The organism is Streptomyces sp. Ag109_G2-15 (assembly GCF_900215565.1).
Classification (GTDB): Bacteria; Actinomycetota; Actinomycetes; order Streptomycetales; family Streptomycetaceae; genus Streptomyces; species Streptomyces diastatochromogenes.
In genome coordinates this window covers 230,113-286,616 of record NZ_OCNI01000001.1, presented here as the reverse complement: position 1 = coordinate 286,616, position 56,504 = coordinate 230,113, and the positions used below count along the sequence as shown (strand labels likewise).

Genomic DNA, 56,504 nt, shown 5'->3' with positions numbered 1-56,504 from the left:
ACACCGTCAGCGCCGACGCCTGCGCCGAGTCCCAGTCCCGCTGCGTCATCTCGGCGCCCTCGGGGGTGAACCAGGCGATGTCGGACAGCTCGTCGTGGGTGCCCTCCACCGGCCGCCCGTGGAAGAAGCGCCGTCGGCGGAACACCGGGTGGTCCCGGCGCAGCCACACCATCGCGCGGACGAACTCCAGCAGGTCGCCCTCCACGGACTCCGGCCACTCCACCCAGGACAGCTCGTTGTCCTGGCAGTAGGCGTTGTTGTTGCCGCGCTGGGTGCGGGCGAACTCGTCGCCGTGGCTGATCATCGGCACGCCCTGCGACAGCATCAGCGTGGCGACGAAGTTCCGCATCTGGCGGGCGCGCAGCCCGAGCACGTCCGGGTCGTCGGTCTCGCCCTCCACGCCGCAGTTCCAGGACCGGTTGTGGCTCTCGCCGTCCCGGTCGTCCTCGCCGTTGGCCTTGTTGTGCTTCCGGTCGTACGAGACGAGGTCATGCAGCGTGAAACCGTCGTGGCAGGTCACGAAGTTGATGGAGGCGAGCGGGCGGCGGCCGTCGTCCTGGTAGAGGTCCGAGGAGCCGGTCAGCCGGGAGGCGAACTCGGCGAGCGCCCGTGGCTCGCCGCGCCACAGGTCCCGGACGGTGTCGCGGTACTTGCCGTTCCACTCGGTCCACAGCGGCGGGAAGTTGCCCACCTGGTAGCCGCCCTCGCCCACGTCCCACGGTTCGGCGATCAGCTTCACCTGGGAGACCACCGGGTCCTGCTGCACCAGGTCGAAGAACGACGACAGCCGGTCCACCTCGTGGAACTGCCGGGCGAGGGTCGCCGCGAGGTCGAAGCGGAAGCCGTCGACGTGCATCTCGGTGACCCAGTAGCGCAGCGAGTCCATGATCAGCTGGAGGACGTGCGGGGACCGCATGAGCAGCGAGTTCCCGGTGCCCGTGGTGTCCATGTAGTAGCGGGGATCGTTGGCGAGACGGTAGTACGACGGGTTGTCGAGGCCCTTGAAGGACAGGGTCGGGCCCAGGTGGTTGCCCTCGGCGGTGTGGTTGTAGACGACGTCCAGGATGACCTCGATGCCGGCCTCGTGCAGCGCGCGGACCGCCGACTTGAACTCCAGGACCTGCTGGCCGCGGTCGCCCCAGGAGGCGTAGGCGTTGTGCGGGGCGAAGAAGCCGATGGTGTTGTAGCCCCAGTAGTTGCTCAGGCCCAGGTCGGCCAGCCGGTGGTCGTTCACGAACTGGTGCACGGGCATCAGCTCCAGCGCCGTGACGCCCAGCTTGGTCAGGTGTTCGATGATCGCCGGGTGCGCGAGCGCCGCGTACGTGCCGCGCAGTTCCTCCGGCAGGCCGGGGTGGCGCATGGTCAGGCCCTTCACATGGGCCTCGTAGATCACCGTGTGGTGGTACTCGGTGCGCGGGAGCCGGTCGTCGCCCCAGTCGAAGTACGGGTTGATCACCACCGAGGTCATGGTGTGCGGCGCCGAGTCCAGGTCGTTGCGCCGCTCCGGGGCGCCGAAGTGGTAGCCGTACACCTCCTCGCCCCACCGGACGGCCCCGCTGATCGCCTTCGCGTACGGGTCGAGCAGCAGCTTCGCCGAGTTGCAGCGCAGTCCGCGCCCGGGGTCGTACGGGCCGTGCACCCGGAACCCGTACCGCTGTCCCGGCATGACGCCCGGCACGTACGCGTGCCGCACGAACGCGTCGCTCTCGCGCAGTTCCACCGCCGTCTCCGAGCCGTCGTCGTGCAGCAGACACAGCTCTACTCGGTCCGCGGCCTCCGTGAAGACCGCGAAGTTGGTTCCGGCGCCGTCATAGGTGGCGCCGAGCGGATACGCCTCTCCAGGCCAGACCTGCATGGACACGACTCTTCCAGGTGTGCCGCCCCGCCGGGGCCGCGTTGGCTCCGAGTCTGCCCGAAAGTGAGGGAACCTCCTGTGACTTACGCCCCTCTTACCGTCCGACCAGTGCATACGGCGAAGGGACTACCCGCCGTGTGCCGAACCAGTGGGGCAGACACGTACTCCCGGGGATGTTGGGGGAGTAGGGGGAAGATGTGCGCGAGATAGTGCACCGCCATCTGGGCAAGGTGGTGGCGGGCGCGGCCCTGGCGGTGGCCGGGACCGCGGTGATGGTGGGGATCACCCTGCCGGGCACGGCAGGAGCCGACGAATCGGGAGGATCGGGCAGCGGCACACAGGCCGCGCAGCAGGCGGGACAGGGCCCGGACGCGGTCCAGCCCGGTGTCGTGGAGCAGGCGCCCGCCGAGGGGAAGAAGGGCACGGGCCGTGACCCGCTGACCGACGACGAGATCCAGCGCGTCGCGAAGCTCGCCCTGAACCAGCAGCTGCTGAACACGGGCGAGAACGTCGACGGCGGCCGCGGCCCGCAGCGCCTGAGCGTCGACCTCGCCGACCCGGAGGCGAACGAACTGGACGACCCGAACGCGCCGCGCCGGGCCGACGTGACCTTCTACGACTACAAGACCGACACGCTCGTCACCAAGACGGTCGACCTGGAGACCGGCAAGGTCGAGCAGACCGGCACCCAGCACGGCGTCCAGCCGCCGCTGAGCCGTGCCGAGAACGCCGAGGCGGCGAAGCTGCTGATCGCCGACCCGCTGGGCGCGGGCCTCAAGGCGGACTACAAGGACGCCACCGGCCACGAGCTGACCTCTCCGGACCAGCTGCTGCTCAACGGCGCCGTCTACCGCGCCACCCCGGGCGGCCAGCCCGCCGTGCTCGACAAGTGCGGCGAACACCGCTGTGTGCGGCTGTTCCCGAAGGTCAAGAACGGCCCCTGGATCGACGCCCGGTGGCTGGTCGTCGACCTGAGCGCCCGCAAGGTCGCCATGCTCGACCGCCGCTGAGCGGCAACCGCCACCGAGCAGCAGCCCTTCGTTCACTTTTCCAACTTGCTCGTCCTGCAAGGGAGCCACTTCGTCATGCCCGTACAGCGTTCGATCAGCGGCCTCCGGCCGCGGAGAATCAGCCGTGCCCGCGCGCGGGCGGCCGTCGGCGTCAGCGTGGCCGCACTGGCCGCCGGTGCGACGGCCGGTGCCGGACCGGCCGTCGCCCAGCCCAAGGCCGCGCCCGCGGCGGCCGCCGACTGCAGCGCCCAGTACAAGATCGAGCAGAAGCTCTCCAGCGGCACCACCTGGCGGATGTGCTGGCGCTACGACAGCAAGGCCGGCCTGGTCCTGGAGAACGTCTCGTACCAGCCCAAGGGCGAGACCAAGCCGATCAAGGTCCTCAACAGCGCCCGCCTCGCCCAGATCGACGTCCCCTACGACGACGGCAGCGTCGAGTACGACGACCTGACCGGCTTCGGCTTCGCCCAGGGCCTGGTGAACCTGGCGCCGGGCGAGTGTCCCGGCGGCACCATCAAGACCGTCCGCGTCCCGGACGCCTGGGACCCGCAGCACCCGGACGTCAACGGCCTGTGCACGACCACGCGTTCGCGCGGCCACGCCTACCGCATGCAGGGCGACAGCGCCAACAAGGTCTTCCAGGCGCAGGGCAAGGACCTGCTCGTCTACACGGTCAACCAGGTCGGCTGGTACGAGTACATGACCGAGTGGCGCTTCCAGGACGACGGCACCGTCAACATGAACGTCGGCGCCACCGGCAGCCTCTCCTACGACGACTACGACGCCGGCGACGGGCGCGGCTGGCCCATCGGCAAGGGCGCCAAGGCCTACGCCACCAGCCACAGCCACAACGTCTTCTGGCGGCTGGACTTCGGCCTCGACGGCTCCTCCAAGACGAAGGTCGAGCAGTACGACTCGGCCGTCACCGCCCCCGCCCACGGCCAGCAGGCGCCCACCAACAAGACCACCCGTACCAAGGTCGCCAAGGAACTCGCGGGCGACTACAAGACCTACCGCTGGTGGCGGATGGTCAGCGCGACGGGCAAGAACAAGGACGGGCACGCGCGTTCGTACGAGATCGTCCCCGGCCCCACCACCAAGTACCCGGGCCGCAGCTTCACCAAGCACGACGTGTACTTCACCGAGTACAACAAGTGCGAGCAGTTCGCCAGCAACAACCCGGGCGCCTGCCCGGCCGGTGCGGGCAAGTCCGTCGACAAGTGGGTCAACGGCCAGGCCCTCACCCACCCGGTGGTCTGGATGAACGTCGGCTTCCACCACATAGCCCGGGACGAGGACCAGCAGCCCATGCCCATCCACTGGCAGGGCTTCGCCATCTCCCCGCGGGACGTCACGGCTATGAATCCGCTCACTCCCGACGCACTGGCATGGCAGAACGGCCATTGGCGCCCGCGCAGTTGAGAAACCGACCTGTCCATCCGGCTGCATCGCCGACCGCTCCCGGAGTACCCTTCCTTGATCGTTGAGACGGGGAAGGCCCAGGGTGGCGGAAGGCGGTGCACGGGTGGGCTCGGGAGGCCTGGAGCTGCCCCCTGGTGACGAGAGTCACGAGGGGAACTCCACAGACGTCCCGCCCGGCGCGGTGTCCCTGGCCCGCCCGATGGACGCGACAGGGTCCATCGGGCCGGAACTGGAGTGGGACGCCGACGCCTGGCTCGAGGTGCGCACCCGCGCCCAGCGGGCGGGCCGGGCCTACATCTGGCTGAACCTCGTCGAACAGCGGCTGCGCGCGGTCGTGGCCGCCGTGCTGCGCCCCATCTACGAACCCGTCCACGGCGACGAGTGGGTGGTGGCCGCGGCCGGGCCCGCCGGACAGGAGTGGGTGCAGCGGGCGGTCGCCGTCCGCGAGGTCAGCCGCCGCAAGGGCTATCTGCTCGACCCGGCCGACGACAACGTGCTCAGCTTCCTCACGCTGCCGCAGCTGCGCGAGCTGATGGTGCAGCACTGGCCGTGCTTCGAGCCGTACTTCGACGAGCGCCGCGACCTCGAACTCGCCCTGGACGAGCTGGAGGTGACCCGCAACGTCGTCTCCCGCAACCGGGCCCTGTCCGGGGCGGTCCTGGACCAGGCCGAGCGGGCCTCGGCCCGGCTGCTGGAGGTGCTCGGCGCGGGCGGCGACGTGCCCTCCGCGCGCAGGCTGCCGGTCGACGCGGTCGAGGACCTGGTCGGCGACCGGTACGCGGACGTCGTCGCCGTCCACCCCGACCGGGTGCGGCTGATGCGACAGTTCCCGGCCGAGGACATCTTCGGGGGCGCCCGCCGCCTCGACGCCATCGGTATCGGCCTCAACCTGCTGGTGCAGAACTTCTCCGGACGCCGCCTGGTCCGGCTCGCCGAGTCCGGCTGCCGGGTACGGCTGCTCTTCCTCAACCCGGCCTCCAGCGCGGTCAAGCGCCGTGAGCGGGAACTCGGGATGAAACGGGGCGAACTGAGCCGGTCCGTCGAGATGAACATCCTGCACATGCGCCGGGTGCGGTCCCGGCTGCGCGACCCCGGCGCCTTCGAGATCCAGGTCTACGACGAGACGCCCCGCTTCACCGCCTACCTCGTGGACGGCGACGGCGCCGACGGCATCGCCGTCGTGCAGTCCTATCTGCGCGGGGCGCGCGGCATGGAGTCGCCGGTGCTGGTGCTGCGCAACGGCAGCAAGCTGGTCAAGTCGGACGATGTGCTGGAAGCCGGGCTCTTCCCGACATACCGCGAGGAATTCGAGCTGGCCTGGGCGGATTCGCGCCCGGTGTCCTGAGCCGTCCACCCCGGCAAGCGGAACGCGGTCCTCGGATTGTCAGTGCCGCGTGCGATGGTGGAAGCCACTGGGGGAAAGCACCACCAAGAAGGGGGGCCGCCCATGGGCTGGCACCGGGAGCTGCTGATCGGCTTCGACCTGGAGACGACCGGGACCGATCCGCGTGAGGCGCGCATCGTCACCGGCGCGGTGATCGAGGTCAGGGCCGGTGAGCCCATGGGGCGCCGGGAATGGCTGGCGGATCCGGGCGTGGAGATCCCGGCCGACGCGGTCGCGGTCCACGGCATCAGCAACGAACGCGCGGCGGCCGAGGGCAGCCCGGCCGACCAGGTGGCCGACGCCATCGCGGACGTCCTGGTCTCCTACTGGCAGGCGGGTGTCCCGGTCGTCGCCTACAACGCGGCCTTCGACCTCAGCCTGCTCTCCGCTGAGCTGCGCAGGTACGGCCTGCCGTCCCTCTCCGACCGGCTCGGCGGCCGCGCCCCGGCGCCGGTCGTCGACCCCTACACCATCGACCGCTGGGTCGACCGCTACCGCCGCGGCAAGCGGAACCTGGAAGCGGTCTGCGCCGAGTACGGCATAGTCCTCGACGCGGCCCACAACGCCTCGGCCGACGCCCTCGCCGCGGCCCGTCTCGCCTCCGCGATAGCCGACCGCCACCCGAAGATCGCGTCCCTGGGTCCGGCCGAACTGCACCGCAGACAGATCGACTGGTACGCCGAGTGGGCGGCGGACTTCCAGGCCTTCCTGCGCCGCAAGGGGGACGCGGACGCGGTGGTCGACGGGGTCTGGCCGCTGCGGGAGCCGGCGGACCTGGCGGACGAAAAGGTCTGAGCCGGGCGGTCGAGCCGGGGGATCACGCCGGTGCGGGGCTCGCGATGCGGGCCACCCGCGGCTCGGCGAGCCTCGCGTAGTCGGTGCCGGTGAGACAGAGCGAGCGGTCGAGCCGGGCGGCGTTGAAGTACAGCCACGGCTGGGCGACGACATCCGGGTCGGCGACGAGTTCGAGCTCGGGATCGAAGCTGAACGGCAGCACGGTGCCGGGCACCGAGCGGGCGAGCCGCTCGGCGGTGTCGGCATCGCTGAAGCCGACGTATCGGGCCTCGAACAGCGCCCGCACGGCGTCCAGATCGACCCGCCGGTCCCCGGGGACGACCGCGAGGACGTGGCGCGTGGTGCGGCGGTCGACCTTGACCCGCAGCACGATGCACTTCGCGGCCTGGCTCACCGGATGGCCGCGCAGCGCGCTGACGTCTTCGGTGGCGCCCTCGGGCGCGTGGTCGATGAGGCGGTAGTCGACGTGGGAGGCGTCGAGGAGGGAGATCAGATGCTGGTAGGTGTCGGGGTCGGGCATGGGGCGTCTTCTCCGGTCCTCTCGGGGGACATGGCGGGCGCGAATGCCCTGGCCGTGTCGGTGGTCCTGCTGCTGATGGCACTCTCGGTGGCCTCGGTGGCCTCGGTGGCCTCGGTGGCCGCGGCGGTCCGGTGGGCGCGTTCCACGGCCTGGCCCCAGTACGTACCGGAGACCATCAGGGCCGCACCCAGGGCGGTGAGCGGGGTGAGATGTTCGCCGCCGAGGGCGATGCCCACCGCCGCGGCCCAGACGGGCTCGGTGCCCAGCAGCAGACTGGCCCGGCTGGCGGAGGTGCGCTGCACCGCCCAGGTCTGGGCGAGGAAGGCGAACACGCTGCAGAAGAGAGCGAGATAGACCAGCTGGGTCCAGGTCGCCGCGTCGGCCCGGGCGAGTACCGGAAGGTCGCGGGCGGCGGGGGCGAGGAACAGGGCCGTGCCGACCAGGGTCTGCAGCGTCGTCAGGTGCAGCGGGCGGATCGCCCTGCCCGCGGTGAGCCGGCCGACGAGGGCCACGTGCACTGCCCGGACGCAGGCCGCGGCGAGCATCAACAGGTCCCCGAGGCGGGGCGCGTGGAAGCCGTTTCCGGACATGAGCAGAGCGACGGCCAGGACACATACGCCGGCCGCGGCGAAGAAGGCGGGAGGCGGACCGCCCCGGCGCCCGGTGCGGTCGAGGAGCGGGGTGAGGACGATGGTGAGGCTGATGATCAGACCCGCGTTGGCGGCCGTGGTGTGGGCGACGCCGTACGTCTCCACGACCAGGACCGCGGCCTGGGTGACCCCGAGCGGCAGCCCCGCGCGGACCTCGTCGCGGGTCCACCCGCGCAGTCCGCCCTGGGCGGCGACAAGACCGAGGCAGGGGAGCGCGGCAAGGGCGTAGCGGGCGAACAGGACGAGGAGGACGGGCAGGGCGCCCACGGCCGTCTGGGCGGACAGATAGCTGGAACCCCAGACGAGCGCGACGAGCAGGAGTACCACGTCGGTACGGCGGGCGTCGGTCACCCGCCCACGGTGCACCAGCCACCTATCTGAAGCCCAGAACCACTTTCTTAAACGATCTTTTAGTAGGCCTACATCGCCGCTCTACACTGACGGGATGGACGAGCGGCAGCTGAGGATCCTGCGGGAGCTGGGCGAGCTGGGCAGTGTCACCGCGGTCGCCGAGGCACTGCTGGTGACGCCGTCGGCGATCTCGCAGCAGCTGCGGCTGCTGCAGCGCTCGATCCCGGTGCCGCTCACCGAGCGGCAGGGGCGGCGCCTGGTGCTCACCGACGCCGGGCAGGCGCTGGCGGACGCGGCCGTCGAGGTGGAGTCTGCGCTGGCACGGGCCCGGCACGCGGTCGAGGAGTTCGTCGGCAGGCCGGACGGCGAGGTGTCGGTGGCGGCGTTCCACAGCGCGGGTGCCGCGTTCTTCCCGCTGTTGCTGCGCGCCCTCGCCGGGCCGGACGCGCCGACGGTGGCGCTCGCCGACGAGGACGTACCGCAGGAGGACTTCCCCCGGCTGACCCGCGCGTACGACCTCGTCCTCGCCCACCGCCTGGACCACGCCCCGCCCTGGCCGCGCACGGTGACCGTGACCACGCTGCTGCACGAGCCGCTGGACGTGGCGATGCCGGCCGGCCATCCGCTCGCCGCCAAGCGGCGGGTGACGCCGCGTGACGTCGCCGACCTGCCGTGGATCACCGTGCACGACGGGTTCCCGGTCCTGGCCACCATCGAGGCCATCGCCGCGGCGGCCGGCCGGCGGCTCCATCTGGCCCATCGCATCAACGAGTTCGCGGTGGTCGCCGAGGCTGTCGCCGCCGGGGGCGGAATCGCGCTGATGCCGCGCTGGACCATGCGCCCGCATCCGGCGCTGGTCCTCCGGCCGCTCAGCGGCGTCCAAGCCACCCGGCACATCGACGTCCTGTGCCGCCCCGAGCGCACGGCGAGAAAGGCGGTCCGCACGGTCCTGGCGGAACTCAGGCGAGCGGCACGAACCATCCAGGGCGAGGTGGCTTGCTGAGGGGCGCGGTGGCCGTGCAGCCGCTCAGAACGGATACCAGCGCACCGTCTCGTCCCCGTCCCGCAGGGACGCCACCCGGCGCTCGAACTCGGCCAGCGCCTTGGGGTTGCTCGGCGCGTGCTGGGCCACCCACGCACAGCTGGCCGTCTCACGGGCCCCGCGGAGCACCCCGCAGCCCTCCCACTCCCGCACGTCCCAGCCGTAGGCCTCGGTGAAGGAGTCGTACGCCTCGGCGGGCAGGCCGTAGCGGTCGCGGGAGAGGGCCATGACCACCAGGTCGTGCTCGCGCAGGTCGGCCGAGAAGGTCTCCAGATCGACCAGGACCGGACCGTCGGGGCCGACGTGCACATTGCGGGGCAGCGCGTCGCCATGGATCGGCCCCGGCGCCAGACGGGGCGTCAGCGCGGCCGCGGCCGCGGCGAAGCCGTCCCGGCGCGCCCGCAGGTAGGCCGCGTCCGCGGGGTCGATCGCCGCTCCCGCGAGCCGCAGCCAGCGCTCCACACCGCCCAGCAGATCGCGGGGCGGGAGGGCGAAGGGGGGAGTGGGAAGTGCGTGCACGGTTCGCAGCAGCTGTGCCAGGTCCCGGGGCTCGGCCGGGCGTACGGGGTCGGGCAGGCGGTGCCACACGGTCACCGGGTGCCCCTCGACCAGCAGCGGTTTCGGGTCGGCCGCCCGCACCGCCGGTACGCCCGCCTCGGCCAGCCAGCCGGCGATGTCCAGCTCGCGCCGGGCCCGCTCCAGCAGTTCGGCGTCGCGGCCCACCTTGACGACGAGGTCGCCGGCGGCGAACACCGCGTTCTCACCGAGGGCGAGGAGCCGCGCTTCCCGCGCCGGGCCCGGCAGCACCTTCGCCGCGGCCAGTACGTCCCGCGCGCGTGCCTCGTCCATCGTCCGCCTCCGTGCCGTTCGTCCCGTGCCGTACGTGTCCGGTCTTCGGCAAGTCTCGCATTCGCACAGGTCGGACCGTGTGTCGGCGTCGGGGCAACGGTCTCACCGGGGCACCGGGACGTCTTCCAGGAAGAGATCCTTGCCGTCGGGCCAGAACGCGCCCCTGAGGTTGAAGGAGAGGGTCCGGGCGCCCCCCTCCTGCGGAACCGCGAGCACCTGGGCCTCGGTCCGGCGGTGCATGGGCGGCTCGAAGGTGCCCCGGTTCGAGAACGGGTCGAGCCCCAGGAGCCGGCCGCGGTCGTCGAAGACGGTGACTTTCATGCCGCGGTGGTCGTCCTCGGTGACCCGCTCGACCCGCGCGACCACCCGCAGGCAACGGCGCCCCTCGTTGGGCCCGAACGGGCCGATCTCGTGCGAGACGCGCACGACGGTGAATTCGTACCCGTACCCGCGGACCGTCCAGGGGCCCCTCCCGTGAGCGCGCGCGGTGATCGCCGTCGGCTGCGGATCGGGGGTCGCCGAGTCTTGAGGAGGGCCGGGCAGGCTGGGAAGGTCCGGCAGGCCGAGATTCGTGCCTCTGAGCCACGGCAGGGCCAACAGGACGGTCACCAGAGCGATCACGACGGCCGTGGTCCGGCCGAGCGGGGTCATGCCTTTCACGCGCAAGCCTCCACAACTCCGGCCAACAGGCCCATACTTGGAACCATGGTAGATGTCGGGGACGATGCTTCCTCCCTCTTCGGCCGAGCCAAAGTCCACTTCCACGCAGGGCGTCCTGCCGAGGCCAGAGAACTTCTCGAACGCGCCCACGCCATCGACCCCGCCGATCGAGCCGTACGGTTCGCCCTCGCCGCCTGTCAGAACGCGCTCGGCGAGTGGGCGGCCGCCGAGACCCATCTGCGGCTCGTCCTCGACGTCGAGCCGGGGTACCACTTGGCCTGGTACCAGCTGGGCTGTTCGTTACAGGGGCAAGGCCGCCTGGACGAGGCCGCCACGGCCTACCGCCGGGCGCTCAAGGGGGACAACATCCCTGACGCCTGGAACCGGCTCCGCACCTGCGAGGCGCCCCACCCGAACACGCCCGCCCCGTCGACGAGGCGTGTCCCCCGGGCGGTGCAGGGGGCCGACGAGCAGCAGGTCGCGGAGGCGCTGGTCGGCCAGGCGTTGGCGCCCCCACCCAGCGGCGGGACACTGGCCCAGCAGATCGACCAGCACGGAGTCGCCGAGCCCGGGCACCTGCTCCCGGGCGGCCGTCGCCACTTGCTGGCCCGGCACGTCGCCCCACCGGCCTTCGCCGTCACCGTCTTCTTCGTCGCCGTGGCGGCGCTCGGCGGCGGTCCGGCCGGATACGGCCCGCTGGTGATCGCGCTGCTGTTCCTCTTCGTCGTCGGAGCCTGGGCGGCCGTCTGGCTCCAGTCCGTCCGCTACCGGTACTTCTTCCACGAACGGCGGATGGATCTCCACCTCGGCGCACTCACCCAACGCCGCCGGGCCATCTGGTACTACGAGATCACCGAGGTCAGGTACGTCCAGGGTCCGGTCAACGCGCTGACCCGCACGGCGTCGTTGGAGATCGACTACAAGCCGGGCGACCACGTCCTGACCGAACTGCTACCGGGCCTGGGCACCCCGGACGAGGTCCACGCACTGTACGAGATGCTCCAGCCGCCCAGGGTCCGTGAACGCCGCAGCATGAAGGGCATCATCATCTGAAGGCCTCAGAGTCCGGCGGCCGCGGCACCGTGGTCCCCGCCTTCCGGCCCGTGCTCGGTTGCAGCGGCCGCATGCCCCGGATCGAGGAACGACGCCCCGGACCCAGAGGCCGGGCCCATGCCCTCGACCTGTAACAAGTGGTTCACCAGCGCCTGAAGAGCCGGATCGGCCTGAGTCGAGTCGACCTGGTTCGGCTCGGCCACGGCCGGCGGAGCGAACCAGTCACCATGCCCGTGATTTCCGTCCGTGTACGTCGCCTGGTGGTTCTCGTTGTACGTGATCCTGCCCAGTTCGTCCTGGATCGCATACAGGTTCCCGGCATCATCGCGGAACTCGGTCCACTGAAAATGCGCCTGCGCAGACGCAGCCGCGGCGTCGGCCCCGCCGGGATCCGCGGGAATCGGCCCGGCGTCCCTGTCCTGCGCGGCTCCGGGCCCGTCCTGCACCGGTCCGCCTGAACTTCCTACGGCACTGTCCGGTCCCTCCGTATCCGTATCCGTCCCCGTTCGCGGCTCATCCGCCACCGCCTGAACGGAGCCCGCCGGGTCCGTCGCTGCGGCGTTGTGAGATCCCGGATCTGCGGGCGGCGGTGCGGTTGGGTGGTCGGGTGGTGCCTGTACGAAGGCCACTTGATCGGTGGCGGCGGGTGCGGCCACGTGGGGGTGGATCCCCGTCGTTTGTGCGGGTCCTGGGGCGGCGGATGCCACCGCGTGGGAGACATCGGGTGTGATCTGAGCGGAAACCGCTTGGTCCGTTCCTGCGGTGTGTGCGGGTCCTGGGGCGGCGGTCGGCAGCGCGGGGACGTGGTGGTCTGCCACCTGTGTGGAGGCTGCCGGGTCGGTTCCCGTGGTACCGGCGTGTTCCGGGGAGGCGGGTCCCGGTCCATGTGAGTCGTCAGGTGCCGTCTGGGCGAACGCGGCCGGGGCGCTTTCCGTGAAGGCGCCGGGTCCTGACGACAAGAAGTCCGCGCCTGAGCCTTGGGGAAGAGCGGCGGGGGTGTCGTTCGGGTGGGTGTGCGGCGGCGCGGAGGCTTTGTGGGAGCGGCCGCTCGGCCCTCCGGTCGCGTCGTGGGCGTGGAGTGCGGCTCGGACGGCATCGGCCAACTCCTCGGCCAGGTGTTCGGCGGCAGGGGCGGCTCCTACCACCGCGCGAACGCCGGTTCCGCCGGCCGCGGCCGAGCCACGGGCCAGCCCGTCGAGCCTGCTCAGGGTGGCCAGTAGTTCCAGAGCGTGTTCGGCCAGCCAGGCCGGGCTGGTGAAGGCGGCCCGCCAGGCGCGCAGCCAGGCGTCGAACGCCTCGCCCGGACGGTTCTGATTCATGTGGCGCAGGGTGCGCATGCTCTCGATGTCCCACTCCGAGCGCAGACGCTCCATCAGGAAGTCGGCGAACTCCCGGTGCTGGGCGGAGCCGCGGGCGAACTCCTCGACGAGGTTCGGGGCGATCGCCCACTCGTCCACGCCGGTCTGCCGGTTGCGGGCCAGGTAGTAGCCCGCCTGCCGGGCGCCGGGACCGGGAACGTACGGCACGAGGTCGTACTGCGGTGTCCGGAGAAAGCCCCGATGGTGCGGGTCGGTGCTGCGCGCCATGCCCCTCGGCAGCTCCGGGGCGACGATCGGCAGCAGTTCGACCTCCCGCCATGCTCCGGTGGTCGGGGGGAGTGCCCGGGTCACGACGTGCTCGGCGCTGCGCCGCAGGGCCTCCTGCTCGAATGCCTCCCTGATCCGCGCCACCGCCGGGTCCGCGGCCCGCGCGGGGTCGGCCTGCGCGTGCCGGCGCAGCCGGTAGATCTCCTGGTCGAGCAGCCAGCCCCGAAGGCTGGCCGGGTCGATCGGCCGCTGCAGACTCAACGGCGCGCTGTAGGGGGCGGGGCGGCCCGCCGCGGCGTGCGTCCAACGTCCCTGCGGTGCCAGCTCGACCCGGTCGGCCGTTCCCGGCCGGACCGTTGGATCGGTCGCATGCGGTGTCCGGTACACATGCGGCTCGATCCGGTGGAACCGTAGGAGGTCAACGATCCGGTCGTCGCAGTTGCGTCGGGACTCGTCGTCGCCGTGAGGCCTGCCGCACGGAGGCCGGTTGATCGCGATGACCGCGTGCCCGCCGCGGGCCTGGTTCAGCGCCAGCTGGTCCAGTGCGTCGATCTCGGCGTGGCGGCTGCCTCCGCGCAGGTAGAGCCCGGTCGAGCGGTCGAGGAGCCGCCCGTACGCGTCGTACAGCTCGATGACCGCGTAGGTCGCGTTGTTCCCGACGAAGTTCCCCAGCATCGTCCGTAGTTGAGGCAGCTCGTCCCGTTGCCACGCCCGGATCTCCGCAACGAGGGAGAGTCCGATGAAGTCCGCCTGCCGGTCGTCCACCCCACCAGCGTAGGGGCGCCCGCCATCGGACAGGGGGTGTCGGTGGGAGTCGTTCCGGCGGGGTGTGCTCCGAATTTATTCGATTGAACGAGACGTATCGTCTCGCCTAGCCTCGACGTCATGACTGCCACAGCTGACACGACCGCCATGACCACCATGAACACACCTGCTCACATCGCCATGTTCTCCATCGCCGCCCACGGCCATGTGAACCCCAGCCTGGAGGTGATCCGCGAACTCGTCGCCCGGGGCCACCGGGTCACGTACGCCGTCCCGCCGGCCTTCGAAGAGAAGGTGGCCGCGACGGGTGCCCGGCCCGTGCTCTACACCTCCACGCTGCCCGGGCCCGACGCCGACCCGGAGGCCTGGGGGAGCACCCTGCTGGACAACGTGGAACCCTTCCTGGAGGACGCGATCCAGGCGCTGCCGCAGCTGATCCAGGCCTACGACGGCGACGAGCCCGACCTCGTCCTGCACGACATCACCTCCTACCCGGCCCGCGTCCTCGCCCACCGCTGGGGTGTCCCCGCGATCTCCCTCTCGCCGAACCTCGTCGCCTGGGACGGTTACGAGGAGGAGGTCGCCGAGCCGATGTGGGCGGAGCCGAGGAAGACCGAGCGCGGGCAGGCCTACTACGCCCGCTTCGAGACCTGGCTGGCGGAGAACGGGATCACCGAGCACCCGGACCCGTTCGTCGGCCGTCCCGCCCGCTCCCTGGTCCTGATCCCCAAGGCCCTCCAGCCCCATGCCGACCGGGTCGACGAGCGCGTCCACACCTTCGTCGGCGCCTGCCAGGGGGACCGCGCCGACCAGGGCGACTGGCAGCGGCCCGCCGACGCCGAGAAGGTGGCCCTGGTCTCCCTCGGTTCGGCCTTCACCAAGCAACCCTCCTTCTACCGCGCGTGCGTGCGCGCCTTCGCCGACCTGCCCGGCTGGCACCTGGTCCTGCAGATCGGCAGGCATGTCGACCCCGCCGAGCTGGGCGACCTACCCGCCAACGTCGAAGTGCACAGCTGGGTGGCGCAGTTGGCCGTGCTGCGGCAGGCCGACCTGTTCGTCACGCACGCCGGCGCGGGCGGCAGCCAGGAGGGACTGGCCACCGCCACGCCGATGATCGCCGTACCGCAGGCCGTCGACCAGTTCGGCAACGCCGACATGCTCCAGTCCCTCGGCGTCGCCCGCCGTCTTTCCACCGAGGAGGCCACCGCCGAACGCCTCCGCGAAACCGCCCTCGCCCTGTCCGGCGACCCGGAGGTGGCCCGGCGCCTGAAGGAGATCCAGTCCGCGATGGCCGAGGAGGGCGGCACCCGACGGGCGGCCGACCTGATCGAGGCGGAGCTGGCCGGACGACGTCCGGGACAGTCGGGGGCGGCGAGCGGCGCCTCGTAGAGCGGCATGGTCCGTACGACCGGAGGACGTGCCAGGGCCCGTTGGTTCCCCCGGAAACCAACGGGCCCTGTGTCAATGGGTGGACTCGGAACGGTGGACTCGGAACGGGTGGACTCAGACGCCCAGCCGCTCGCCTTCACCGCGCGCGGGGGCCGCCGCGACCGGCTCGGGCGACTCGTCGTGGGTGAGGTCCGGCAGCCGGTGCAGCCACTTCGGCAGGTACCAGTTGCGCTCGCCGAGCAGTGCCATCACGGCCGGCAGCAGCACGCCGCGGATGATCGTCGCGTCGATCAGGACGGCGGCGGCCAGGCCCACGCCCATCTGCTTCATGGACTGCATGGACAGCGTGCCGAAGATCGCGAACACGGCGACCATGATGACCGCGGCACTGGTGACGACACCGGCCGTGGTGACCACGCCGTGCTGGATGGCCTCCTTCGTCGTACGGCCGCGCATCCGTGCCTCGCGGATCCGGGAGACCACGAACACGTGGTAGTCCATGGACAGGCCGAACAGGATCACGAAGAGGAACAGCGGCAGCCAGGTGACGACCGCGCCGACGCCCTCCGCGCCCACCAGCGAGGCGCCCCAGCCGTGCTGGAAGACGGCGACGAGGATGCCGTAGGCGGCGCCCACCGACAGCAGGTTGAGCACGATCGACGTGATCGCGACGGTCAGCGAGCGGAACGACAGCAGCATCAGCAGGAAGGCGAAGACGACCACGAACGCGAAGACCGGGACGACCGAGCCGAGCAGCTGGTCGTTGAAGTCCTTGTTGCCCGCGACCTGTCCGGTGACCGGCGCCTCGACGCCCTCGACCTTGCCCAGGGTGGCCGGCCGCACCTCGTCGCGCAGCTTGTCGAGGCTCTTGACCGCCTGGTCCATGTCGGAGCCGCCGACCAGCGGTACGGAGACCAGGGCGACGTTCTGCGCCTCGTGCACCTTGACGTCGACCGGGCCGCGCGAGGCGCCCGAGGAGATCGCCCGCTGCTTGAAGTCGGCCAGCGCCTGCCGCACCGCGGGTGCGTCGATGTCCTTGGCCCTGACGACCACCTGGGCCGGCTCGGAACCGCCCGGGAACGCGTCGTTGATGCGGTTGTAGGTCTGCACGATCGGCAGCGAGTTGCCGAACTCCTGGTCCAGCGTGAGCTGCTGGGTCTTCATGCCCAGCGCGGGCGCGGCCACCGCGAGCAGCGCGCCGCCCGCCACGACCACGGAGACCACGGGCTTGGCGAGCACGCCCCGCAGGACGGCCGTCCAGAACCGGCTCTCCGCGGGCCCGCCCTGCCGGCGCCGGCGCCGGTTCAGGAACGGGATCCTGCCCTTCTCGACCCGCTCGCCCAGCAGCGACAGCAGCGCGGGCAGCACCGTCACGGAGCCGACCATGGCGACGGCCACCACCATCAGCGAGGCCAGGCCCATCGCCTCGAAGGTGGCGAGACCGGTGAACAGCATGCCCGCCATGGCCACGCACACCGTGACACCGGACACGATGACCGCGCGGCCGCTGGTGGCGGCGGCGATCCGGAGCGCGGTGCCCGGGTCCCGCCCGGCGTCCCGCTCCTCGCGCTCGCGGCGCAGGTAGAACAGGCAGTAGTCGACGCCGACGGCCATGCCGACCAGCAGCATCACGGAGTTGGCGGTGTCGCTCATCGGCTGCACATGGCTGACCAGGCCCATCAGGCCCATCGTCGCCATGATCGCGGTGATCGCGAGCCCCACCGGCAGCAGCGCGGCCACCAGCGCACCGAAGGCGATCAGCAGGATGCCGAGGGCCACCGGCACCGCCGAGTACTCGGCCTGCTGGAAGTCGTTCCCGAAGGCGTCGTCGTACTGCTTCTTCATGCTGGCGCCGCCGATCTCCTCGATCCGCAGCGAGCCGTGCTCCTTCTGGACCCCGGCCACGGCCTTCAGCACCGGCTCGACGCGGTCGGCGGCGGTGTCCGCGTCGCCGCGCATGTCGAACTGCACCAGCGCGCTGCGGCCGTCGCGGGAGATGGTGTGCGTGTCGTAGGGCGAGGTCACGTCGGTGACCTTGCCGGTGGCGCCGACGGCCTTGACGACGTCGGCGACGGCGGCACGGAACTCGCCGCTCGTGGCCTTGACGGCGCCGTCCTTGGACTGGATCAGCACGGTCTCCCCGGCCGGCTGCTTGATGCCCGCGTCGTCGATGATGCGTGCGGCGGTGTGCGTCTCGCCCTTGAGCTGGTCGCTCTCGTCCACGTCGACCCGGCCGGCCGCCGAGCCGAGTCCCATGGCCAGGACGACGAACAGCACCCATATGCCGACGGCGGCCCAGCGGTGCCGGGCGCTCCAGCCGCCGGCGCGGGCGGCCAGGCCCCGCACGCGCACGTCCGTGTTCCCCATGACGGGATGTCCCCCTCGTGTGCGGTGACGGCCCCCTGCCGCCACGTCTTCTGTTGCTCGACTTCGACGGTATGGGCCGGATAAGGACGCCTCGTCGTGCTGTCCGGTGAAGTGCCGAGGGCCGGGGTCACCGCTGGGGAGGACCATGGCCCCTTACATCTATCGGGGTTCTCGCGGCGGGTTCTCGGGGGTGGGGCTCAGGGATGTCCGATCCGCCGACAGAGATCCACTTTGTGATTACGAAAGGTTGTTGAACAAGTCACAGCTGCGCGTAGGAGTTGATCCGCGCCCTCCGGATCGGACAGAGTTTCGCGCAACCCGGCGCACGAACGGGTACGGCCGTCGTGCCCACCCCCACGGGGCACGACGGCCGCTCTAGGGTGGCCGGATGACGACCTATGCGGCGCTGCTGCGCGGAATCAACGTCGGCGGCAGCAAGAAGCTCCCGATGGCCGATCTGCGTACGCTCATGACCGGCCTGGGATACGAGGGCGTACGGACCCATCTGCAGAGCGGGCAGGCGGTCTTCACCACCGGCCCGGGCGACGAGGAGTCCCTGGCGGCCGAGTTGGCCCGGGCGATCGAGGAGCGGTTCGGCTTTCCGGTCGACGTCATCGTGCGCGACCACGCCTATCTGCGGGCGGTGGCCGAGGCCTGCCCGTTCCCGGCCGCCGAACTGGAGGCCAAGCAGCTGCACGTCACCTACTTCTCCGCACCGGTCACCGAGGAGCGCTTCGCGGAGATCGACCCCGCCGCCCAGCTCCCCGAGGAGTTCCGCCTCGGCGACCGCTGTCTGTACCTGTACGCCCCGGAGGGCCTCGGCCGCTCCAAGCTCGCCGAGGCCCTGTCCCGGCCGCGGATCACCAAGGGTGTGATCGCCACCAGCCGGAACTGGAACACGGTCCTCAAACTGGTCGAGTTGACCGCTCCGGAAGGGTGACGGGGCCGGTGTGCGAGGCTCTGCCCCATGCGCTACATCATCATCGGGGCAGGGGCGGTCGGCGGCACCGTCGGCGGGCGGCTGGCCCAGGCCGGGCGTGAGGTCGTACTCGTCGCCCGTGGGCAGCACCTGGCGGCACTCGCCGAGCGGGGGCTGAAGCTGCGGGTGCCGGAGGGCGAGTCGACGCACCGGCTGCCCGCCGTCGAGGGACCCGAACCGCTCGGCGAGTTGCGCGCCGACGACGTCCTGCTGCTGGCCGTGAAGACACAGGACACGGTGGCCGCCCTGGAAGCCTGGGGCGAGGCGCCGGTGGCGGGCGGGGGTACGGCGGCCGAGCGGCTGCCGCTCGTCTGCCTGCAGAACGGGGTGGAGAGCCAGCGGCTGGCACTGCGCCGCTTCCGGCAGGTGTACGGCGTCTGCGTGTGGCTGCCCTCGACCTTCGTGGAACCCGGCGTCGTCTCCGCGGCCGGCACCCCGCTCACCGGCATCCTGCACCTGGGCCGGTACCCGCACGGCACCGACGACACCGCCCGGCGCATCGCCGCCGACCTGGCGGCCGCCCGCTTCGAGGCGCCGGTCGTGCCGGACGTGGCCCGCTGGCAGTACGCCAAGCTGCTCGGCAACCTCGGCAACGCCCTGGAAGCCGTGAGCGGGCCCGTCGGCAGCGAGCAGGCCATGGCCCTGTACGCGCGCGTGCGGGCCGAGGGGGAGGCCGTGCTCGACGCCGCCGGCATCGCGTACGCGAGCGCCGAGGAACAGAAGGAGGCGCGCGCGGACAAGGTCACCCTGGTCCCGCTCGACGGGTCACCGCGCGGCGGCGGCTCCTCCTGGCAGTCCCTCGTCCGCGGCACCGGCACCATCGAGGCCGACCACCTCAACGGCGAGATCGTCCTCCTCGGCCGCCTGCACGGCACACCGACCCCGCTGAACGAACTGCTGCAGCGCCTCGCCAACCGGTACGCCCGGGAACACCGGCCGGCGGGCTCCCTGCCGATAGCGGAACTGGTGCGACTGGCCGAGGAGGCGGTGGGGGCGGCCGACCGGTGAACGGCTGACCGCACAAAGGTGGTTGATCTTCCGGCCGGGTTGGCGTTTCGTGTCCCGGGGGCTCGCGGTGCGCGGGCGTGAGGGAAGTGACGGGGGCACGGTGGACGGCATCACAGGGGACAGTGCACGGCTTGCGGCGCGGTTCGAGGCGGACCGGGCGCATCTCGCGGCGGTCGCGTACCGGTTGCTCGGCTCGGCCGCCGAGGCGGACGACGCGCTGCAGGACGCCTGGCTGCGTGCCCAGCAGGCCGACATCGGTGAGGTCGAGAACCTCACCGGCTGGCTGACCACGGTGGTGACCCGGGTGTGCCTCAACCAGCTGCGCACGCGCCGGAACCGGCGGGAGGACCCCCTCGACGCCCAGGAGCCGGACACGGCCCTCGGCGGTGCGGCGGGCGACCCGGCGCGCGAGGCGCTGCTGGCCGACGAGGTCGGCGTCGCCCTGCTCGTCGTCCTGGACACCCTGGCCCCCGCCGAACGGGTCGCCTTCGTCCTGCACGACCTGTTCGCCGTGCCCTTCGACGACATCGCCCCGCTGCTGGAGAAGACGACGACCGCCACCCGGCAGCTGGCCAGCCGGGCCCGCCGCCGGGTCCGGGGCCGGACCCCCGCACCCACCGCCGACGCGGGCCGCCGTAGGGAAGCCGTCGAGGCCTTCCTGGCCGCGACCCGGGGCGGCGACTTCGCGGCCCTGGTCGCCCTGCTCGCCCCGGACGTGGTGCTGCACGCCGACGCCCGGGTCGTCCCCACCCCCGAACCGATCACGGTTCGCGGCGCCGAGCCCGTCGCCCAGGGCGCCATGGCCGCCGTGGCCCGCGCCCAGTTCACCGGTGTCGCCCTGCTGGACGGCCGGTTCGGCCTGGTCATGGCGCCGTACGGGCGGCTCCGTGTGGTCCTGGCCTTCACGTTCGACGACGCCGGCCGGATCACCCGGATCGAGGTCGTCGCCGAGCCGGAACGCCTGCGGGAGATCGAGATCGCCGCCGCACCGGGAGAGCCAGAAGTGGACCACTGAAAGAGGGGTGGATTGGGTCGGGATTCTGCACCATTGGCGGACTAGCGTCGGCGCCATGACGCCTACCGAGCACAGCCGTACGACAAACCCCGACCCGACCCGAGTCGACTTCTACTTCGACCCCGCCTGCCCCTTCGCCTGGATCACCTCCCGCTGGCTGCTGGAGGTCGAGCGCACCCGTCCGCTCGACCTCCGCTTCCACGCCATGAGCCTGTATCTGCACAACATCGGAAACGAACTCCCCGACTGGTACCGCGACTTGGTCGACCGCTCGATCGGCCCGGTCCGGGTCGCCGTGGCCGCCGCCGAACGGCACGGCGAGAAGGTGCTGCGCGACCTGTACACCGCCTTCGGCACCCGGATCCACGAGCGGGAGATCGAGGACTTCGACGCGGTGATCGCCGAGTCCCTGGCCGAACTCGGGCTCCCCGCCCAGCTGTTGGCCGCGGCGCATGACCCGTCGTACGACGACGCGGTGCGCCGCAGCCACGCGGCGGGCGCCGAAGAGGAGTCGGGCGGCTATGTGGGCACGCCCACGATCCATGTCGACGGAACGGTGTGGTTCGGCCCCGTCCTGCGGGCGATCCCGCGCGGCGCCGAGGCGGCCGAACTCTTCGACAGCTTCCGGGTGCTGGCCCGCCACCCCGACCTCTTCGAACTCAAGCGCACCCGCACGGGAGCCCTCCGCTTCGACTGAACTTCTCGGCGCCGAAGGAAGGTTGGCTGATAACCATCCCTCCGGTGTGATGGATTCCCCTTGCCGGTGACACATCCGCGGGAGCTGACGCAGAACGAAGAGCCGACCGCGGTCCGACGTCACAGGGGAGCGCCGGACCGCGGCGGCCCGGCTCCTCGGAACACCGCGACAAACCCCGCGGGTTGTCCCTAGGGTGAAGCGCGCGGAACGGCCGAGGGGGACGGATGAGTGTGACGGCGAGGCCATTACCGGCGCTGCCGCGGTACGGCCCCGGCGTCGACCTCTTGGCCCCCGACCGCCGCTCGCAGTGCTTCGCGATGATCGTGCCGCTCGCCGTTCCGGTGGGCGGGTGGGCCTTGGTCAACGGGTACGGATCACTCGGATGGGTGGCGATTTTCGGCCCTCTCCGCGCCCACGCGACCACCCGGACCGACCTCGGCCGTGCAGCGCCGCACGTGGAGGCCGCGGCGGAGGACCGGCTGAACGAGCTGAAACGCGCCAACGTCCCGCAGGCCCCGGGCGCGGGCTGCAACATCGGTAACGTCAGCGGTCCCAGCATCTTCGGCATCAACGGCACGATCGCCATGCCCGGGCCGTGACCTCAGCCCGCCGGCCCTCACTGAGCAGGAGTCAGGACAGGAAGATGAGCACATACAACTACGGGAACTTCAACGGTCCCGCCGGCATCGGCGATCTCGGCCGTGGCACGATCGACCCCTACGCACCGGCCTCGGAGGGGCTCGTCCGGCTCTCGGACGGGCTGATGGAAGCACTGCGCGCCGAGTACCCTGGCCTCGTGCGCCACGGAGAGACCATCCGGGGCGCGCTCATGGAGTCCGTCGAGGACGGTGGGCCGCCGAACCGCGGCCGTATCCGCTCCGCCCTGGAGGCCATCAGCATCGGAGCCTCGGCCGGCACCGGCAGCCTCGCGTTCACCCAGCAGTTCATGCATGTACTTGGCCTGTGAGCGGACGGGGCCCCGCCGCCGACACGGGGCCCCGCCCGCCGCTCACCGGGCGTGCATCACCGCCCGGACCCGGTCACCGAGGTCCGGTTCCAGGCCCGGCCTGAGCGGCACGGTCTGACCGGGCTCGACCCACGGGCCCCAGCCGGGGGCGCGACGCGGCCGTCAGGCGCCGAGCGCCGCCGGCACCGGCAGGCGCGCCTCGTCGTACCGCTCCAGCAGCACCCGTGCCACCTCCGGCGCCGGGCCCAGCACGTCCGCCAGGACGTCCGCCTCGGCCGCGCCGCGCGCGATGCGGTCCGGCAGGAAACCGGGGGCCAGCACGTACGGCGCGACCGCCACCCGCTCGCAGCCGAGGGCGCGCAACTCCCGTACCGCGTCCTCGGTGCGGGGGAGGGATGCGGAGGCGAACGCGGGCCGCACGGCGCACCAACCGGTGTGCCACCACTCCCGCGCGATGTCTGCGATCACCGCGATCGCCTCCGGGTCACTGGACCCCGCCGAGGCCAGCACGACCCCGGTCGAGGACTTGTCGGCGGGCGTCAGCCCCGCCTCGTACAGCCGCCGTTCCAACGCCGCCAGCAGGAGCGGGGACGGGCCGAGCACGTCCGCCTGGCGGATGCGGAGCTGGGGCGGCGCGTCCCGCAGGACGGCGGGGATGTCGGCCTTCGCGTGGAAGGCACGGGTCAGCAGCAGCGGCAGCGCCACGACGTCACGCACGCCCTCCGCCGCCAGGGACTCCAGCACCCCGTGCACGGAGGGGATGGTGAAGTCCAGGAAGCCGGTCTCCACGCGCAGCCCCGGCCGCAGCGACCGCACACGCCGGACGAGCGCGTGCACGGTCGCCGCGTGCCGCGGGTCGCGGCTGCCGTGGGCGATCACTACGAGGACGGGACGAACCGGCTTGCTGCGCATGCGACCTCAGCTCTTCACCAGCAGGCCGCGGCTGCGCAGCACCCACCGCTCCAGCGGGCTGAAGATCAGCAGGTCGATGGCGATGCCGACGAACAGGATGAGCAGGATGGCGAGGAAGACCGTTGCCATGCTGCTGTTCGTACGGCCCACCTCCAGCAGCTGGCCCAGCCCCATCCCCATGTCCGGCGACTGGGCGATGATCTCGGCGGCCATCAGCGAACGCCACGAGAACGCCCACCCCTGCTTCAGACCGGCCACATAGCCGGGCAGCGCCGCCGGCATCACGATGTGCCAGGTGCCGCGCAGGCCCGTGGCGCCCAGCGTGCGGCCCGCGCGCAGGAACAGCGGGGGCACCTGGTCGACGCCCGACACCAGGCCGTTGGCGATCGAGGGAACGGCGCCGAGCAGGATCACCGTGAACATCACCGAGTTGTCCAGCCCCAGCCAGATCACCGCGGGCGCGACCCAGGCGACCGAGGGCAGCGACTGCAGACCGGAGAGGATCGGGCCGAACGCCGCGCGCACGAACCTCACCCGCGCCACCAGCAGACCCAGCGGCGTACCGATGGCCAGCGCGAGCAGGAAGCCGAGCAGACCGCGGGAGACGCTGCCCCAGATGTAGTCGAGCAGGGTCCCCTTGAGCCACTGGTCCTCGACCTCGGCCCATACGTCGTTGGGGGAGGGCAGCTTCGACGGGTTGTCGACGACCGGGTAGAGCAGGGTCCAGGCCACCAGCACCACGGCGATGGCGATGACGGGCGGCAGGATCTTGTTCTTGAAGGTCTGCGCGAACGGCGTACGGCCGGTGGCCGTGGTCTCCAGCGCGTCGAGGCCGGCCTCGACACTTCCGGCGTCCTGAGCCGGCGTCGTCTCAGTGCTGGCCATGACGGCGGATCTCCCCACGCAGTACATCAGTGATCTCAAGGGACAGTTCGGCCACGGGCGCGTCCTCGATGCGCCGCGGCTGCGGGATGTCCACCGCCCACTCGCGCGCGATCCGCCCGGGCCGGGACGACAGCAGGATCACCCGCTGCGCGAGCCGTACGGCCTCGCGCACGTTGTGCGTGACGAAGAGGACGGACAGGCCGGTCTCCGCCCAGATCCGCGTCAGCTCGTCGTGCAGCACGTCACGCGTGATGGCGTCCAGCGCCGCGAACGGCTCGTCCATCAGCAGCAGGTTGCTCTCCTGGCCCAGCGCCCGGGCCAGCGCCACGCGCTGCCGCATCCCGCCCGACAGCTCGTGGACGCGCTTGCCGTACGCGCCCTTCAGCCGGACGAGTTCGAGCAGCTCCTCGGCCTTGTCGCGGCGCTCGTTCTTCGGAACTCCCCTGAACCTGAGGGCGAGTTCGATGTTCTTGCCCGCGGTCAGCCACGGGAAGAGGGCGTGCTCCTGGAACATCAGGGCCGGGCGGCCGTCCGTGGCGATCGAACCGACGGTCGGCCGGTCCAGTCCCGCCACCAGGTTCAGCAGGGTGGACTTGCCGCAGCCCGAGGCCCCCAGGAGGGTGACGAACTCGCCGGGCGCGACATCGAGGCTGATGTCGTCCAGGACGAGCTGCTGCCCGCCCGGTCCCGCGAAGGACTTCGATACATGCTCAAGGCGGGCCGCGTACTCCACGGTCTCGGCGGCCTTGGCGAGGGTCGTGGCCATGGTCGTCACCTCCTGGGAACTCATCGGGTCGGGGATCAGCTGGCGCCGAGACCGGCGTCGTCGACCGTGCTTGCGCCGCCGGCCTTGAGGACCTTGTTGAGGAGCGTGAGGTCGTAGATGCCCTTCAGGCTGGGCTTCTCCAGCAGACCGGCCTTGACCGCGTGCTCCGCCTCGGTGTTGAGGGTGGAGGCCAGCGGGTCATCGGTGAACTGGATGGACTGCCACGCCGGGTCCAGGACCTTCGCCGGAAGCGCCTTGCCGGAGTCCGCCTCCAGCTGCTTGTTCGCGGCCGCCTTCGCCTGGTCCGGGTTGGCGTTGATCCACTTGTTGGCCTCGACCGAGGCCTTCAGCACGGCTTCGACGGCCTTCGGGTGCTGCTTGAGGAAGTCCTGCCGCACGATGATGTTCGTGATCACGAACTTCTTGTCCGGCCACAGCGACGCCTCGTCGAGCAGTACCTTGCCGCCCTCCGCGACCAGCTTGGACGCGGTCGGCTCCGGCACCCAGGCGCCGTCGATGGCACCGGACGCGTAGGCGTCCGGGGTGATCTTGTTGTCGGTGCGGACCACCGACACATCGCCCTTGCCGGTGTTCGCGTCGACCTTCCAGCCCTGGTCGGCGATCCAGTTGAGGAACGCCACGTCCTGGGTGTTGCCGAGCTGCGGGGTCGCGATCTTCTTGCCCTTGACGTCCTTCAGGGACTTGATCTTCTTCGGGTTGACGACGAGCTTCACGCCGCCGGAGGCCGAACCGCCGATGATGCGCAGGTTGGTGCCGTTGGCCTTGGTGTAGCCGTTGATCGCCGGGGACGGGCCGATCCAACCGATGTCGATCGACTTCGAGTTGAGGGCCTCGATCTCCGAGGGACCGGCGTTGAAGATCTGGTACGCGGCCTTGGTGGCGCCCAGCTGCTTCTGGAAGTAGCCCTGCTGACGGGCGACGAGGGCGGTGCCGTGGGTCAGGTTGCCGAAGTAGCCGATCTTGACGGAGTCGAGGCCGTCGATCTTCGACGACCCGGCGACGACCTTCTCCTTGGCGTTGTCGGCCTTGGAGTCGGACCCGTAGCCGCAAGCGGCGAGCGAGAGCAGGGGAAGTGCGGCGACCACGGCTATGCCGCGGCGAAGGAAAGTCGAGCGGTTGGCAGGCACGGGAGGTGTTCCTCTCGTTGGCCCGGCGGTCACGGTCTTTCAGGTCGTGGCCGGGAGATCGGCAGGTCTTCGTCGCTTCCGGGACGTCGGGCGGGGGGTGAGGGCGCGCAGGCAGTGCGCGTACGTCAACGCACACATCGCGCCACTCCGCCCTGCCCGCTGCCGAGGTCGCCGCTGCCGACGCGGCCGCCCTCCTTCGCGAACGTGGAGTAGAAGTCGTACGGGTTCATGTCAGAAGTCCCACCCGTCGTTCTCGGCCTCGTCCTTGACCGGCTCCGGGGAGGCGAACGACTCGCCGACCATGCCCGCGGTGAGCGTGGTGCCGTCGTTCGGGTCGATCAGGATGAACGAGCCCGTGCGCCGCGAGTCGGCGTACGAGTCCACCGGCAGCGGCTCCGCGGTGCGGATCTTCACGCGGCCGATGTCGTTGGCGACGAGCTGTCCCGGGTGCGGGTGCAGGGACAGGTCGTCGAGTGTGAGACGGGACGGGATGTCCTTGACGATCGCCTTGACCGTGCGGGTGCCGTGCTTGAGCAGCACCCGGTGGCCGACGGTCAGCGGCTGGTCGGCGACGTGGCAGACGGTGGCCTCCACGTCCTGCGTGGTGGCCGGCGCGTCCTTGGTCGGCACGATCAGGTCGCCGCGCGACACGTCGATGTCGTCCGCCAGCAGGACGGTCACCGACTGCGTCGTCCAGGCCACGTCGACCGGCTCGCCGAGCAGGTCGATGCCGGAGATCGTCGTCGTACGACCGGAGGGCAGGACCGTGACCGGGTCGCCGACCCGGAAGGTACCCGCCGCGATCTGGCCCGCGTAGCCCCGGTAGTCCGGGTGCTCGGCGGTCTGCGGACGGATCACGTACTGCACGGGCAGCCGGGCGTGGCAGTGCGCCAGGTCGTGGCTGACCGGGACGGTCTCCAGGTGCTCCAGGACGGTCGGGCCGCCGTACCAGTCCATGTTGGCGGACGGCTCCACCACGTTGTCGCCGGCGAGCGCCGAGATCGGGATCGCGGTGACCTCGGGGACGCCCAGCTCGGTCGCGTACGCCGTGAACTCCTCGGCGATCGCGGCGAACACGGACTCCTGGTACTCGACCAGGTCCATCTTGTTGACCGCGAGGACCACGTGCGGCACGCGCAGCAGCGCGGCGATCGCCGCGTGCCGGCGGGTCTGCTCGACCACGCCGTTGCGGGCGTCGACCAGGACCACCGTCAGCTCGGCCGTCGAGGCGCCGGTGACCATGTTGCGGGTGTACTGCACATGGCCCGGGGTGTCGGCGAGGATGAACCGGCGGCGGGGCGTCGCGAAGTAGCGGTACGCCACGTCGATGGTGATGCCCTGCTCGCGCTCGGCGCGCAGGCCGTCGGTGAGCAGCGCGAGGTCGGGGGCGTCCTGGCCGCGGCTGGCCGAGGCGCGCTCCACGGCCTCCAGCTGGTCGACGAGGACCGACTTGGAGTCGTGCAGCAGCCGTCCGACGAGCGTGGACTTGCCGTCGTCGACGGAGCCGGCGGTGGCGAACCGCAGCAGGGTGGTGGCCGAGAGCGCCTCGGTCGTGGTCGTGCTCATGCTTAGAAGTACCCCTCGCGCTTACGGTCTTCCATCGCGGCCTCGGAGAGCTTGTCGTCGGCGCGGGTGGCGCCGCGCTCGGTGAGCCGGGAGGCGGCGATCTCGGCGATGACGGCGTCCAGCGTGGTCGCGTCGGAGTCGACGGCGCCCGTGCAGGACATGTCACCGACGGTCCGGTAGCGGACCAGGCGCTTCTCGACGGTCTCGGACTCCTTCGGGCCGCCCCACTCGCCGGCCGTCAGCCACATGCCGGCCCGCTGGAACACCTCGCGCTCGTGCGCGAAGTAGATCTCCGGCAGCTCGATGCCCTCGCGGGCGATGTACTGCCAGACGTCCAGCTCGGTCCAGTTGCTGAGCGGGAACACCCGCACGTGCTCGCCCGGGGCGTGCCGGCCGTTGTACAGGTTCCACAGCTCGGGCCGCTGCCGGCGCGGGTCCCACTGGGAGAACTCGTCCCGCAGCGAGAAGACGCGCTCCTTGGCCCGGGCCTTCTCCTCGTCGCGCCGGCCGCCGCCGAAGACCGCGTCGAACTTCTCGCTCTGGATCTTCTCCGTCAGCGGGAGCGTCTGCAGCGGGTTACGGGTGCCGTCGGCACGTTCCTTCAGCACACCGCGGTCGATGTAGTCCTGTACGGAGGCCACATGGAGGCGCAGCCCATGTGCGGCGACCACACGGTCCCGGTACTCCAGCACCTCGGGGAAGTTGTGTCCCGTGTCCACATGGAGCAGCGAGAAGGGGATCGCGGCCGGGGCGAACGCCTTCAGCGCGAGGTGCAGCATGACGATGGAGTCCTTGCCGCCGGAGAAAAGGATCACCGGGTTCTCGAACTCGCCCGCCACCTCGCGGAAGATGTGCACCGCCTCGGACTCGAGGGCGTCCAGGTGGGAGAGGGCGTACGGGTTGGCCGTACCCTCCTCGACCGTGGCGACGGTCGTCATGCCAGTCCCCTTTCGGTGAGCAGCGCGTGGACCGCGGCCGCGGACTCCTGCACGGTCTGGTGCTGCGACTCGATCCGCAGATCGGGCGTCTCGGGCTCCTCGTAGGGGTCGTCGACCCCCGTCAGCCCCGACAGTTCGCCCGCGGCCTGCTTGGCGTACAGCCCCTTCACGTCCCGCACCGAGCACACTTCGACCGGGGTCGCCACATGGATCTCCAGGTACGACGTCCCGTTCTGCGCGTGCCGCCCCCGCACCGCCTCGCGGCTGTCCGCGTACGGCGCGATCACCGGGACGAGCGCCTTGACGCCGTTACGGGCCAGCAGCTCGGCGACGAAGCCGATGCGCTGCACGTTGGTGTGCCGGTCCTCGCGGCTGAAGCCGAGGCCCGCCGAGATGAACTCGCGGATCTCGTCGCCGTCGAGCACCTCGACACGGTGGCCCTCGGCACGCAGCCGGCCGGCCAGCTCGTACGCGATGGTGGTCTTGCCGGCGCTCGGCAGACCCGTGAGCCAGACGGTGGCTCCGGTGGTCACGTGGTTCTCCTGGGTCGCAGTGGTCGCTTCGGTAACAGCGGTAACAGCCGGATCTGTGGGCGAGGTGTGGGTAGCTGTGGGCGCCGTCATCCGTGCAGCCCGCACTCGGTCTTGGCCCGGCCCGCCCAGCGGCCGGCACGCGCGTCCTCGCCCTCCAGGACCCTGCGGGTGCACGGGGCGCAGCCGACGGAGGCGTAGCCGTCCATCAGCAACGGGTTGGTCAGGACGCCGTGCTCGGTGACGTAGGCGTCCACGTCGTCCTGGGTCCAGCGGGCGATCGGGGAGATCTTGACCTTCTGCCGCTTCTCGTCCCAGCCGACCACCGGGGTGTTCGCCCGGGTCGGGGACTCGTCGCGGCGCAGGCCGGTCGCCCACGCCTGGTAGCCCTTCAGCCCCTCTTCCAGCGGCTGGACCTTGCGCAACGCGCAGCACAGGTCAGGATCGCGGTCGTGCAGCTTCGGGCCGTACTGGGCGTCCTGCTCGGCGACCGTCTGCTTCGGCGTGAGGGTGATGACGTTGACGTCCATCACGGCCTCGACGGCGTCCCGGGTGCCGATGGTCTCCGGGAAGTGGTAGCCGGTGTCGAGGAAGACGACGTCCACGCCCTTCAGCACGCGGGAGGCCAGATGGGCGACCACCGCGTCCTCCATGGAGGAGGTGACGCAGAACCGCTTGCCGAAGGTGTCCACCGCCCACTGGAGGATCTCCAGGGCGGAGGCGTCCTCCAGGTCCCGGCCCGCCTGCTCGGCGAGCTGCTTCAACTCCTCGGTCGTACGCTGTTCCTGAGCCGTCGTCATATCCGGTCATCCCCTCCGTTGTCGGCTCGCTGAAGACCCCGGGCGAGCAGCCCGAGGAACTTCAGCTGGAATGCGCGGTTGCACGACCCGCATTCCCAGGCGCCATGGCCCTGCTCGCTCGGACGCAGGTCCTCGTCACCGCAGTAGGGGCAGTAGAAAGGTGCGGCCCGCTCGCTCATGACAGGGCCTCTTCGGAAGCGCGCGCGGCCCAGGTGGCGAACCGCTCGCCGTCCTCGCGCTCCGCCTGGTAGCGCTTCAGGACGCGCTCCACGTAGTCGGGCAGTTCCTCCGAGGTGACCTTCAGACCGCGGACCTTGCGGCCGAAGCCCGCCTCCAGGCCCAGCGCGCCACCGAGGTGCACCTGGAAGCCCTCGACCTGCTCGCCCTTGTCGTCGACGACCAGCTGGCCCTTGAGACCGATGTCCGCCACCTGGATACGGGCGCAGGCGTTCGGGCAGCCGTTGATGTTGATCGTCAGCGGTTCGTCGAACTCCGGGAGGCGGCGCTCGAGTTCGTCGATCAGCGAGATGCCGCGCGCCTTCGTCTCCACGATGGCGAGCTTGCAGAACTCGATGCCGGTGCAGGCCATCGTGCCGCGCCGGAACGGCGACGGGCTGACGCTCAGGTCCAGGGCCTCGAGACCGGCCACCAGGGACTCGACCTGCGCCTCCTCGACGTCCAGCACGATCATCTTCTGCTCGACGGTGGTACGGACCCGGCCCGAGCCGTGCGCCTCGGCGAGGTCGGCGATCTTGGCCAGCAGGGTGCCGTCGACCCGGCCGACGCGCGGCGCGAACCCGACGTAGAACCGCCCGTCCTGCTGCCGGTGCACACCGACGTGGTCGCGCCAGCGCTCCACGGGCTGCGCGGGCGCCGGACCGTCGACCAGCTCGCGCTTCAGGTACTCGTCCTCCAGCACCTGCCGGAACTTCTCCGCACCCCAGTCGGCGACCAGGAACTTCAGCCGGGCACGGGTGCGCAGGCGCCGGTAGCCGTAGTCGCGGAAGATCGAGATGACGCCCTCGTAGACGTCCGGGACCTCGTCCAGCGGCACCCAGGCGCCGAGCCGCACACCGATCTTCGGGTTGGTGGACAGGCCGCCGCCGACCCACAGGTCGAAGCCGGGGCCGTGCTCGGGGTGGACCACGCCGACGAACGCGATGTCGTTGATCTCGTGCGCCACGTCCAGCAGCGGCGAGCCGGAGACCGCGGACTTGAACTTGCGGGGCAGGTTCGAGAAGGCCGGGTTGCCGACGATCCGGCGGTGGATCTCCTCGACGGCCGGGGTGCCGTCGATGATCTCGTCCGCGGCGATGCCGGCGACCGGGGAGCCGAGGATCACGCGGGGCGTGTCACCGCAGGCCTCGGTGGTGGACAGCCCGACGGCCTCGAGGCGCTCCCAGATCTCCGGGACGTCCTCGATGCGGATCCAGTGGAACTGCACGTTCTGCCGGTCGGTGATGTCCGCGGTGCCGCGCGCGAACTCCTGCGAGATCTCGCCGATCACCCGCAGCTGCTGCGTCGACAGCCGCCCGCCGTCGATCCGCACCCGCAGCATGAAGTACTCGTCGTCCAGTTCCTCCGGCTCCAGGATCGCGGTCTTGCCGCCGTCGATCCCGGGCCGACGCTGGGTGTACAGCCCCCACCAGCGCATCCGCCCGCGCAGGTCGTTGGGGTCGATGGAGTCGAAGCCGCGCTTGGAGTAGATCGTCTCAATGCGTGTCCGCACATTGAGACCGTCGTCGTCCTTCTTGAACTGCTCGTTGCCGTTGAGCGGGGTGAAGTGCCCCGCGGCCCACTGACCCTCACCGCGGTGACGACTCACCTTGCGGCGGGGCGCGGACGCGGCGGGGTTCTGCGGGGTGGCGGCCATGGTTCTACGTCCTTCGGACAGGCGGTAAGCGGCTCTGACCTGCGCATACGCGCGCACGCGGGCATGCGTGCGCGTCCTTGCGCAGCAGGGATCAGGTACGGGGAGGTCGGCGGTGCTGGGGCGGTCAGCTCGCCGGACAGATGGCGCTGGACATGCGGCCGAGGTCGACGTGCCGCCGACTCACCAAGGCAATTCCAGTTCCAGACATGACGGAAGCGTGTCACGGGGATCTCTGGGCAGTCCACTGTTATCCGCATACTGGACATGGCTGTCTCGAATGGCGGGACGCTGTGACGTGCGTCTCGTACGTAGCGTCAGAAGCGTCCCGCAAGCTGTGTCCGAACCTGGGACACCCGGACAACTCCGCCCCTATCCTGCCGATCCAGGGACTGGGACGGCGAACGGGGGACGGGCCGTGGGGGACCAGGTGCGGCAGTGGCTGCCGGCGGTGGGCGCCTTCGTCCTGGGGGTTCTGGTCCTCAAGCTCAAGGACTGGTTCAAACGACTGGTGGACAAGGCCGGGGCCGCACTCTACCGCCGCCTGGCCGGCAGCGCGCTGCTCCGCCGCACGGCGTTACGCCGCTACACGATCAAGACGCACGAACGGCACCGGAGCTTCTCCGTCTCCTTCCAGCCGGCCAGGAACCGGGCCATGGACATGGCGTCCGTATACGTCCCGCTGCGCACCGCCACCGGCTTCGGTGCCGAACAGCGGGAGGCCACGGCCTCGCTGCACGAGTCCCGCCAGGCGGTGGTGCTCGGCGTACCCGGCGCGGGCAAGACGATGCTCCTGCGGCACACGGTGCTGGCCTGGGCCCGCGAGCGCTACCGCCCCGACCTGCCCGCGCGCCGCACCTGGTACGACCCCCGGCGCAGACACCGGGTCGACCTGGGCACACCGACCGACATCCCGGTGCTGCTCTCGCTCCACTCCGTCGACCTGGACGCGGGCGACATCACCGCGCACATCGTCAACCACTTCGCCGACCACGACTTCCCGAACGCCGGCACCTGGGTGGAGCGGGCCCTCGACGAAGGCCGCCTGGCGGTGTACTTCGACGGCCTGGACGAGGTCCCCACGACCCAGCGGCCGCGGGTCGCCGCCGCGATCAGACGCTTCATGAAGGTGTACGACCGCTGCCGTGCGGTGGTGACCTGCCGGGTGGCGGTGTACCGGGGCGAGTTCGCGCAGGAGGCCGTCCCGGTCCTCCTGGTGGAGGAGTTCGACGACCGCCTCATCCAGCGCTTCCTGCACGGCTGGCCCTGGCCGCCGAACCTGGCGCCGGACACGGTCGAGCAGCTGCTGGGCGCCCTGCGGGACACGCCCCAGCTGAAGCCCCTGGCCCGCAATCCGCTGCTGCTGACGATGATCGCCCACCTCTACAGCTACGAGTACGCGGGCACCGACCAGGTCCTGCCCCACAACCGCGCCGACTTCTACAACGAGGTCACGGTCAGCCTGCTGCGGGACCGCGACCTGGAGCGGGTCCGGCGCTTCCCGGCGACGCTGAAGCGCGCGGTCCTGCAACAGCTCGCGCTGGCCGCGCAGAGCGTGCCGTCGGACGCGTACGACCGCCTGGCGATGCCGTACGAGAAGGTACGGCGGGAGGTCGGCGCCGTCCTGGAACGCCTCGGCCGTCCGGTGGAGGAGACCGACGACATCCTGTCGGAGATCGTCGACCGCAGCGGCCTCCTGCTGGCCATCGACAACGGCGAGCGCTACCAGTTCGCCCACCTGACCCTCCAGGAGTACCTGGCGGCGAAGGCCGTCCAGGCCGACGTCCTGCTGGACCGGTACCGCGCCGACCCGCACGTCTGGCGCGAGGTGGTCCGGCTGTGGTGCGGAGCGGAACCCCGCGACTGCACTCCGCTGGTCCGCGAGGTCCTTGCCGTCGATCCCCTGCTGGCCTTCCAGTGCCTGGCCGACGCGCAGCTGATCGACGATGGCCTGGCGGACGAGATCATCGCCTACTTCCATGCGCTGCTGGGAGACGAGTCGGCCTCCTTGGAGCAGGAGGCGGTGGTGGCGGCGTTCGGGGTCGTCGCGGCACAGCGGCGAGCACGGGGTGCCGAGGTGTTCGAGTTGCTGTGCGCGGCGGCTGGGGACACGACGAACCCAGCGCGGGCGCGCATGGCGGTACGGGCGCTGGCGGCGACGAACGTGCTGAAGGCGGCCCGCTTCCTGGCGGAGGGGATAGCGGAGCTGCCGGGGGCGGAGCAGGCGCTGGTGGCGATGGGGGATCTGGCGGTGCCGGCCGTGGAGGAGAGGTGGACGAGCGCGACGGAGTGGGTGGCCCGGGTGCTCTGGCGGGTGCGTACGGAGAAGGCGACGCTCGCGCTGTGGACGGGCCTGACGATCCTTCGCACGTCAGAGAGCAGGGTGGTGGCCGCGTACCTTGCCGACCTGCTGCGCGACCGCGCGCTCGAAGATGTGCTCCGCGGTGCGCGAGTCCTGACGGGGCTCGGGGATCGCTTCGAGTGGGTGTGGAAGCCCTTCGCACGCCGTGGCGACGAGCAGATGACAAGAGCCGTCGGCACGCTGGCGAACTACCTGACCACCATCGCCGCCGACCCCACTGCCACCTTGCCCGCTGATGTCCAGCCGGACCCCCGGATTCTCGTGCCGCTCGCCCTCGTGGATACGCAGGCCGACGCACCTGGCCGGATCGCAGGCCCGGTCGACCGGTGGACGGGGCTGCTGGCCGACCCCGTGGAGGACGTCCGGGTAGGGCAGCGGGCTGAGGGAGCCGTTGTGCGCGAGATGACGAGCGCCCACGCACTGCCTCACTGGCGCGCGTGGCTGATCGACCGGATGCCGCCCCAGGAGGCCCGGCAGACACTGGATGCCCTGCTGACCTCCGGCTACCTCACCAAGGCCATGTGGGAGCGGAGCAAGGACGAGCTGGCCGACCGCAGGAAGCCGGAGTGGACCGAGTTGGCCTTGTGGGGGCTCGCCCTGTACGCGGTCACCGGACTGGGAGCGATTGCCAGGTCCGTCGCCGCACTGCTCGGCTGGCATCCGTGGAACGTGTCCCCGCACTGGATCGCGCCGACGGTAGGCCTGGCGGTGCTCCTGGGGGGCGTGACCGTGTGCGCCCCGCTCCTGGCGACCGGGGAGGATCCGGAAAAGCGCGTCAAGTATGGGGTGCTGACGTGGACAACACTCAGTGTGCCTCTCTCCACCGCCTTCGCCCTTTCGACGCTGCTCGACAACTGGACCGTCGCGGCCGTGGCCATCCTTCTGCTGTTGGTCACGGTCCTGTGCATGCGCCCGGCCTACCGCAGGGTGACGGTCAACCTCAGCCATGAACTACTGCGCCTCATCGAGTCCCTGGCCACCTCCTACGCCCCCGGCCAAGGCCCCGGCGCTTCCACCTCCGCCTCCAACTCCACCTTCGTATCGAACAGCCTGAACCCCCGCCGCTGATAGTTGTCCATAGCGAACTCCCCGTCCTTGCTGCACGTGTGCAGCCACACCCGCTTCGTAGGCGTCCGCTCAGGCCACCGCTCGGCCAGATCCCACGCGCGGGCGGCGCCGTACGACAGCAGGTGGCCCCCGATGCGGCGGCCGCGGAAGGCGGGGATCAGCCCGAAGAGGATGATCTCGACCACGCCGTCGTCCTGCGGGTCCAGCTCGACGTATCCGGCGGGGGTGCCGCGGTCGTAGGCCACCCAGGTCTCCGCACCGGGACGGTCCAGCTGCTCCTGCCACCGGGCGTAGGTCCAGCCGAGGCGGTCGGTCCAGCGGATGTCGCCGCCGACCGCGGTGTAGAGGAAGCGGCTGAACTCCGGGGAGGGGACCTCGGCGCGGACGATGCGGACGTCGCCCTCGGGGGCGGCGGCCGGCAGGAGGTCGGCCGGGGAGGTCTGTTCCAGGGACCAGGTGGTGACAGGGATGCTGCTCATGCGGGCCAGGGAATCATCCCGGCCCGCGGTCTGTCGATCGTGCAGGTCACTCCCTTGATCGCCGCATCGGTCGCCCGGCCCCGCGGCTCAGCCCAGCGAGCCGTCGAGCACCGCCAGGGGCACCGCGAACAGCATCCGGTCCGACACGGACCACACCTCGCCGGTCTCCTGCCAGTAGGAGAGGGAGCCCGCGGACGCGGCCCAGCAGTGGTGGGAGGCGTCCGAGCCGCAGTGTGCCGCTTTCGCCCCCTTCGCGTCCTGCCGCCACAGTCCGCCGTGGCCGTCCCCGGAGCCGGACAGCTGTCCCACATACCAGGACGGACCCTTCGCCCCGGCCTGCCGGTACGACAGCACGCCCCGGATCCCGGTCGCGCGGGTCCGGTAGGCCTCGACCGCGTCCACCCGCCCGGCGGCGTCGGTGGCGAGCAGCCCGGCGCGCGCGGGGTCCGTGCTGAACGCGTACCGCCACAGCCGGGCGTGCCGGGCGCTGCCGGGGGCGGTCCACTCGCCGGCGACCAGGCTGTCGGGTGCCGTGCCCCGGTCCAGTGACAGGCTCGCGGGGCAGGGCGGGCCGGAGGCGGTGCAGCGGCCGGCGAGGTAGCGGTAGGAGCCGACGGCGGGCATCACGTACTCGTAGCCGTCGGCGGACCAGCCGCCGGGCACCCGGCCGATCGCGGGTGTGTCGACCGTGGTGCGCTGGATGCGGTCGAGGTCGTAGACGTAGAGCGCGTCGGCGCTGCCGGTCGTGGTGGTGACCAGGAGCTTGTCCTGGTACCAGACCATGCCGGAGACACCGGAGGCGAGGCCGCGGTAGTCGCGGCCGCCGTCGACGGGGACCACCAGCAGCACCCAGCGGTAGACGGGGCGGTCGGGGTCGTCGGCGTCGACGAAGGCGACCCGGGCGAGGCCGCGCTCGGCGGTGGCCCCGGTGGTGGTGCTGTGGGTCCAGCCGGTGAGGATCGCCCGGTGGGTGCCCCAGACGCCGTCGTCGTCGGCGTCCCCGGAGGTGGTCACGGAGGCCGGTCGCCAGGCGGTGGTGGCGGTGTCGGCCGGGTCCCAGCAGTAGGCGCGGGTGGCGGCCGGGGCGACGGGCAGGGACGCGTGGTCCTCGGAGGTGCAGTCGGCGCTCGCGCTCAGGGTGCGGTCGGCGCTCTGCAGGACGGCGTCCACGCCGACGGGGCGGCCCATGGACGAGGCGAGCCGGTTCAGCGTGCGGGCGGGCACCAGGTGCTCCTGCAGGCGCAGCTGGTCGGTCTCCGCCGGGGAGGTCAGCGGTTTGAGCGCGCCCGGGTTCTCGGCGACGGTGGCCTGTGAGGCGCTGATCAGCGTGGCGGCCGCGGTGAGCGCCAGCGCGGTCCCGGCGAGGAACGCGCGCACGGCTGCGCCCCGTCTGCGCCGGCGGTGTCTGCCGCGATGCTTCATTTTTCCTCCCGAGGCGGGCCAACTGCGCCTGGTGGTCCGTACGTTGACCGAGGAGCAGGTGGGGAGGCCCGTAGCGATGCTACGGCAGCGGCGGGCGCCGCAGGGGCAAGACCCGCAAATATGCGGAAGATGCCCGCCTCGAACCGCCCCCGCGCCCCATGGGATCAGCCAGGTGTCCGGCGCCGTGCCACCGCGGGTGCCGTCGACCGGGGCAGCAGGTCACGGGGGTTGTCGGGCAGGAGCACCTCGATCTCGGTGTTCTCGCAGAAACGATACGGCCGATGTTGCAGAAGATCCCCAAGATATCGGCGAATTCTGGACATTTCCGCTCTTACTGTTACCGTTCTGGATGGATCGCCGAACAGGTCTTCGGCGAGGCCCGCCGCGCCGCGCCCCGACCGGTGTTCGGCGAGCAGGTAGAGCAACTCGGCGTGCCGGGGGCTGAGTTCGCGGGACCAGGAACCCGTCGCCCGGGCCACGGTCACCGAGCTGCGGCCCGGGCGGCTCAGGTCCAGCAGGATCCGGGTGGCGCTGGACGGCAGCGGCTCCTCGGCCACCCGCAGCAGCCAGCCCTCGGCCAGCGGCTCCACCGCACAGGCGCCGAGCGCGGGCAGCCACCGGTGGCCCGGTGTGAGGGACTTGGGCAGCGCCACGCGCCGCAGGTACGGCATTCCGCTCACGGCCGCCGTCCAGCCGTCCCGGTCCACCACCAGGGCCCGCCCGTCCAGCCGGGCCAGCACCGGCGCCGCCACCGCGCGCAGCCGCTCCAGCGAGGCCAGGTGCAGCTCCCGCAGCCGGGCCTCGGCGAGTTTGGCCACCGAGTCCACCCAGGCGAGCGTCGCCGGATGCATGGTCTCCAGCGGGCCGCTCACGTCCACCACCCCGATCAGCCGGCCGTCCCTGGGGTCGGTGATCGGGGCGCCCGTACACGTCCAGGAGGCGTGCGAGCGCACGAAGTGCTCGGCGGCGAAGACCTGCACGGGCCGCCGTACGACCGCGGGGGTGCCCACGCCGTTGGTGCCGACGACGTCTTCCCGCCAGTCCGCGCCCAGCTCGAAGCCGAGCCCGTCGGCCTTGCGCAGCACCGGCGAGGATCCCTCCCGCCACAGAACGCGTCCTTCGGCGTCGGCAACCACCATGATGTGCTGGGCGACGTCCGCGACCGAAAGCAGCCCCTGGCGCAGCACCGGCATGATGTGCCTGAGCGGCGACTCCTCCCGTCTGCGCCGCACTTCGTCGGCCGGCAGCGGCCGGGATCTGAAGTCGTGGTCGGGGTCGACCCCGCTGCGCAGCATCCGTCCCCAGGACTGCTCGATCTCCGGCCGGGGCGCGATCCGCGCACGTTGCCCGGCGAGCGTGGCCTCACGCAACTCGCTCAGCACCCGCGCCGCCTGCGCCGCGTCCACGACGACCAGACGCGCCACGTTCATCGGCGGGTTCACCACTGGGGTCCTCCCGGAAAGGGTGTCGAACACACTTGTCAAGCCGTCCGGGCGGCGGTTTCCGGTCCGACTTCTCCCCACATACTGCCGTCCGGCGCATGCCGGAGGCACAGAGTCCGCGCACAGTCACCAACAAGTTGCAACCCCCTGCAACCCTGGTGAATGGCACGAGGCTGGCTGAGACTTGACCCGGCGCCGCCTTCGGGCGGCGTTTCGTGGCCTCCAACGGGCCCAGGAGGCGGGGGTGGTGCCGTGTCGGCGCAGCACCACCCCCGTACCGTGTCTCCCTGAAAGCGCAGGTCAGCGGGGTCAGGACAGCGGCCGGGCGCGCTCCACCACCGAGGCCAGGTCCAGGCCCTTCGGCAGGGTGCCGAAGGCCGCGCCCCGGTCGCCGCCGAGCCGGGAGGCACAGAACGCGTCGGCGACCTCCGGCGGCGCGAACCGCACCAGGAGTGAACCCTGGAGCACCAGTGCGAGGCGCTCGACCAGCCGCCGGGCCCGGCCCTCGATGCCGTCCAGATCGGCGAGTTCGGTGAACAGGTCCTTCACCGCCCGGTCCAGCCGGTGGTCGGCGCCGTGCGCCCGCCCGATCTCGGTGAGGCAGGCGTCCAGTGCGCCCGGCTCGCGCTGCAGCGCCCGCAGCACGTCCAGTGCCTGAACGTTTCCGGCGCCCTCCCAGATGGAGTTCAGCGGCGACTCGCGCACCAGCCGGGGCAGTCCCGACTCCTCGACGTAGCCGTTGCCGCCCAGGCACTCGGCGGCCTCCACCGCCACCGGGGCGCAGCGCTTGGTGATCCAGTACTTGGCGGCCGGCACCGCGAGCCGCAGGAAGGCACGTTCCTGCTCGCCCCCGTCGTCGTAGGCGGCCGCGAGCCTGAGCGTGAGCGCGGTCGCGGCCTCGGACTCCAGCGCGAGGTCGGCCAGCACGTTGCGCATCAGCGGCTTGTCGACCAGCTTTCCGCCGAACGCCTCCCGGTAGGTGCAGTGGTGGACCGCCTGCGCCACCGCCTGCCGCATCAGGCCCGCCGCGCCGAGCGCGCAGTCCAGCCGGGTCGCGGCGACCATCTCGATGATGGTGCGCACCCCGCGCCCCTCGTCGCCGACCCGGCGCGCCCACGTCCCGGCGAACTCGACCTCGGCGGAGGCGTTGGACCGGTTGCCCAGCTTGTCCTTGAGCCGCTGGATGAGGAACACGTTGCGGGTGCCGTCGGCGAGGACGCGCGGGACGAGGAAGCAGGTGAGCCCGCCGGGGGCCTGGGCCAGGACCAGGAAGCCGTCAGACATCGGCGCCGAGCAGAACCACTTGTGCCCGGTCAGGACGTACGTCCCGTCCTCGGCGAGCGGCCGGGCCTCGGTCGTGTTCGCCCGTACGTCGCTGCCGCCCTGCTTCTCGGTCATGCCCATGCCGAACAGGACGCCGGGCTTCCGCGCCGCGGGCCGCAGCTCACGGTCGTAGACCGTGGACGTCAGCCGCGGCTCCCACTCGGCGGCCAGCACCGGGTCGGCCCGCAGCGCGGGCACGGCCGCGTGGGTCATCGACAGCGGGCAGCAGTTGCCCGCCTCGACCTGGGTCCAGACCAGGAACCCGGCCGCCCTGCGCACATGCCCGGCAGGACGCGTCCAGGCGCCGGTCAGCCCCGCCCCGACCCCCTTGCCGAGCAGCCGGTGCCAGGCCGGGTGGAAGTCGACCTCGTCGATCCGGTGGCCGTACCGGTCGTGCGTGCGCAGCCGCGGCGGATGCTCGTTCGCCTGCACCCCCCACTCCTGCACCTGCGCCGAACCCGAGGCCCGGCCCAGCACGGACAGCTCGTCGCGCACCTCGTCCAGCACATCGGGATCCGCGTGCCGCTCGACCGCCTCGCCGAGGGCCCGGTCGGCGGTGAACAGGTCGTATCCCACCAGCGGAGGGGGCTGGTTCGTCACGGTGTGGGTGGAGTTGCCTGCCATGATTGCGAACCTACCCGGGATCACGGCGGTACGGGTCTCCAGAGTCGCACAGCACCGCCCCCGCCGCGTCGGACCCGGTCACCTGCCCAGGAAGGTGAGAACGGTCCCGTTCGGCGGATACCGTTAGGTCGTGCAGCCAGGAAGTGAAACCCCCGAGCGGCCCGCCGGCCGGCTCCACCGGGCCCGAGCCCTCTACCGCAACGTCTCCAAGCGCAGGACCGCCTGGCTGCTGCTCAAGGACACCGTCAACTCCTGCATGGAGTACCGCATCCTGGGTCTGGCGGCCGAGGCGGCGTTCTTCACGCTGCTGTCCGTGCCGCCGCTGCTGCTGAGCCTCATCGGCCTCCTCGGCTACGTCGACGCCTGGACCGGCGCGGACACCATCCAGAGCCTGGAGAACAACATCCTGGAGGCCTCCCGCACGGTCCTGTCCGACAAGGGCGTGAAGGAGATCGCCGAGCCGATCCTGCACGACGTGATGAGGGGCGGCCGGCCCGACGTCATCTCCATCGGCTTCCTGTTCGCCCTGTGGTCGGGCTCCCGCGCGGTGAACGTCTTCATCGACACCATCACCGTCATGTACGGCCTCGACGGCGTCCGCGGCATCGTCAAGACCCGGATGATGTCCTTCCTGCTGTTCATCGTGGCGCTGCTGATCGGCTCGGTCGCGCTGCCGCTGATGGTGGCCGGGCCGGACGCGGTGGTGGGGGTCGTGCCCTGGTCGGCGACGGTCGTCCAGGTCCTGTACTGGCCCGTCGTCATCGTCCTGTCCATCGTCTTCCTGACGACCCTGTACCACGTGTCCGTGCCCGTACGCTCCCCCTGGATCGAGGACGTCCCCGGCGCCCTGGTCGCCCTGGCCATGTGGGTCCTGGGCAGCTTCCTCCTCCGCATCTACCTCACCAGCACCATCGAGGGCGCCACGATCTACGGCTCCCTCGCCGCCTCCGTCGCCGTGCTCCTCTGGATCGGCGTGTCCGCCTTCGCCGTGCTCGTCGGCGCCGCGGTGAACGCCGCCATCGACCGGGTCTGGCCGGCCGCCTCCACGGCCGCGGCCCGCGCCGCCAACGAGCGGCTGCGCGAGGCGGAGGTCGTCGAGTACGTCGCCCGCGTCGCCGCCGCCCGCGAGGCCGACCCCGACGACCCCGACATGCCGTCCGAGTTCCCCGAGCGCTGGTCCCGCTTCCTCCCCCCGGAGGACGTCACGGCCCGCCTGCGCACCCACGCGAAGAACCCGCACCACCACACACATAAGGCCCACGGGGTGAACGGGGACACGTCACCGAAGTAACGCCGCCCGCTCCCGGGTCACGGCTTCCACACCCCCGCCGCCGCGGCCTCCCGCACGAAGTCCCCGAAGTCCCGCGGCTCACGGCCGAGCACCTGTCGTACCCCGTCCGAGAGGTGGGCGTTCCGCCCGTCGAGCAGGGAAGCGAACAGGTCGACCAGGAAGTCCACCTCCTCCGGCGGCACCCCGAACCCGGCCAGTCGCTCGCCGTACTCCGCGGCCGGCACCGCCCGGTACGACAGCTCCCGCCCCGTCGCCGCCGCGACCTCCGCGACCGCCTCGCCGAAGGTCAGCAGCCGGGCCCCGGAGACCTCCACCACCTGTCCGACGTACCGCTCGCCCCCGGTCAGCGCCGCCACGACCACGTCCGCGATGTCCCGCGCGTCGACGAACGGCTCCCGTACCGCCCCGGCCGGGAACACCAGCTCGCCGTACTCCCGCAGCTCCGCCACCAGCGGGCCCTCGCTGAAGTTCTGCGCGAACCACGCGGCCCGTACGACGGTCCAGTCCGCGCCCGACGCGCGCAGCGCCTCCTCGGTGGGCCGGGCCTGCTGCTCGCCCCGCGCCGACAGCAGCACCAGCCGCCGCACCCCCAGACCGACGGCCTCGCGGGCCAGGCGTCCGACCGTCTCCGCCGCGTCCGGCGCCCCCACGTCCGAGGGGTACACCAGGTATGCCGCGTCGGCGCCGCGCAGCACCTGTGGCCACGTCGACCCGTCGTGCCAGTCGAAGCCCCGCGCCCGCGAGGCCGCCCGGACCGTCAGCCCGGCCACCCGCGCGGCCTCGGCGACCCGGCTGCCCGTACGACCGGACGCGCCGGTCACCACCACTGTCGAACCCTGTGTCTCACCCGTGTTCCGTGTCATGTCCGTCAGTCAACTGCGGCCCCGGACAAGGGACCATCACCGATCGGCTCAGGCGCATAAGCGCGCGTCTACGCTGACCCCATGGACGCTCTCGCAGGCCTGCTGGACGGCCCCCGCGCGCACGGCGCCTTCATGATCCGCGCATGCTTCGAGCCGCCCTGGGCGGTGCGTGTGGAGGACCGCGCCCCGCTGACGGTCATGCTGATGGCGCGCGGCGACGCCTGGATCACCCCCGACGGCGGCGAGCAGGTACGGCTGCGCCCCGGCGACCTGGCCATCGCGCGCGGCCCCGACCCGTACACCTGCGCCGACACCCCCGGCACCGCCCCGCAGGCGCTGATCCTGCCCGGCGGCGAGTGCCGCTACCCCGACGGCAGCTCCCTGAACGGCTCCATGGACCTCGGTGTGCGCACCTGGGGCGACCGCCCGGACGCCCCGACCGTGATGCTGATCGGCACCTACCTGATGCAGGGCGAGATCAGCGGCCGCCTGCTGGACGCCCTGCCCCCGCTGCTGACCCTCCCGGCCGAGGTGTGGCAGTGCCCGCTCACCCCGCTGCTCATGGAGGAGATCGTCCGCGACGAACCCGGCCAGGAGGTGGTCCTGGACCGCCTGCTCGACCTCCTGGTGATCAGCGCGCTGCGGGCCTGGTTCTCCCGCCCCGAGGCGGCCGCACCCGCCTGGTACCAGGCCCTCGGCGACCCGGTCGTCGGCCGCGCCCTGCGCCTGATCCAGGACGACCCGGCCCACCCCTGGACGGTGAACGCGCTCGCCGCCAAGGCCGGGGTGTCCCGGGCGGCCCTGGCCCGCCGCTTCACCGAACTGGTCGGCGAACCCCCGATGGCCTACCTCACCGGTTGGCGTCTCGCCCTGGCCGCCGACCGGCTCCGCGACAGCGAGGACACCCTCGCGGCCATCGCCCGCCGGGTCGGCTACGGCAGCGCCTTCGCCCTGTCCAGCGCCTTCAAGCGGGTGTACGGGGTCAGCCCCCAGGAGCACCGCACGAGGGCGGCGTAACCTGGCGTACGTGTACGAGGAGCGGCCGTCCCGGCTGACCGGCGCGGTGGTGTGGCGGCGCACCCCGGAGCACCTGGAGGGTGTCCGCCCGGTACTGCCCGACGGCTGCATGGACCTGCTGTTCAGCGAGGGCCGGCTGCTGGTCGCCGGACCCGACACCCGCGCGTACGTCCCCGAGGGCCCGCCCCGCGCCTGGGCCGGCATCCGCTTCTTCCCCGGCACCGCCCCCGCCCTGCTCGGCGTGCCGGCCCACGAACTGCGCGACGCACGCGTCGAGTTGACGGACCTGTGGCCCGCCGCCCGGGTGCGGCGCCTGCGCGACCGTATCGAAGCGGCCCCCGACCCGGCGACGGTCCTGGAGGACATCGCCCTGGACCGGGCCGCCCAGTCGCCGCCCCCCGACCCGCTCCTGCACCACCTGGTGGAGTGCCTGGACACGGGCCGCCCGGTGGCGGCGACGGCCACCGAACTCGGCATCGGCGCCCGCCAGTTGCACCGCCGCTGCGTGACCGCGTTCGGCTACGGCCCCAAGACCCTGGCCCGCGTCCTGCGCCTGCAACGCGCCCTCACCCTAGCCCGCTCCGGCGTCCCGTACGCCGAGACGGCGGCCCGCGCCGGATACGCGGACCAGCCCCATCTCGCCCGGGACGTAAGGGAGTTGTCCGGGATGCCCCTCGGAGAGCTACTGAGCGGCTAGCGGCGCGAACAGATCGACGCCGTTGCCGTCCGGGTCGTGCACGGTGGCGTACCGCTGCCCCCAGAAGGCGTCCCACGGCTTCAGCTCCCCGTGGTACCCGGCGCCCACCAGATCCTCGTACACGGCGTCGACCTCGGCCGGCGAGCCGCACCGGAAGGCGAGCCCGACCCGGCCCCCGCCGGCGGGCGGCCGCCACCCGGAGTGGAACGACCGGACGGTCTCCTCGGTGTCCAGCGCGAGCACCAGCCCACCGGGCAACTCGGCCTCGACATGCGGCTGGTCCTCGGCCCCTGCGGGGAAGACCAGCCCGAGGCGACGGTAGAACGCGAGCGAGGCGGCCAGGTCGGAGGCCACCACGCCGATCACGGCGAATCGTGGAGTCATGGGTTCACCGTAGGCAGGGGCCGGATGCCCGGTCTTGAAGGAATCGGACACGGCGTCGCCGCCGACGGATAACCGGTTGCACCCGCCTCCCCCCGCCGGAATGATCCATCCGTTCGATCGAGGGGGAGTGGCTGTTGGCCGACGTGTTCGTGTGTGACCGGTGCGGTACGGAACTGACCGTGCCCGTGTCGAGGGTGGCGCTTCCCGTGCGGGCCCGACAGCACTACGGGCACGAGATGCTCCCCGCGCTGATGGAATCGGGAACGTACGCCGTCGACTCCAAGCCCTGGGGGCCGCCCTGGCGTCCCTGGGATGAGGTCGGCGAGGAGGGGGCGGCGGCCGAGGGGGTGTTCGCTCCGGTGTACTCCCTGCCCTCCGGCCCGCCGGGCGCGGTCGTCGTCGCGCCGGGCGACATCCGGGGCACCGTGCTGATCCCGGGCCACGACGGCTACTGCCTGGGCCTGGACGGCAGGGACGGCCCGAACCTGGCCTGTGAGGAGTGCGGCCAGGCGGTGGCGACCAGGATGGACGACTGCTCGCTCTGGCAGGCGGTGTGGCTGCATCCCGCCGCCGTACGCCGCGTTCCGGGCTCCGCTCCCCGGGTCATCGACTGGGACACCGTGGTGGAGCAGGGGCGCAGCACTCCGCCCGTCGAGCAGCCCGGGTTCTGGAGCCCGCAGTGGGAGGCGGCCGCCGGTGTGGCCCTCGCCCACCTGTTGGTGGCTTCGGCAGGCGCCCGTGTGGCCCTGCCCGGCGGACTGGTCACGGACATGTTCGGCCGCGCACTCGACGTTCTTCTCCCGCCCGGGCGCCCGGCCCGTACGGTGGCCCTGGCCGGCCCCGGTCTGTCCGCGCCGGGTGCGGACATCGCGCTGGTCCCGGTGCATCCGCAGACGGGCGAGGCATGGCAGCCACCCGGCGGCCCGGCGACCGTACCGCTGCCCGCCGACGTGTGGCTGGGCCTGGCCTTCCCCGCGGACCACCCGCGCCTGCCGGTGACCGGCGGACTGCCCCGCGGCGTCGAGCGCGACGATCCATTGCCACTGCGCCCGAGGTGGACGTTCTGGCCCGACCGCCGCCTGTTCCTGTACACGCTGGCCAGACTTCCCGCCGTACGGCAGCCGTGGCTGCGCGGGATCTACGACCAGGCGGGGGACTGCTTCACCTTCCCCTTCCGCCTGTTCTAGACCGTCTCACTCACCGGCCGAATTCCGCTGCCGCACCAGGCGACGGGCCGACTGCTCCGCCTGTTCCGCCCGGGACATGATGCGCGTCTGTTTCCTGGGCCACCACGTCAGTTCCACGAGGAAGAGCAGGACGAACAGCCACGACACCCATGCCTCCCGCGTCGATCCGGAGGAGGCGTCGATCACCGCGAGAGCCACGGCCAGTCCGGCGAAGATCAGGGCCACCCAGAGCAAGAGGCGGTCTTGTTCCCGTGCTGTCCGCAGGCCGTCGCAGTAGTCGATGACGGCAGGCGCCAGCCGGGCGTCACCGATGTCCTCACCACGTCGGGCGGCGCGCACCACCGCCGACCGATCCGCGGGCTCCAGGTCCCTGGCCCCGGGCCAGACCCTGCCCATCCGTCGGGCCACCCTGATTCCGTAGAAGGGGCCGAGGACGAGAACCGCCGCGACCGCGCCCACCCATGACCCCGACTCGGCCAGTACGAACGCGCCGAAGAAGACACCAGCCGGAAGCCCGACGCTCACTGCCCTGCGCACCGGACCGCCTCGCCAGACCCAGCCGGGGAGGACCACGATCACAGCCTCATGCTGGCACACGGAGGGCACGCGGGCTTCCGGGGCTCAGCCGAAGGTGACCGGCCCTTCCGGTGTCCGGACGGTGAACGAGATCATGAACGGCCCCTCACCGAGGGCCAGCTCGGTGCCCAGCGCCGACAGCAGGGGCCGTACCTTGTCCGGCTCCGGAGCCGTGGCCGTCACCTCCAGCAGCGGGGTGACGGGCAGTCCCGAGGCGGCGGGGTGCACCGAGCCGCCCCAGTCGATGAGGAACGGGACCAGTCCGGAGGGATGCCCGCTGCCGCTGTCGGTGAGCCGCCACCGCAGCAGGGTGCCGTCGGGGGTGCGACGGCTCATCGGGTGGATGGGCCCGGGGTCGTATCCCCGCTCGCGTGCAGCCGCGATGGCCGCCTCCAGGTCGGGTGGGCTGATCGCCCAGGTCACCGTGGCCGGCCCGGCCAGCCGGTCCACCCCGAACGGCCTCAGCTCCACCGGCTCCGGCTGCTCCGGATCCGGCCCGATGATCTCCAGATAGCTCCGGCCGCCCAGCCCGACCAGGTAGTTCCGCGTGCCCAACCCGACATGCACCCCACCGGGCGCGGGCGTCACCCCGGTCCGCGACGCGAACTCGGCGACGGTCGCGGGCAGATCGGGTGTGGCGAGGACGAGGTGGTCCAGCAGCGGAGGGATGGGATTCATTCCGGCGAGGTTAGAGCATGGCGCCGTACACCATCCGGCCGTTGGGCCGGCATCGCACCGACGTCCTCATTGCCCCTGAGGCCCTGGCCTTGTCCGTGCGCTATGTTCCACACCGTTCGTAGGCGGGTATTTCACACGCCCGGCGTGTGCCGAGCGGGGGGACGACAAGCAACACGGGGGGCAGCCGTGCCTATGTGGCCCGGGGAGCGGCGACGACAACTCACCGCCGGTGCCGTGGCGGTGCTGATCGCCGCTGCCTCGGCAGCTGTGTCGGCTCTGGCCAACTTCGTTTCACCCATGATCGCCGCAGTGCTCGGTCTCGCGGCCGGCGGCCTCGCGGGAGCGGGAACGCTCTGGTGGGAGGAGCGCAGGGAGCGCGACGACGCGCGGCGCACCTGGGAAGCGGCAGTGACCACAGGTCCCGCCAGTGGCGTGGACGGGGCAACCGCGACCAGCAGTCTGCTGGCCGCCGTGAACCCGGACCAGCAGGTGGTGCCGTTCTCACCGCTGCGCGGTGCCGACGTACGCGCCTTGGTCCACTGGTGCAGAAGCAGTGACTCACGTCGCGTGTGGCGGGTGGCAGGCGATGCCGGCACCGGCAAGACCCGGCTCCTGCTGCAAGCCGCACACACGCTGACGGAGGAAGGGTGGAGGTGCGGCTGGGTACGTCGGGGAAAGGCCGCCGACGCGGTGGCAGCCGCCGCTCTACGAGGCGGAAGCGGGCCGGTCCTGCTCGTCGTCGACGATGCCGACACCCAGCCGGACCCTGGCGACCTGGCCGCGATGCTCAGCGCGGTCGCGAACGAACCGCCCGAAGTCCGGCTCCGGGTGGTGCTGGCGGCCCGGGACTTCGGCGGCTGGTGGGGAGGACTGCGCGAACGGATGGATCCCGCCGCCCATGCCGGCCTCAAACCGCCCGGGAGCACGCATCTGACCCCCATGGGCAGCGACGTACCCGGTCAGCAGCAGCTCTTCCAGCGAGCCGTCAATCACTACGCCGACCACTTCGGTGGTGCGCCGCCGGCCGTCACGCTGACGGGCATCACCAATGCCACCCCCATCGCCGAACTCCACGCCGCAGCCGCCAGTGTCGCCTTCCACGGCCTGTCCGGCAGCGTCCCGATCAGCTTGGCCCTGAGCCGGCTGTTCCAGTCCGAGGAGACGTGGTGGCAAAGCGACGCCGCGAATTGGAACGTCACCTTTCCCCTTCCGGTGTTGCAGGCGGCCATCGCTGCGGCCGCCTTGATCGGCGCCGACGACAAGGCCCAATTCGTACGCCGGCTCAGATGCCTGCCCGGCCTGGCCTCCTCCCCCGACGAGCGATTGAGCGAACTCGCCCTGTGGCTGCACCAGCTCTATGCCCAACGCGGCGGCGAATGGCTCGACCCCCACCTTCCCGCGCGACTCGCCGAGCGCTACATCGCGAGCTGCGTGGCGAGCCGGCCCTCACTGCCGTCGGCGCTCGCCTCCGCGGCCCTTCTCACCTGAGGGGTCCACCATGACTCAGCACGACCACGACCACGACCACGACGCCGGCTCAGGCCGCGCCGGCCGACTCCTTGCCCGACTCGCGCGCGCCGCGCGGCACTCGCCGGACGCGGCCCGGGTCGTCACCCAGGTGATCGCGCACCAGCCAGAGACCCTGCTGCCCGTCGCTCTGACCGTCGCACGGGACGGTCATGGCCCCATCGACGACGCGATCGCCGTAGCGGTCGAGTCAGCCGAGCTGTCCTACGCGTCCTTGCTCGCGCTCTACCGGCCGCTTCCCATCTCGACCACGTCTCTGCCGAACACGGCTCTCGTCCTGGCCAGGCAACTTTGCGACCGAGCCGCCGAGGGCCCGAAACGCGCCCGTGCGCTCCAGTTCCTCGGCATCGAGTTGTCCGAGGTGGGTCGGTTGCGGGAGGCACTCGCGGTGGCGGAGGAGTCGGTGGCACTCTGGCGAGCGCTCGTCGAGACCGAGCGGGACGCCCACGCCCGGGGCCTTGCCAGGGCTCTGCACAACCTCGGTGATCACTTCTCGGAGGTGGGCCGTTGGCGCGAGGCACTGGATGCGACCGAGGAGTCGGTGATGTTGTGGCGTGTGCTCGTCGAGCGTGACCCCGATGCCTACACCCGCGGCCTCGCTGACGCCTTGCACAACCTCGGCCACCAGTTGTCCGAGGTGGGTCGGTTGCGGGAGGCACTCGGGGCGACGGAAGAGTCGGTGGCGTTGTGGCGTGCGCTCGTGGAGAACGACCCGGACGTGTACACGTGTGACCTCGCTGATGCCCTGCACAACCTCGGCCACCACTTGTCCCAGGTGGGTCGGTCGCGGGAAGGACTCGGGGCGACGGAAGAGTCGGTGGCGTTGTGGCGTGCGCTCGTGGAGAACGACCCTGATGTGCACACCCGCGATCTCGCCCACGCCTTGCACAACCTTGGTGATCACTTGGCCGAGGTGGGTCGGTCGCGTGAGGCGCTCGATGCGACCGAGGAGTCGGTGGCACTCTGGCGGGCGTTGGTCGAGAGAAACCCCGTTGTGTACACGCGCCGCCTCGCCGACGCCCTGCACAACCTGGGCAGCCAGTTGTCTGCGCTGGGCCGTTGGCGTGAGGCGCTGGATGCGACCGAGGAGTCGGTGGCACTCGGGCGCGCGTTGGTGGAGGAGAACCCCGCTGTGCATACCAGCGGCCTCGCCGAAGCCCTGCACAGCTACGGCGATCACTTGGCTGAGGTGGGCCGTTGGCGTGAGGCACTGGATGCGACCGAGGAGTCGGTGGCATTTTGGCGGGCGCTGGTCGAGAACGATCCCGTTGCGTATTCCCGCGGCCTCGCTGATGCCCTGCACAACCTCGGCCACCAGTTGTCCCAGGTGGGTCGGTCGCGTGAGGCGCTGGATGCGACCGAGGAGTCGGTGGCACTCTGGCGGGCGCTCGCCGAGGACGACCCCGATGCGTACACCCGCGACCTTGCCCTCGCCCTCTTCAACCTCGGCCACCATCTGCGCGAAGAGGGAGGTCTCCCAGCTGCTCTCGAAGCGGCAAAGGAGTCCGTGGCACTGTGGCGAGTACTGGCCGAGACCGATCCCGAAGTGAACACCCCCGAACTCATCGACGCTTTGCGTAGCCTTGGAACCGTACTCACCAAGGCCGGGAAACGCCGTGCTGCCTTTGATGCGAACACCGAAGCAATCGCCCTCGGCAGAGTTCAGAATTCATCGCTGCCTCCCTCCGTGGTCTCAGCTCTCACCAAGCTCGAATTCAGCCTGGACGCCGAAGTCGACAGGGAATGACCCACCGTCAGGCCCGCCTGGACAGCTTCGGGAACGCGATGGACACGGAGCGTGACTCTCGTCCCGCGAACATCGAAACTCGACCACATGACACCTCGACTGCTGATCTACACCCGCACCACCGACTACCGCCACGACTCCATACCGGACGCCGTCAACGCCGTAGGCACACTGGGGGAGTTCACCGTCGAGCACACGGAGAACCCCACGGACCTGGAGCGCCCGCTGGAGGCATACGCGGCCGTCGTCTTCCTCTCCACCAGCGGTGACGTGCTGACCCCCGCCGGACGCGAACGGCTTGCCGCATACGTCGAGTCGGGCGGCGGCTTCGTCGGGGTGCACGCGGCCGCGTGCACCGAGTACGGGTGGCCGTACTACGGCGAACTCCTCGGCGCCCGCTTCGAGCGGCATCCGGAGTACCAGCCCGGGAAGGCCGTCGTAGAGGACCCGGAGCATCCCGCGACCCGGCAGCTGCCCGCCGTCTGGGACTTCAGGGACGAGTGGTACGACTTCCGGTCCAACCCGCGAGGGCGGGTGCGGGTGCTGCTGCGGGCGGACGAGGCGTCGTACGCCGGGGGAGGGATGGGAGCTGACCATCCGCTGGCCTGGTGCCGCCGACAGGGGGACGGACGGGTGTTCTACACGGCCCTCGGACACGCCGCCGAGGCCTACCGTGACCCGGACTTCCTGAGTCACCTGAGCGGCGGTATCGCCTGGGCGGGACGGCTCTCCGAGTGACGTTTCTGCGGTGAACCCGTTGCGCCATTGGGGTGAGTAAAGCTCGCGTATAACGCAGGTCACGTGTGGATCTAGGGATGCTCTTGCCTTGGTAAAGGGCGTCGAGACGCGGTGGCCCGACCCCCGGTCCCGCGTCACCCACCCACAGGAGGAGCCGGACCTTGACTTACGGGAAAAAGCTGCGCGAGCGGATCGCCGGGCCCGGGACCACACCGCTGATCGGCGTGTACGACATGTACTCGGCCTCGATCGCGGCCAAGCACTACGACGGGATGTTCGTCTCGGGCTTCGGCTTCGCGGCGTCGTACTACGGGCTGCCGGACATCGGGTTCATCGCCTGGCCGGACATGGTGGCCTTCGTCCAGCGGCTGCGGGGCGCGTTCCCGCACCACCACCTGCTGGTCGACATCGACGACGGGTACGTCGACCCCGAGGTCGCCTGTCACGTCGTGGAGGGGCTGGAGCGGATCGGCGCCTCCGGGGTGATCCTGGAGGACCAGAAGCGGCCCCGCCGCTGCGGGCACGCGGACGGCAAGCAGGTGCTGCCGCTGGAGGAGTACCTGGAGAAACTGGAGAAGGTGCTCGAAACCCGCAAGGATCTGGTCGTCGTCGCCCGCACGGACGCCACCGACGAGCACGACATCCTGCACCGGGCCGAGCGGCTCGCCGCGACCGACGCCGACGTGGTCCTGGTCGACGGGGTGCGCAGCGTCGAGTGGATCAAGCGCATCCGCGAGGTGGTCGGGGACAAGCCGCTGCTGTTCAACCAGATCGCCGGCGGCAAGTCGCCCCGGCTGTCGCTGGGTGAGCTGTCCGACCTCGGTGTCGATGTCGCGATCTACAGCACCCCCTGTCTGTTCGCCGCGCACGAGGCGATGGACTCCGCGCTCGCCGAGCTGAAGGCGGAGGACGGGCGGCTGCCGCAGGTGGATCCGGCGAGCGGGGTCGGCGTGAAGGCGTCGACCACGCTGCTGGAGCGGAACATCGCCCCCGAGCGGCTGCAGCCCGAGGGCGTGGGCGTGTGACGCGCGGTGCCGGGCCCCGGCTCGGGGCGGCGACGGTGATCGTGGCCGCGCTCCTCGGGGCCGGTGCCGCGCCCGCGGTCGCGAACGGGAGCAGTCTGATCACCGTCATCGACAACTCGCAGTCGGACTCGATCCTGGAGGTCGACCGGACGCTCAACTTCCAGACCGGAAAGGGCACCGCGGGCAGCGACCACGACGGCAGCGCGGTGGACGCCATCCAGGCCCTCTTCGGCGACCTCGAGCGGGACGACGAGGACTGAGACAGGGGAGTGCGAAGGTCGGGCCGGGCACCCCGTGCGGGGGACGCCCGGCCCTTCTGCTCTGCCGTGCCGTTGAACCCTTTCCTCAGTCCTCGCGGAGGTCCGGGCGGCCGTTCTCGTCCAGCTCGACGTCCTCCTTCGGGTCGTGCTCGTCGCCGGGGGCGGCCACGGTGGTGCGGTGCTGTGCGGGGGCGAGGATCCGGCTCGCGGCCTGGGCGGTGCCGTAGGCGGTGACCAGGGCGACGGCGGCCGCGGCGAGGGCCGCCGCGGTGCGGGGGGTGGGATTCATGCCCGGTAAACGATCTTGGGTTGGGGGCGGTCACCGCGCTGCGGCCGAACGGGCTGCGGGCGGCGGGGCCGTACTCGCCCGCCGTACCAGCCGGGTCGACAGTTCCGTCCGCGTCCCCTCCGGGCGCTCGCCCTGCATCATCCGCACCAGCAGCCGCAGCGCGGTCGCCGCCATCTCGGCGAGGGGCTGGCGGACGGTGGTGAGCGCCGGGGTGGCCCAGCGGGCTTCGGGCAGGTCGTCGAAGCCGACCACGCTGACGTCGTCCGGGACCCTCAACCCCCGCTCGGCCAGCGCGGTGTACACCCCGAGCGCCATCCGGTCGGAGCATACGAACACCGCCGTCGGCGGCTGAGGCAGGTCCAGCAGTTCATGCATGCGCAGCCGGGCGGTCGGCTCCTCGAACCCGGCGTGCCGCACGTACTCGGCGCGGTGCCGCACCCCGGCCGAGGCGAGCGCCGAGCGGTAGCCGGCCACCCGGGCGCTGCTGCACATCTTGCGCCGCTGCCCGGCGATCACCGCGATCCGCTCGTGCCCGAGGGCCACCAGATGCTCGGTCGCGCTCACCCCGCCCTGCCAGTTGGCGGCCCCCACCGACATCACCCCGGCCGGCGGCTCGTGCACGGGGTCGATCATCACGAACGGGATGCGGTGGTGGTCCAGCCAGGCGTACTGGGCGGGGGACAGCTCGGCCAGGTTGAACAGCACGCCCGAGGAGCCGCGTGCGGTGAGCTTGTCCAGCCAGCCGCGCCCGGGCTGTTCTCCCCGGGCGCGGTTCAGGCTCGCCGAGACCACCACTTCCAGGCCCGCCTCGTACGCCGCCTCCTCCACTCCGTGCAGTACGGCACCCGACCAGGAGCTTTCGAGCGAGTGCACCACCAGGTCCACCAGGGCCGGCGCCTTCGCCGCGTCGAAACGGGGTCTGCGCACGTACCCGAGCCGGTCGAGCGCCTCGGTGACCCGGCGCCGGGTCTCGGGAGCCACGTCCTCCCGCCCGTTGACCACCTTCGACGCGGTTGGCACCGACACCCCCGCCTCGCGGGCGACCACCGCCAGCGTCGGCCCGGCCACCACGCTCGCACTCCCCGCACGGACCATAGGGAACCCGCCTCTCCGACCCGCCCTTGGGCCATCGAAAGTTGCGACCAACGCTGCTTCCGCGGCCTGCTCACCGAGCATGCAGAAAGCGCTTCCTACGATAGATGCGCGTCAACACGGCGTGAAGACATGGGAATTCACGGGATGGTGGGCGGGGGGACTTTCGAAACTTCGAACAGGGTGGGGTCCGGTCGGCTGTGGCTCACCCTAGGGCGATGCGGGTCAGCCAGTAGTCCTTGGGCGCGATGACCTCTGTTCCGGAACCGGTGAGGGTGGTCTTGCCTCCTGCCTAGAAGCGGACGGAGCCGTCGGAGCGACGGTGTTACGAGGCCTCTTGCACCTTCCCCCCACCGAGACGGAGATCACGCCCCGGTTGGCGCCTGCTTGGTCCCTGAACTTCGCAGGAACTGGTGCGGAGCCCATGAAGACCTGCCATTCCCCCGACTTGAGGACGGTGAAATCTGCGTCCACGACGCCCTCGAGTTTCCACCCTCGCTGGTGCAGGCGACTGGCGAAGCGGACAAGCTTGGCCTGCCCGGGGACTCTCGGTGTCAGAATCACGCCTGCGACCAGGCAGGGCGAGACACCGTCGGCGGCCGCACGCTTGCTCCGCGCAGCGCCCACGCGGGCCTCTCCCACACCGACGGAGGCGAAGCGAAGGTCGCTCAGCACCTCGTCGGCGGTTTTCTCCACTGCCTGCGATGGCGATACCGTCGCGGAGGCCGGTGACCGGCGTCCCGCAGGCGTCGCGCTGTTTCCGCATCCTGCAAGGAGCAGCATCACCGCAACCGTGCCTGTCACAGCGCAGCGTCCGAGCCCTCTCAATGCCCCACCCCTGTGCGATAAAGACCGGTCCAGCTCCAGGTCGGTGGGCATTCTGACATGATCAAGCAGGACTCGCGCGCACGTGCCCTCAACACCAAGCGCGGCCCGAATGGGTCACCAGCACTGGTGTCAGCACCAAGGGATTCTCGGGAGCCTGATACGGGATCACCCAACCTCAATACCGCCGGAAAGCCTTCAGCTCACAGAGATTCGTCCGTGGCGCCAGCCGGGTGTCGCCACGGGACTCAGCGTCCCCCGATCCAGCTTCGTCAGCGCGATCCCGGCGAAGCATCGGCGCACGGCCGATCATGCGGTCGGCGAGGCGGGTTTCGTGGTGAAGGCGATGCTGTCGGGTATCCCGGCGGCCCGGCAGAGGGCCGTGTCCTCGGTCCAGGAACGGGTACCGCTTCGGCGTCCCACCTGGCCCTCGACAGCAGGTGCTGGAGACCGTACGGAGTGGTGTCCCCGGCAGGCTCTGTGAGTGTCCACCAGTTCTTGCGTGGCAGGTCAGACAACAGCCCGAGCACGAACGACCGTGCCCGGCGCTGTGGTTCTGCCAACGGGCAGGATCCATGCTGTGCCTCAGCCGGCCCCCGGCAAGATCGCACCTTACGGCTGGAGCACCAGGTCGCGCTGATACCAGGTCCCTGGCTTACCGCCGAGGTGGGCCGGGTCGGCGGGCCGGAAGGGGACGAACCCGGCTTTGGCCAGCACCTTCTGGGACGCGCCATTCGGCCACGAGTACGCAGAAGGCACAGATGCCGGCCTCCTGCTCGGCCAGCAAGGCGTGGTACCGGTCGGCGAACTGGTCGAAGAAGTCGTCGCCGCGGTCGGAGACCGAGGCAGCGAAGTAGGCGCGGTTCGCCAGCTCGAAGGCCAGGACCGCCGGGGCATGACCGGCATGCAGCCGCTTCAGCTCGGGCAACCGGAGTACTAGATGGTCCGGAACCACTCGAACGACGTGGCCGCCGCGTAGTACCAGTCGCCGGCCCTGACCAGCGAGGCGTCGGGATCGAAGCCACGGCTCACGGGATTGCCCAGCACTGTCACTTGAGCGCCCCCAACGTCACCCCCGTCCGCCAATACCTCCGCATGGCCACCATCATCACCGCCATCGGCACGATCGACAGCAACGCCCCCGTCAGCACCAGGCTCGTCAGGTCGACCCCCGACTCCAGGCGCTTTCCGGTCCAGTTGTACAGGCCCAGGTTGAGCGTCCAGTTCTCCTCGCCGCGCAGCACCGTCAGGGGGAGGAAGAAGGCGTTCCAGGTGTTGACGAAGGCCAGGAGGAAGACCGTGGCGCCGCCGGTCGTCATCATGCGCAGGACGATGGTGAAGAAGATCCGCAGCTCGCCCGCGCCGTCGATGCGGGCCGCCTCCAGGATTTCGTACGGGACGGTGGATTCTGTGTACACCTTCGCCAGGTAGACGCTGAACGGGTTGATCAGGCAGGGGATCAGCATCGCCCACGGGGTGTCCACCAGGCCGATCTGGGAGAAGAGCAGGTAGAGGGGGAGCGTGAGCAGGGCGATCGGTACCAGGAACGAGCCCACCACGCAGGCGAACACCGCCCCCCGGCCCGGGAAGTCGAAGCGGGCCAGGCCGTAGCCGGTGGCGAGGGCGATCAGCGTGCCGCCGAGCGAGCCGACGCCGGCGTACAGGAACGAGTTGGCCGTCCAGCGCAGGAAGATGCCGTGTTCGTAGGTGAACAGCTGGCGCAGGTTGGACCACAGGTGCATGCCTGAGAACCACAGGCCGTTGCTCTGGTACAGGTCCGTCCGGTTCTTGGTGGCGGCGACCAGCAGC

Annotated in this window: 52 protein-coding genes and 2 pseudogenes (2 of these 54 only partly in view); 23 read left to right on the top strand and 31 right to left on the bottom strand. The window is 71.2% G+C overall.

Annotated features, from left to right (window positions below):
• A protein-coding gene (glgX, locus tag CRP49_RS01200) for a glycogen debranching protein GlgX (RefSeq protein ID WP_097257139.1) crosses the window boundary here: on the bottom strand, window positions 1-1,855 show its 5' portion. 257 nt of this gene lie to the left of the window's left edge; only the first 1,855 of its 2,112 coding nucleotides appear in the window; the start codon lies at window positions 1,853-1,855; the stop codon falls past the left edge of the window.
• 197 nt (window positions 1,856-2,052) lie between these two features.
• On the opposite strand from glgX, the gene CRP49_RS01190 reads away from it, so the two are divergent.
• The 4 genes from CRP49_RS01190 (at window position 2,053) to CRP49_RS01175 (ending at window position 6,466) form a co-directional block, all read left to right on the top strand.
• Window positions 2,053-2,865 (top strand): Tat pathway signal sequence domain protein, encoded by an 813-nt coding sequence (locus CRP49_RS01190; RefSeq protein WP_097251742.1) that lies wholly within the window; start codon window positions 2,053-2,055, stop codon window positions 2,863-2,865.
• 75 nt (window positions 2,866-2,940) lie between these two features.
• Window positions 2,941-4,287, top strand: a complete 1,347-nt coding sequence (locus tag CRP49_RS01185; RefSeq protein WP_097251741.1) for a copper amine oxidase — start codon at window positions 2,941-2,943, stop codon at window positions 4,285-4,287.
• Between the two features lie 103 nt (window positions 4,288-4,390).
• A complete protein-coding gene (locus CRP49_RS01180) occupies window positions 4,391-5,632 on the top strand; it encodes an SAV2148 family HEPN domain-containing protein (RefSeq protein ID WP_097251740.1) in 1,242 nt (413 codons plus the stop codon).
• 102 nt (window positions 5,633-5,734) lie between these two features.
• Window positions 5,735-6,466, top strand: a complete 732-nt coding sequence (locus CRP49_RS01175) for a 3'-5' exonuclease (RefSeq protein WP_094220007.1) — start codon at window positions 5,735-5,737, stop codon at window positions 6,464-6,466.
• A 22-nt stretch (window positions 6,467-6,488) separates the two neighbouring features.
• On the opposite strand, the gene CRP49_RS01170 is transcribed toward CRP49_RS01175, so the two are convergent.
• Both CRP49_RS01170 and CRP49_RS01165 read right to left on the bottom strand, forming a co-directional pair.
• A complete protein-coding gene (locus CRP49_RS01170) occupies window positions 6,489-6,986 on the bottom strand; it encodes a YbaK/EbsC family protein (RefSeq protein WP_097251739.1) in 498 nt (165 codons plus the stop codon).
• A complete protein-coding gene (locus CRP49_RS01165; protein WP_097251738.1) occupies window positions 6,956-7,987 on the bottom strand; it encodes a DMT family transporter in 1,032 nt (343 codons plus the stop codon). Before CRP49_RS01165 ends, CRP49_RS01170 begins: the two co-directional genes overlap by 31 nt.
• Window positions 7,988-8,081: 94 nt before the next feature.
• Here CRP49_RS01165 and CRP49_RS01160 point away from each other — a divergent pair, with 94 nt between their 5' ends.
• Entirely contained in the window at window positions 8,082-8,990 is a 909-nt protein-coding gene (locus CRP49_RS01160; protein ID WP_097251737.1) for a LysR family transcriptional regulator, read from the top strand.
• 24 nt (window positions 8,991-9,014) lie between these two features.
• On the opposite strand, the gene CRP49_RS01155 is transcribed toward CRP49_RS01160, so the two are convergent.
• Complete coding sequence (locus CRP49_RS01155; protein WP_097251736.1) at window positions 9,015-9,878, bottom strand: phosphotransferase enzyme family protein; 864 nt, start codon at window positions 9,876-9,878, stop codon at window positions 9,015-9,017.
• A gap of 102 nt (window positions 9,879-9,980) precedes the next feature.
• Window positions 9,981-10,538, bottom strand: a complete 558-nt coding sequence (locus tag CRP49_RS01150) for a hypothetical protein (RefSeq protein WP_143669944.1) — start codon at window positions 10,536-10,538, stop codon at window positions 9,981-9,983.
• Window positions 10,539-10,583: 45 nt separating this feature from the next.
• Between CRP49_RS01150 and CRP49_RS01145 the strand changes: the two genes are divergently transcribed.
• Entirely contained in the window at window positions 10,584-11,591 is a 1,008-nt protein-coding gene (locus CRP49_RS01145) for a tetratricopeptide repeat protein (RefSeq protein WP_097251734.1), read from the top strand.
• Between the two features lie 5 nt (window positions 11,592-11,596).
• Here CRP49_RS01145 and CRP49_RS01140 read toward each other — a convergent pair whose 3' ends face one another.
• A complete protein-coding gene (locus CRP49_RS01140; RefSeq protein ID WP_097251733.1) occupies window positions 11,597-13,942 on the bottom strand; it encodes a hypothetical protein in 2,346 nt (781 codons plus the stop codon).
• Window positions 13,943-14,062: 120 nt separating this feature from the next.
• Between CRP49_RS01140 and mgt the strand changes: the two genes are divergently transcribed.
• Complete coding sequence (gene mgt, locus CRP49_RS01135) at window positions 14,063-15,331, top strand: macrolide-inactivating glycosyltransferase (RefSeq protein ID WP_179851462.1); 1,269 nt, start codon at window positions 14,063-14,065, stop codon at window positions 15,329-15,331.
• Window positions 15,332-15,445: 114 nt separating this feature from the next.
• On the opposite strand, the gene CRP49_RS01130 is transcribed toward mgt, so the two are convergent.
• Window positions 15,446-17,698: an MMPL family transporter gene (locus CRP49_RS01130; protein ID WP_097251732.1), complete on the bottom strand. Its 2,253-nt coding sequence runs from the start codon at window positions 17,696-17,698 to the stop codon at window positions 15,446-15,448.
• 388 nt (window positions 17,699-18,086) lie between these two features.
• Between CRP49_RS01130 and CRP49_RS01125 the strand changes: the two genes are divergently transcribed.
• From CRP49_RS01125 to CRP49_RS01100, 6 genes are all read left to right on the top strand, one after another.
• Window positions 18,087-18,638: a DUF1697 domain-containing protein gene (locus CRP49_RS01125; protein WP_097251731.1), complete on the top strand. Its 552-nt coding sequence runs from the start codon at window positions 18,087-18,089 to the stop codon at window positions 18,636-18,638.
• A 27-nt stretch (window positions 18,639-18,665) separates the two neighbouring features.
• Window positions 18,666-19,685 (top strand): ketopantoate reductase family protein, encoded by a 1,020-nt coding sequence (locus tag CRP49_RS01120; protein ID WP_097251730.1) that lies wholly within the window; start codon window positions 18,666-18,668, stop codon window positions 19,683-19,685.
• Window positions 19,686-19,794: 109 nt separating this feature from the next.
• On the top strand, window positions 19,795-20,700 hold the full coding sequence (locus CRP49_RS01115) for a sigma-70 family RNA polymerase sigma factor (RefSeq protein ID WP_097257137.1): 906 nt from the start codon (window positions 19,795-19,797) through the stop codon (window positions 20,698-20,700).
• 55 nt (window positions 20,701-20,755) lie between these two features.
• Complete coding sequence (locus CRP49_RS01110; protein ID WP_097251729.1) at window positions 20,756-21,397, top strand: DsbA family protein; 642 nt, start codon at window positions 20,756-20,758, stop codon at window positions 21,395-21,397.
• 224 nt (window positions 21,398-21,621) lie between these two features.
• A complete protein-coding gene (locus CRP49_RS01105) occupies window positions 21,622-21,996 on the top strand; it encodes a hypothetical protein (RefSeq protein WP_097251728.1) in 375 nt (124 codons plus the stop codon).
• A gap of 44 nt (window positions 21,997-22,040) precedes the next feature.
• Window positions 22,041-22,364, top strand: coding sequence for a hypothetical protein (locus tag CRP49_RS01100; protein ID WP_097251727.1), 324 nt, complete (start codon window positions 22,041-22,043; stop codon window positions 22,362-22,364).
• A gap of 162 nt (window positions 22,365-22,526) precedes the next feature.
• On the opposite strand, the gene CRP49_RS01095 is transcribed toward CRP49_RS01100, so the two are convergent.
• The 11 genes from CRP49_RS01095 to CRP49_RS49025 form a co-directional block, all read right to left on the bottom strand.
• Window positions 22,527-23,276, bottom strand: a complete 750-nt coding sequence (locus CRP49_RS01095) for a sirohydrochlorin chelatase (protein WP_097251726.1) — start codon at window positions 23,274-23,276, stop codon at window positions 22,527-22,529.
• A gap of 6 nt (window positions 23,277-23,282) precedes the next feature.
• Window positions 23,283-24,161 carry an ABC transporter permease gene (locus tag CRP49_RS01090; RefSeq protein ID WP_097251725.1) on the bottom strand — a complete coding sequence of 293 codons (879 nt, stop codon included), beginning with the start codon at window positions 24,159-24,161 and terminating at the stop codon, window positions 23,283-23,285.
• The gene (locus CRP49_RS01085) at window positions 24,148-24,927 is read right to left on the bottom strand and encodes an ABC transporter ATP-binding protein (RefSeq protein WP_097251724.1); all 780 of its coding nucleotides are present in this window, start codon (window positions 24,925-24,927) and stop codon (window positions 24,148-24,150) included. The genes CRP49_RS01090 and CRP49_RS01085 overlap by 14 nt, the downstream gene beginning before the upstream one ends.
• 35 nt (window positions 24,928-24,962) lie before the next feature.
• The gene (locus CRP49_RS01080) at window positions 24,963-26,075 is read right to left on the bottom strand and encodes an aliphatic sulfonate ABC transporter substrate-binding protein (RefSeq protein WP_097251723.1); all 1,113 of its coding nucleotides are present in this window, start codon (window positions 26,073-26,075) and stop codon (window positions 24,963-24,965) included.
• A 231-nt stretch (window positions 26,076-26,306) separates the two neighbouring features.
• Window positions 26,307-27,641: a sulfate adenylyltransferase subunit 1 gene (locus CRP49_RS01070; RefSeq protein ID WP_097251722.1), complete on the bottom strand. Its 1,335-nt coding sequence runs from the start codon at window positions 27,639-27,641 to the stop codon at window positions 26,307-26,309.
• A 2-nt stretch (window positions 27,642-27,643) separates the two neighbouring features.
• The gene (cysD, locus tag CRP49_RS01065) at window positions 27,644-28,579 is read right to left on the bottom strand and encodes a sulfate adenylyltransferase subunit CysD (RefSeq protein ID WP_097251721.1); all 936 of its coding nucleotides are present in this window, start codon (window positions 28,577-28,579) and stop codon (window positions 27,644-27,646) included.
• On the bottom strand, window positions 28,576-29,202 hold the full coding sequence (cysC, locus tag CRP49_RS01060; protein WP_257033289.1) for an adenylyl-sulfate kinase: 627 nt from the start codon (window positions 29,200-29,202) through the stop codon (window positions 28,576-28,578). Before cysC ends, cysD begins: the two co-directional genes overlap by 4 nt.
• On the bottom strand, window positions 29,199-29,909 hold the full coding sequence (locus tag CRP49_RS01055) for a phosphoadenylyl-sulfate reductase (RefSeq protein WP_097251720.1): 711 nt from the start codon (window positions 29,907-29,909) through the stop codon (window positions 29,199-29,201). Before CRP49_RS01055 ends, cysC begins: the two co-directional genes overlap by 4 nt.
• Window positions 29,906-30,088, bottom strand: coding sequence for a hypothetical protein (locus CRP49_RS47635; RefSeq protein ID WP_094219985.1), 183 nt, complete (start codon window positions 30,086-30,088; stop codon window positions 29,906-29,908). Before CRP49_RS47635 ends, CRP49_RS01055 begins: the two co-directional genes overlap by 4 nt.
• On the bottom strand, window positions 30,085-31,782 hold the full coding sequence (locus CRP49_RS01045; RefSeq protein ID WP_097251719.1) for a nitrite/sulfite reductase: 1,698 nt from the start codon (window positions 31,780-31,782) through the stop codon (window positions 30,085-30,087). Before CRP49_RS01045 ends, CRP49_RS47635 begins: the two co-directional genes overlap by 4 nt.
• Window positions 31,783-31,906: 124 nt before the next feature.
• On the bottom strand, window positions 31,907-31,990 hold the full coding sequence (locus CRP49_RS49025; RefSeq protein ID WP_309486338.1) for a putative leader peptide: 84 nt from the start codon (window positions 31,988-31,990) through the stop codon (window positions 31,907-31,909).
• A gap of 207 nt (window positions 31,991-32,197) precedes the next feature.
• Here CRP49_RS49025 and CRP49_RS01040 point away from each other — a divergent pair, with 207 nt between their 5' ends.
• On the top strand, window positions 32,198-35,209 hold the full coding sequence (locus CRP49_RS01040; RefSeq protein ID WP_097251718.1) for an NACHT domain-containing NTPase: 3,012 nt from the start codon (window positions 32,198-32,200) through the stop codon (window positions 35,207-35,209).
• Here CRP49_RS01040 and CRP49_RS01035 read toward each other — a convergent pair.
• From CRP49_RS01035 to CRP49_RS01020, 4 genes are all read right to left on the bottom strand, one after another.
• On the bottom strand, window positions 35,125-35,688 hold the full coding sequence (locus tag CRP49_RS01035; RefSeq protein WP_097251717.1) for a GNAT family N-acetyltransferase: 564 nt from the start codon (window positions 35,686-35,688) through the stop codon (window positions 35,125-35,127). The genes CRP49_RS01040 and CRP49_RS01035 overlap by 85 nt on opposite strands.
• Window positions 35,689-35,775: 87 nt before the next feature.
• Window positions 35,776-37,110 (bottom strand): hypothetical protein, encoded by a 1,335-nt coding sequence (locus CRP49_RS01030; protein WP_097251716.1) that lies wholly within the window; start codon window positions 37,108-37,110, stop codon window positions 35,776-35,778.
• Between the two features lie 164 nt (window positions 37,111-37,274).
• Window positions 37,275-38,540: a GAF domain-containing protein gene (locus tag CRP49_RS01025; RefSeq protein WP_179851461.1), complete on the bottom strand. Its 1,266-nt coding sequence runs from the start codon at window positions 38,538-38,540 to the stop codon at window positions 37,275-37,277.
• Window positions 38,541-38,861: 321 nt separating this feature from the next.
• Entirely contained in the window at window positions 38,862-40,499 is a 1,638-nt protein-coding gene (locus CRP49_RS01020; protein WP_097251714.1) for an acyl-CoA dehydrogenase family protein, read from the bottom strand.
• A 130-nt stretch (window positions 40,500-40,629) separates the two neighbouring features.
• Between CRP49_RS01020 and CRP49_RS01015 the strand changes: the two genes are divergently transcribed.
• Window positions 40,630-41,790, top strand: coding sequence for a YihY/virulence factor BrkB family protein (locus tag CRP49_RS01015; protein WP_097251713.1), 1,161 nt, complete (start codon window positions 40,630-40,632; stop codon window positions 41,788-41,790).
• Between the two features lie 17 nt (window positions 41,791-41,807).
• On the opposite strand, the gene CRP49_RS01010 is transcribed toward CRP49_RS01015, so the two are convergent.
• A complete protein-coding gene (locus tag CRP49_RS01010) occupies window positions 41,808-42,653 on the bottom strand; it encodes an NmrA family NAD(P)-binding protein (protein WP_097251712.1) in 846 nt (281 codons plus the stop codon).
• 81 nt (window positions 42,654-42,734) lie between these two features.
• Here CRP49_RS01010 and CRP49_RS01005 point away from each other — a divergent pair, with 81 nt between their 5' ends.
• On the top strand, window positions 42,735-43,670 hold the full coding sequence (locus tag CRP49_RS01005; RefSeq protein ID WP_097251711.1) for an AraC family transcriptional regulator: 936 nt from the start codon (window positions 42,735-42,737) through the stop codon (window positions 43,668-43,670).
• Window positions 43,671-43,680: 10 nt separating this feature from the next.
• On the top strand, window positions 43,681-44,367 hold the full coding sequence (locus CRP49_RS01000; protein WP_097251710.1) for a helix-turn-helix domain-containing protein: 687 nt from the start codon (window positions 43,681-43,683) through the stop codon (window positions 44,365-44,367).
• On the opposite strand, the gene CRP49_RS00995 is transcribed toward CRP49_RS01000, so the two are convergent.
• Window positions 44,353-44,751, bottom strand: coding sequence for a VOC family protein (locus CRP49_RS00995; RefSeq protein WP_097251709.1), 399 nt, complete (start codon window positions 44,749-44,751; stop codon window positions 44,353-44,355). The two genes, CRP49_RS01000 and CRP49_RS00995, sit on opposite strands and share 15 nt — an antisense overlap.
• A gap of 179 nt (window positions 44,752-44,930) precedes the next feature.
• On the opposite strand from CRP49_RS00995, the gene CRP49_RS00990 reads away from it, so the two are divergent.
• Window positions 44,931-45,938 carry a hypothetical protein gene (locus CRP49_RS00990; RefSeq protein WP_143669943.1) on the top strand — a complete coding sequence of 336 codons (1,008 nt, stop codon included), beginning with the start codon at window positions 44,931-44,933 and terminating at the stop codon, window positions 45,936-45,938.
• Between the two features lie 6 nt (window positions 45,939-45,944).
• Here the strand turns inward: CRP49_RS00990 and CRP49_RS00985 are convergent, their stop codons facing one another.
• The gene (locus CRP49_RS00985) at window positions 45,945-46,517 is read right to left on the bottom strand and encodes a hypothetical protein (protein ID WP_143669942.1); all 573 of its coding nucleotides are present in this window, start codon (window positions 46,515-46,517) and stop codon (window positions 45,945-45,947) included.
• A gap of 42 nt (window positions 46,518-46,559) precedes the next feature.
• Window positions 46,560-47,192, bottom strand: coding sequence for a VOC family protein (locus tag CRP49_RS00980; RefSeq protein ID WP_097251706.1), 633 nt, complete (start codon window positions 47,190-47,192; stop codon window positions 46,560-46,562).
• Window positions 47,193-47,426: 234 nt separating this feature from the next.
• On the opposite strand from CRP49_RS00980, the gene CRP49_RS46685 reads away from it, so the two are divergent.
• From CRP49_RS46685 to CRP49_RS00960, 5 genes are all read left to right on the top strand, one after another.
• Window positions 47,427-48,680: an ATP-binding protein gene (locus CRP49_RS46685; RefSeq protein ID WP_179851460.1), complete on the top strand. Its 1,254-nt coding sequence runs from the start codon at window positions 47,427-47,429 to the stop codon at window positions 48,678-48,680.
• 10 nt (window positions 48,681-48,690) lie between these two features.
• Window positions 48,691-50,466, top strand: coding sequence for a tetratricopeptide repeat protein (locus tag CRP49_RS00975; protein WP_179851459.1), 1,776 nt, complete (start codon window positions 48,691-48,693; stop codon window positions 50,464-50,466).
• An 87-nt stretch (window positions 50,467-50,553) separates the two neighbouring features.
• Window positions 50,554-51,204: a ThuA domain-containing protein gene (locus CRP49_RS00970; RefSeq protein WP_097251704.1), complete on the top strand. Its 651-nt coding sequence runs from the start codon at window positions 50,554-50,556 to the stop codon at window positions 51,202-51,204.
• A 161-nt stretch (window positions 51,205-51,365) separates the two neighbouring features.
• A complete protein-coding gene (locus tag CRP49_RS00965) occupies window positions 51,366-52,229 on the top strand; it encodes an oxaloacetate decarboxylase (RefSeq protein WP_097251703.1) in 864 nt (287 codons plus the stop codon).
• Window positions 52,226-52,489: a hypothetical protein gene (locus tag CRP49_RS00960; protein ID WP_097251702.1), complete on the top strand. Its 264-nt coding sequence runs from the start codon at window positions 52,226-52,228 to the stop codon at window positions 52,487-52,489. Before CRP49_RS00965 ends, CRP49_RS00960 begins: the two co-directional genes overlap by 4 nt.
• Before the next feature lie 85 nt (window positions 52,490-52,574).
• Here the strand turns inward: CRP49_RS00960 and CRP49_RS00955 are convergent, their stop codons facing one another.
• The 5 genes and pseudogenes from CRP49_RS00955 to CRP49_RS00940 form a co-directional block, all read right to left on the bottom strand.
• On the bottom strand, window positions 52,575-52,778 hold the full coding sequence (locus CRP49_RS00955; RefSeq protein ID WP_097251701.1) for a hypothetical protein: 204 nt from the start codon (window positions 52,776-52,778) through the stop codon (window positions 52,575-52,577).
• Window positions 52,779-52,808: 30 nt separating this feature from the next.
• On the bottom strand, window positions 52,809-53,873 hold the full coding sequence (locus CRP49_RS00950; RefSeq protein WP_097251700.1) for a LacI family DNA-binding transcriptional regulator: 1,065 nt from the start codon (window positions 53,871-53,873) through the stop codon (window positions 52,809-52,811).
• Window positions 53,874-55,099: 1,226 nt separating this feature from the next.
• A pseudogene (locus CRP49_RS47630) lies at window positions 55,100-55,258 on the bottom strand (IS701 family transposase); the annotation flags it as partial.
• A gap of 49 nt (window positions 55,259-55,307) precedes the next feature.
• A pseudogene (locus CRP49_RS47625) lies at window positions 55,308-55,623 on the bottom strand (hypothetical protein).
• Window positions 55,624-55,744: 121 nt separating this feature from the next.
• On the bottom strand, window positions 55,745-56,504 hold the 3' portion of the coding sequence (locus CRP49_RS00940; RefSeq protein WP_097251699.1) for a carbohydrate ABC transporter permease. Its footprint extends 146 nt past the window's final position; only the last 760 of its 906 coding nucleotides appear in the window; its start codon lies off the right edge, out of view; the stop codon is at window positions 55,745-55,747.

What these genes read in the sequence shown, in the direction of transcription:
- CRP49_RS01020 (WP_097251714.1), bottom strand. Translation starts at nt 40,499, where the DNA reads ATGGCAGGCAACTCCACCCACACCGTGACGAACCAGCCCCCTCCGCTG.
- mgt (WP_179851462.1), top strand. Translation starts at nt 14,063, where the DNA reads ATGACTGCCACAGCTGACACGACCGCCATGACCACCATGAACACACCT.
- CRP49_RS01010 (WP_097251712.1), bottom strand. Translation starts at nt 42,653, where the DNA reads ATGACACGGAACACGGGTGAGACACAGGGTTCGACAGTGGTGGTGACC.
- CRP49_RS01035 (WP_097251717.1), bottom strand. Translation starts at nt 35,688, where the DNA reads ATGAGCAGCATCCCTGTCACCACCTGGTCCCTGGAACAGACCTCCCCG.
- CRP49_RS01155 (WP_097251736.1), bottom strand. Translation starts at nt 9,878, where the DNA reads ATGGACGAGGCACGCGCGCGGGACGTACTGGCCGCGGCGAAGGTGCTG.
- CRP49_RS01085 (WP_097251724.1), bottom strand. Translation starts at nt 24,927, where the DNA reads ATGGCCACGACCCTCGCCAAGGCCGCCGAGACCGTGGAGTACGCGGCC.
- CRP49_RS01170 (WP_097251739.1), bottom strand. Translation starts at nt 6,986, where the DNA reads ATGCCCGACCCCGACACCTACCAGCATCTGATCTCCCTCCTCGACGCC.
- CRP49_RS01055 (WP_097251720.1), bottom strand. Translation starts at nt 29,909, where the DNA reads ATGACGACGGCTCAGGAACAGCGTACGACCGAGGAGTTGAAGCAGCTC.
- CRP49_RS01005 (WP_097251711.1), top strand. Translation starts at nt 42,735, where the DNA reads ATGGACGCTCTCGCAGGCCTGCTGGACGGCCCCCGCGCGCACGGCGCC.
- CRP49_RS47635 (WP_094219985.1), bottom strand. Translation starts at nt 30,088, where the DNA reads ATGAGCGAGCGGGCCGCACCTTTCTACTGCCCCTACTGCGGTGACGAG.
- CRP49_RS49025 (WP_309486338.1), bottom strand. Translation starts at nt 31,990, where the DNA reads ATGTCTGGAACTGGAATTGCCTTGGTGAGTCGGCGGCACGTCGACCTC.
- CRP49_RS01100 (WP_097251727.1), top strand. Translation starts at nt 22,041, where the DNA reads ATGAGCACATACAACTACGGGAACTTCAACGGTCCCGCCGGCATCGGC.
- CRP49_RS01025 (WP_179851461.1), bottom strand. Translation starts at nt 38,540, where the DNA reads ATGAACGTGGCGCGTCTGGTCGTCGTGGACGCGGCGCAGGCGGCGCGG.
- CRP49_RS01130 (WP_097251732.1), bottom strand. Translation starts at nt 17,698, where the DNA reads ATGGGGAACACGGACGTGCGCGTGCGGGGCCTGGCCGCCCGCGCCGGC.
- CRP49_RS00955 (WP_097251701.1), bottom strand. Translation starts at nt 52,778, where the DNA reads ATGAATCCCACCCCCCGCACCGCGGCGGCCCTCGCCGCGGCCGCCGTC.
- CRP49_RS00995 (WP_097251709.1), bottom strand. Translation starts at nt 44,751, where the DNA reads ATGACTCCACGATTCGCCGTGATCGGCGTGGTGGCCTCCGACCTGGCC.
- CRP49_RS00980 (WP_097251706.1), bottom strand. Translation starts at nt 47,192, where the DNA reads ATGAATCCCATCCCTCCGCTGCTGGACCACCTCGTCCTCGCCACACCC.
- CRP49_RS01110 (WP_097251729.1), top strand. Translation starts at nt 20,756, where the DNA reads ATGACGCCTACCGAGCACAGCCGTACGACAAACCCCGACCCGACCCGA.
- CRP49_RS01105 (WP_097251728.1), top strand. Translation starts at nt 21,622, where the DNA reads ATGAGTGTGACGGCGAGGCCATTACCGGCGCTGCCGCGGTACGGCCCC.
- CRP49_RS00975 (WP_179851459.1), top strand. Translation starts at nt 48,691, where the DNA reads ATGACTCAGCACGACCACGACCACGACCACGACGCCGGCTCAGGCCGC.
- CRP49_RS01175 (WP_094220007.1), top strand. Translation starts at nt 5,735, where the DNA reads ATGGGCTGGCACCGGGAGCTGCTGATCGGCTTCGACCTGGAGACGACC.
- CRP49_RS01095 (WP_097251726.1), bottom strand. Translation starts at nt 23,276, where the DNA reads ATGCGCAGCAAGCCGGTTCGTCCCGTCCTCGTAGTGATCGCCCACGGC.
- CRP49_RS01045 (WP_097251719.1), bottom strand. Translation starts at nt 31,782, where the DNA reads ATGGCCGCCACCCCGCAGAACCCCGCCGCGTCCGCGCCCCGCCGCAAG.
- cysC (WP_257033289.1), bottom strand. Translation starts at nt 29,202, where the DNA reads ATGACGGCGCCCACAGCTACCCACACCTCGCCCACAGATCCGGCTGTT.
- CRP49_RS00950 (WP_097251700.1), bottom strand. Translation starts at nt 53,873, where the DNA reads ATGGTCCGTGCGGGGAGTGCGAGCGTGGTGGCCGGGCCGACGCTGGCG.
- CRP49_RS01120 (WP_097251730.1), top strand. Translation starts at nt 18,666, where the DNA reads ATGCGCTACATCATCATCGGGGCAGGGGCGGTCGGCGGCACCGTCGGC.
- CRP49_RS00970 (WP_097251704.1), top strand. Translation starts at nt 50,554, where the DNA reads ATGACACCTCGACTGCTGATCTACACCCGCACCACCGACTACCGCCAC.
- CRP49_RS01090 (WP_097251725.1), bottom strand. Translation starts at nt 24,161, where the DNA reads ATGGCCAGCACTGAGACGACGCCGGCTCAGGACGCCGGAAGTGTCGAG.
- CRP49_RS01070 (WP_097251722.1), bottom strand. Translation starts at nt 27,641, where the DNA reads ATGAGCACGACCACGACCGAGGCGCTCTCGGCCACCACCCTGCTGCGG.
- CRP49_RS01145 (WP_097251734.1), top strand. Translation starts at nt 10,584, where the DNA reads ATGGTAGATGTCGGGGACGATGCTTCCTCCCTCTTCGGCCGAGCCAAA.
- CRP49_RS01185 (WP_097251741.1), top strand. Translation starts at nt 2,941, where the DNA reads ATGCCCGTACAGCGTTCGATCAGCGGCCTCCGGCCGCGGAGAATCAGC.
- CRP49_RS01030 (WP_097251716.1), bottom strand. Translation starts at nt 37,110, where the DNA reads ATGAAGCATCGCGGCAGACACCGCCGGCGCAGACGGGGCGCAGCCGTG.
- CRP49_RS01160 (WP_097251737.1), top strand. Translation starts at nt 8,082, where the DNA reads ATGGACGAGCGGCAGCTGAGGATCCTGCGGGAGCTGGGCGAGCTGGGC.
- CRP49_RS01125 (WP_097251731.1), top strand. Translation starts at nt 18,087, where the DNA reads ATGACGACCTATGCGGCGCTGCTGCGCGGAATCAACGTCGGCGGCAGC.
- cysD (WP_097251721.1), bottom strand. Translation starts at nt 28,579, where the DNA reads ATGACGACCGTCGCCACGGTCGAGGAGGGTACGGCCAACCCGTACGCC.